Source organism: Halostagnicola sp. A56 (genome assembly GCF_000691505.1).
Lineage (GTDB): Archaea > Halobacteriota > Halobacteria > Halobacteriales > Natrialbaceae > Halostagnicola.
The window spans coordinates 398,446-452,220 of sequence record NZ_JMIP02000017.1 but is presented as its reverse complement, the minus strand read 5'-3'; the positions used below and the strand labels follow the sequence as shown (position 1 = coordinate 452,220).

Below are 53,775 nucleotides of genomic sequence, written 5' to 3'. Positions count from 1 at the left end.
GCGTCTACGCGGGCCAGCCACACGGCGAGGACGTCCACGCGGTCGTCCTCTACTCGGAAGCCGACCCCGAGGACCTCTTCGAGGAGGTCGAGGGCTTGCGGAGTAACTTCGATCACTACGACACGCACGTGAAGACGGCGGTCTACGAGGGCTCGATCGACGACGCCGAGACGGCGGTCGTGAGCCTCTGGGAGACCGAACGCGCGGCGAGCACCGCCGCCGGGTTCCTCTCGGATCTACCGGAGATCGTCCGACAGGCCGGCGACGACGAGTCGGATTCCTGGGGAACGATGGGGATGTTCTACACCGTCAAAGACCAGCACCACGGGGATTTCGTCGACACCTTCGGCGACGTGGCTGGCGTGCTCGCGGACATGGACGGCCACCGCAAGACGGATCTGCTGGCCAACCGCGAGAACGAACTCGACATGTTCATCGCCAGTCGGTGGGATTCGCGCGAGGACGCGATGGAGTTCTTCCGGAGCGACGCGTTCGCAGAGACCGTCGAGTTCGGCCGCGACGTGCTGGCCGACCGACCGCGGCACGTCTTCCTCGCCTGAAAGAGTGCCGTAATCGGACGCCGACGCGTCGCGGATTCGTTTCGCCGCGCTCAGATGTTCGCGCTTCCCTCGAGTTCGTCGTAGAAGAAATAGCCGGCCAGCCCCGCGAGTCCGAACGCGAGCGTGAGATACGGCCAGTATTTGGCGTCTTCGTCAGTCCAGTACGCGTGCCCGACGACGAACGCCGCGAATCCGACGTGTGTGATCGCCGTCGCGAAGACGAACGCCTGTAGCTCCATTGTCGGGGCTTACGGCGGAACGCTGTTAGCTATTTCGAAGGCGAACCAATCGCCGGTGCGAGCGCTCGAGAACGTTTTACGGTGAGAAGTGACGCGAACGAAACGCCGCGAGCCTAGACGTCGTGGTCCGGATCGTCCTCGACGGATCGCTTCAGCGAGTCGCGTCGGGATTTGGCGTCCCGAGCGGTCGCCTCGAGGAGGAACTCGTTTTTCGCCGAGACGGCGTCGCCTGCGGCCTCGAGTTCGTCGGGTCCGAGTTCGGAGGGGTCTTGTTCGACGAAGTCGACACCGAGTTTGTCCTTCTTGCCGGAGTACTCGACCGCGCCGACGACGATACGCTCGAAGACCGGATTGTCCGGTTTTCCGATGACGTAGAGGTCGCTTCCCTTGTACTCCTCGGTGCCGGTGATTGGTCCGAAGTACTCCTCGACCGTGGCTTCCATGTCGGGAATCCGATCCTCGAGGTGTTCACCACGTCGCATCTTGTACTCCTTCATGGATTGGAGATATACGGCGGAGTGTTTACCTCTTTTCATAGCCGCTGACCGGACGAGCCCCGAAATTGCCGCTCGAGGGCAGTCGTCGGGTGGGACCGACTCTAATGACTCTGTCGCGAAATTGGAGCGAGAGGACAGGCGCTTTTCGAGGCCAAAACGGATACCGCGGTTCCTACCACCGGAGCATAGAGAGACCGGCCAGAAAGAGGGTCGTGGCCAGAAGCGAGGAGAGTACCATTCCAGAGGCGAACGAACCATACTCTGCGGGTCGTTTTTCTTCTTGCTCCGAATACAGTCGAAACACCCCCACGAACAGAAGACAGAGAGCCGTCACCGCGTTCCCGACCACGGCGAGACTGAGGTCTGAACGATAGATCAACGGCTGGGTCACGAGCAGTAACACGCCGTTATAGATGAAACAGCGCGTCACGAATCGGGACGGGTGCATACGGAGCCGCCTTGCTACGCGTTTCGCTCGCCGAGATACCCCTTCTTGCACTCCGGACAGATGTCGCCGGTGCGAAGCGATCCACTGTCTCCCGGCGCGACGAAGGTACACTGCGGACAGTAAAATTCCGTGTTCGCGCCGTCCGTCGGCGAACTCTCACCAGGAACCGGGGCGCTTTGGGCGCTAGCGATGCCGGTTTCGGGCCGCGTCGATTCCGCGGCGGCCGATTCGCGTTCGTCAGTGGATGCCGTGGCGTCGACGCCGGTGACGGCCTCAGGACCTGTCCCGGATGCCTCCGACTCGTCGGCTGCGTTGACGCTGTAATCGAACTGTTTGTCGGTTTCACTCGCCGAGGCCGACGTAGCGTCCGAATCGTTCTCGAGAATCACCGCGTCATCTTCGGGCTGGGTCTCGATTTCGGCCGTCCGGTCGTCGGTATCGACATCGTCGTCGGCCTGCTCGTCCTCGGGCCAGGCAGGCGGCTCGTCGGACGTTTCGACCGGCGGCCCGACGTCTTCGGAGTCGGGCCACTCGCCGTGGCGCCGATCACCGGCGCTCGAGTCAGTCGCCTCGTCCTCGAGGATCTCGCCGTCGTCGACGATCGGGTCGCCGTTTTCGTCCGTTGGAACCTCGAGTTCTTCGTCGTCTTCGGCCGCGGTCGCTCCGGACTCTCCGCCCGCAGCGTGCGCTCTAGCAGTGGAATCCGGTTCCGAAGACGCGGCCTGACCGTCGGCAGAACCGACGGCGTTCGATGCGGCGGTCGGCTCGTGCTCGCGGGTCGGAGCCGCGCCGCCGGAAAGTGGCTCTTGGCCGGATGATTCGCCGACGGCCGGTTGCTGCCCGTCGGATTCACCTGCCGATGGGCGCTGCTCGCCGGGTTCAGCGGGTTCGTCGGGGGAACGAGCGGCTCTGTCGCCGGGAACGATACTCGTCACCTCCGTGTTTTCGCTGATAACGTTTCGCTCACCGCAGCGTTGACACGCTTGAAACTCGGTAACAGTGAGGACGACTTCGCTGCCCCGTTCTTCGCGCTCGCGGTCGACTTCGGGCTCGCCGTAGTTGTGACCGAGCAGCGAACATCGCAGTACCATTATCAAGTCGTATCTAGTCACGGCATAAAAAACGTACTGCAAGTAGTATACTCGTTGACGGCTAGACGACCCACAACGTCGGAACGGGAGTTTCCGGGCGAACGTTTCCAGACGAACAGCTCTTTTAGGCGGATCGGTTCTCTCAGACGAATCGTCAAAGGCGGATGAAGACCGACGCGGGGACGACAGAACGGCAAACGTCAAATCCCGGGTCGACAAATACGAGACTGGATGAAAGCGAAGTCTGAGTACCGGGATCGAGAGCGAACGCAGGTGGCGGTACTCGACGAACTCGTCAACAACCTCGAGGACGGCATGACCGTCTTCGAACTTCGCGCGGCCGTCTCCGTCGAAATCGACGAGCTCGAGGACGCGCTGGCGACGCTCAAAGACGACGGGCTGATCGACGTCGATCGAACCGGCGGGCGGGCGGTTATCAAACCCGACGATCGAGTCGTTCCCGACGTTTCGGAGGACGAGAAAGCGGAGGAAGAGTCACTGGGAGAGTGGATTCGAGACCGACTCCCGTTTTAGGACCCGACGCCCCTTCGAGCAGCGCGTGTCCTCGAGCGGCCGAGTACCCCCTCGAGAACTCGCCGGCGGACTCGAGAGATCGAAACGCCTGATAGCGTCTGGCCCGTCTCGTTTCCTATGAGCGTTATCGAGTCGCGACACGAGGACCACGGGGCGACGTTCGGCGACCGAGGCGATCGGGCCGTCGTCGAACACTACGGGCGGCCGGAGCGGGCACACAAGGCCGTTCGAAACGCGGTCGGACTGATCGAGTCGGCTTACGGCGTCGTCGTGGTGGAGGGAGCGGACCGCCTCGAGTACGTCGACAACGTCGTGACGAATCGAGTGCCGAGCGCGGACGGCGAGGGGTGTTACGCGCTCGTCCTCGATCCCCAGGGCGGCATCGAGGTCGAACTCTACGTCTACAACGCGGGCGAGCGACTGCTACTGTTTACCCCGCCAGACCGCGCCGACGAGCTGGCCTCGGAGTGGTCCGAGAAGGTGTTCATCCAGGACGTCGAGATTCGGGTCGCGACCGACGAGTTCGGGACCTTCGGCGTCCACGGCCCGAAGGCGACCGAGAAGGTCGCCAGCGTGTTGAACCAGACCTCGACGCCCGACGAGCGCTACTCGTTCGTCCGCGGGTCGATGGGCGACGAGGGCGTGACCGTGATCCGAACCGACGCGCTCACCGGCGAGGAGAGCTACGAGGTGATCTGTGGGGCCGACGACGCGGCGGCCGTCTACGACACCCTCCTGAATCAAGGGCTGAACGCCGCGCCCTTCGGCTACCGAACCTGGGACACGCTCTCGCTCGAGGCCGGCTCTCCCCTCTTCGAGACCGAACTCGAGGGACGGATTCCGAACGTCCTCGGACTCGACCACGCCGTCGACTACGAGAAGGGCTGTTTCGTCGGCCAGGAGGTCGTCTCGAGGGTCGAGAATCGCGGGCGGCCGAGCAAGCGTCTCGTCGGACTTTCGTTCGAGACTCGAGCGGCGAACGGAGACGAGAGAGGCGAAGCCGGTTCGGACGGCGAGCACGACGAGGACGACCGACCAGTTCCCGCAAGCGGCGCGGCCGTGTTCGACGGCGACGACGCCGTCGGCGAGATCACCCGCACCGACGTGAGCCCGATGCTCGAGCACCCGATCGCGCTCGCGACGGTCGAGTACGACCTCGAGGCCGCGACGCTAACGGTTCGCGTCGACGGCGAGGAGGTACCCGCGACGCGGGAACCGCTGCCGTTCGTCGAAGGGTCGGATCAGTCGGCGCGACTGCCCGTCTACGAGTAGGGTCCGGGAACGTATCGGAGACTCCGATCGGATTGTAGCCGGTGGGAAGGACCGACTCGAGTGGCTCACTTCGCCGCGCCGTTCTGAAATCGTCTGATTCCCGCGCGAAACGCACTGAGAGAGCGGACACCGACCCACGAGAGCGCCAGTAGCCCCGCGACAGCGAGCCCGATGATTTCTGGATCGTCGTTCGCGAAGCCGACGGATATCGCCTCGAGCAGGATTCGACAGAGAGCGATGGCTGCTGCGACCGCGACGACACCTAACACGCCGTGTCGAGCGAGTCGCCGGGAGCGCGTCCCGCGGTGAAGCTGGTCGAACCCGTGCAACCGGACGCGACAGATCTCCATCGCGGTCACGTATCCGAAACCCAACGCGAGGAGGCAGACGGCCGCGAAGACGAGGTCGTTCTGGAGCGGAGCGCTCGTCCCGATAATCCACACTGTATCAGCCGCGACGATGATCGTCATGGCGGTCAGCGGAAGAAACAAAACCAGCGAGCCGAACAGCACAGCCGCAGCCGTCAGCAAATCCTTCATATGAGTGTTCTTACACAACACTCGTAGATGAAAGTTTTGTCGTCGCCTGCCGCTCGAGACCGAATTAGCGGAAAACGATCACGAATTGTGGTCGATCCACGTACAGAAGGCGTCAAAGTTTCGCGCGCCCGCATCGTCGGCAATGTTCCGTAGCGTCCCCGTTCGGAGTTCGTCGTGTAGCGGGACTGTGACGCGTCTTCGATCGTTCTCGTTCGTTGGATGTTCGTAATACAGTTGCGCGTGGTCGCCGGTCGTTCGTCGCCATTCGAACCCGCCGCTGTTTACAAGCGGTCTAGGAGAATGCTCCGGGACTTGACCCCGGGGTTGAATCTAATAGGCAGAGATACAAACCATTAAGTTAACATATACCTAGTCAAGAGACAGCGATGGAGTACAGTCACCGCTACCCTGCATACCCGACACAAGAGGGAGCGGCTGAACTGGAACGACACATCGACGTTCATCGCCAAGCGTACAACTACACCCTGTACGAGTACGAGAACGTGGACGCCGACAATATCGGTTCCGCGTACAAACACCATTACCGACTTCCCGACTGGAAAGACGAGTTCCCTGTCTTCTCGGAAGTCAACTCGAAGGCTCTGCAACGAACCATCACACGGTTCTACCAGAACCTCGACAGTCTCTCCGGGCAGAAACAGAACGGGAACAAGGTGGGGAAGCTCAAGTGGAAGTCACCGAGGGAGTTCAAGAGTATGACATACTCGCAGTCCGGCTTCGAACTCAAAAACACGAGTGGCCGACACGCGATACTCTGGCTCTCCAAAATCGGTGACATCAAAATCCGCTCCCACCGCGAGATCCCTGACGAAGCGGACATCAAAGAAGTCACGGTCAAAAAAGAGACGACCGGTGACTGGTTCGTCTCGTTCGGTCTCGAAACCGACGATGCTGACTTACCCGAGAAACCTGCACTGGACAAGTTAGATTCAAGCAATAGCGTGGGTATCGACCTCGGAATCCTCACCTACGTCCACACCAGCGACGGCAAGACGGTGGACTGGCTCGACCTCGAAGACGAGTACGAGCGACTCCGCCGCGAGCAACGCAAGCTGTCTCGCAAGGAGCAAGGGTCGAACAACTACGAGAAACAGCGTCGGGAAGTGGCGAAGGTCAAGCGGCATATCCGTCGGAAGGTGCTGGACTATCAGCACAAGATTACGACGTGGCTCGTTCGTGAGTACGACGCGGTGTTTGTTGAGGATTTGGACGTGAAGGGAATGTTGGAACAGTCGCACAACGCTCGCAACAAGCAGGACGCGGCGTGGCGACAGTTCATCACCCTCCTTGATTACAAGGCCGACCTGCACGGATGTCACGTCGTGCAGGTCGAACCCGCTGAGACGACGAAAGAGTGCGCAAAGTGTGGCGTGGAGACGGCGAAACCAATCTGGGTTCGTGAACACTCGTGTCCAGCGTGTGGGTTTGAAACAGATAGGGATGCGAACGCGGCGATGAACGTCCTTCAACGCGGCTTTTCTGAGTTAGGGCTGGGATGGCCCGAAGACACGCCTGTGGAGACTGCGCTCCCTACGGGCACCGCTGGCTTTCAGCGTGTGTCTGCAAAGCGCGTCGTTGAATCAGGAAGCCTCCGGGCTTGACCCCGAGGCGATTCACGAGTACCGTTACGATTTCCATACCCGAAAACGTCCGTCTCCCCATCCTCACTTCAGAACGTCCGGCGGCTCTTGGTCACCGGTCGTATTCTCTGCAGGGTCAATTCCCAGTTTTCGAAGTTCTTCGTCCGTTGGCTTGTCGCCGGTCTCGCCGTCGTGAAGTGCGACCGCTTCATCGAGATTCTCGAGAGCACGACTGCGGGACGGACCTTGCGTCGTTACGCCCGAATCGACGTCCTCTGCGATCCACCAGTCGTCCTCTTGCCAGAGACGGATCTCGTGGTCGTGGCCGCTCCCTTCGCTCGTCGAACTGGCCATCGTAAATGCAAGTTGGCGAACGATTCGTATAAGTGTTCGGCACCTGATGAAGTGTATCCGACGTAGGGCTCAGAACCACTCCTGTACTACCGCCGCAGGCTCGAGACCATCGCCTGGACGTGCTCGAGCGAGAACGCGGAGGTCGGCCGGTCCATGTGGACGCCGATCTCGCCGGAGAGCGCGCCGAGTCCGATTCGCTGAACGGGTTCGGGCAGCGAGTAAGCTCGACGAATGAGGTGGCCGAGTCGCTGTTCGCGCTCGAGTTCGTCGCGCCAGGCGTGTTCGTAGGCCGCGAGCGTCGTCGGGCGGTCGGGATCGATCTCGCGGGCGGCGTGGTCGGCACAGGTCATGCTGTAGAGAATTCCACCGCCGGTGAACGGTTTCGTCTGGGCGGCCGCGTCGCCGAGCAGGAAACCTCGACGGGTCGTCACTCGATCAGGCGGGCCGATCGGAATCGCCCCCGAACAGCGGTGTGAAACGTCGACCTCGTAGCCGTCGACGAGTTCTTCGAAGTGTTTGTTCACCTGCACACCCGGCGGCGCGGCGAGGCCGTACTCCACGCCGGCGTCGCCGCGAGGGATCCGCCACGCGAAAAACCGCGGCGCGGTGAGATGCACGTCGACGAAGTCCTCGTGATCCGCCTCGTCCGAAAAGGCGAGCACCCCGTGGAGCAGTTCGTCCGGTTCCGGCAGCGACAAAGCGTCCCGAACCCTCGAGCGCGGGCCGTCACAGCCGGCGACCATCTTCGCCTCGAACGTCTCGATGCCGTCGGGTCCCGAGGCGTCGACCTCGACGGAATCGGTCGACTCGCGAACGGCGGTCACGGTGTGTTCGTCTCGAACGTCCGCGCCCGCGTCCCGAGCGAGGTCCGCGAGGTGGCGGTCCAACCCCACCCGGTCGATCACGTTCGAAACGACCTCGTCCTTGTAGAACGGGTAGGCGTCGCTGCCCGGTCCGTCGACGTGAAATCTGGCACCGCGAACCTCGTTCTGTAGGAGGTCCTCACGGGCACCCGCGCCGGTGAACTCCCAGATATCGGTGCTGACGTGTCCCGAGCAGGCCAGCGGCTCGCCGATCGATCCCTTCTCGAGTGCGAGCACGTCGTGGCCGTTCTCGACCGCCCGACGGGCGAACCTCGCCCCCGGCGGGCCGACGCCGACGACGACGAAATCGTACATACACGTTTCGTTCACGCGGTCGAGTAAATAGCTTCTCGAGTCTCTCGGCTCGTTCGAGTCCACTTCGATTTCTGAAAAGGTCTCAGGCGTCCGCGAGCAACTCCCAGATGGCGTCGCCGTCGCCCTCGAAGCGCTCGAGGAGCGCACGGACCTGCTTTCGAATCTCGTCGTCGACGCGAACGTGGACCATCCCTTCGTCGGGTTGGCCGTAGACGATGCTCGCGCCGTCCGGCGCTGCGACGATGGCGGGCAGCGCGGCGAGGTCCTCCTCGCCGTCGACGAGTATCGCGGTCGGCTCGTCGGCAGCCAGCGCGGTCAGGAGCGTCTCGACGAGGTCCTCGGTAATCGTCCCCGGCGAATTCTCGACCTCGAGGCTCACGCCCTCGGTGACGACCTGTTCGATCTCCTCGTCGACCGCGCTGCGTTTGGTTCGGCCGTCGACCAGCGAGACGTCCGGCTGGCGACCGGCTTCCAGCAGGTGATAGGTAACGACATCGCCGATCGCGATTAGCGGGCCGGAAACCGACGACAACAAGACATCGGCGTCGGTTTCGATCGGTCCGAAGGGATCTTTGAGGTCGCCTCGAGCCTCGACGGGAAGCGAGAGCGAGCCCCGGGCGTCGCTGCTCGAGTCGGTAGCGCTCGGCGGAATGGAGTCGGTTTCGTCGGCGCTCTCCGCGTCAGTTCGGTCGGGCTCTGCGTCGTCGGGATCGGGATCGCCAGGGGTCACGGGACGAACTGATCACCGGACTTTGAGCGCGTACGCGCCGGGTTCGGTGACCTGCATCTCCGTTGCAATCTGGCTCTCCTGGGGATGGGCGATGACGACGTAGCCAGCCCAGTCCTCGGTCAGCGACGACGAGGCGCAGCTCTCGCAGGTCTCGGCGTCGGCGTCGTTGACCCGGTGGCACTCGCGACAGACGAGACGGTTCGACGCCATCGTCACTCACCCGCCGCGGCTTCTTCGCGTTGCTCTCGGTCTTCCTGCAGCCAGCCGTGTTTCCCGAGGCCGGGCTGTTTGGCGGTCAGGCCGATCTTCGAGTCACGCGGGTTGCGCTCGTCGATGCTCTTGGTGACGATGCGCGCGCGGACGGCGTCGTCGACGCCGAGCGTACGATTCGATTCGTTCGAGGCGAGTTGCTGGTTCTCGGCGTCGAACGCGAGGTACTCGTCGCTGATCTGCGAGACGTGGAGCAGCCCGTCGACGGGGCCGATGCCGATGAAGGCGCCGAACTCGACGACCTCCACGACGGTGCCGTCGACGACTTCCTGCATCTGTGGATCGAACGTGATCGCGTCGAACTCGGCCTCGTAGTAGACGCCGGGTTCGTTCGGCAGGACCGTCCCCTCGCCGATATCGTGTACTTCGGTGACGGAGACGACGCTGCCGACCTCCTCGTCCATTCGTCCCTCCAGTTTGTTCTGGAGCAGTCGCTTGACGAGCCGGGGCGAAACGTCACCCAGCTCTGCTGGCGGTACTTCGACGGTGTCAGTTAATCTGGCCCGTTTGTACATCTATGGTTGAGTTACTGCCAACTTGTTTCTCCCGCGTAATGCAATTACCGGTCTCCGCGCTTCGAGCACCCGGTCGCGTAGCGGGCGGTCGTTCGTGACGACGTAGTCGACTGCACCCTCGCGGGCGAGTTCGACCAGCGCGTCGTCTGCGTACGATTCCTCGGTGTCGACCACGAGACAGCGGTCGGTCGCTAAGTCGTGACCGACGGACGCCGCGGTGCCCTCCGTGCCGCCTTTCTCGCCGAGACGGCGAAGTTCCTCGACGACCGACTGGGGCGTCGTTGGCTCGAACTCCCCTAAGAGCCTGTCGAGTTCGTCGAACAGTCGTACGTCGAGTTCGACCGGCATCATCAGCGCGCTCGTATCGAGGGCGACCCGCGAAGTCATCGAGAGTTACTCCGTCAGGGTTCCGAGACCGATCAGCCGCCAGCGCGCGCCGATCCGGCGGTTGATCGCGATTTTCGCGCCCGGATCGGCACAGACCGGCCGCTTGAGTTTGACCTCGCACTCGCCCTCGCGCGCGCTCGTGACCGCGCCGACGGTCGTCGACGTGCCGACGGTCATCATGAGCGGTTCGCCCGTGCTGATCTCCTTGACGGTCTCGCCGCCGTCGACGCCCACGACGCGCTCGAGCAGGTCGACGTCCATCGTGAACTGCTCCCAGGTCGGCGGCAGCGAGCCGGGCGGACCGGCCATCTGACCCGCCAGCGCGTCGCCTTTCGTCAGCGACGGGTCGAGTCCCGTTCCGACGCCGAGCAGGCCACCGGGCGTGACGGTGTCGACGTTTTCGCCGCCAGCCTGCAGCGACCGGATCGTCGTCTCGATCGGGACGTACTCGCTCTGGCCGCCTTCTTCGACTTCGCGACCGGGCTTGACCTCGAGTTCGTCCTCGACCTCGAGTTCGCCGGCGACGAGACTGCCGCCGAGGACGCCCCCGGTGAGGTCTTCGAACGTCGTTCCCGGCTTGTTGATGTCGAAACTGCGTGCGACGTGGAGTCGCGCGTCGGTATCCGGATCGCGCTCGGGGGTCGGAATCTCCGCTTCGATCGCGCCGATGAGCAGATCCATGTTCACGTCCTGTCCCGCGCTGACGGGGACGACGGGAGCGTCTTCGGCGACGGTCCCCTCGACGAACTCCTGGATCTGTTCGTAGTTGTTCCGAGCCGTCTCGCCGTTGACGAGGTCGACTTTGTTCTGGGCGATGACGATGTTTTCGATACCGATGAGATCCAGCGCCATCAGGTGCTCTTCGGTCTGGGGCTGGGGAACGGGTTCGTTGGCGCTGACGACGAGCACGGCGCCGTCCATCAGCGACGCGCCCGAGAGCATCGTCGCCATCAGAGTCTCGTGACCCGGCGCGTCGACGAACGAGACGGTCCGGAGCGGTTCGCTCTCGGAGCCGTCCGGACACTCCTCCTCGACGGTGTAGCATTCGGGTTCGTCGACGTCTGGGCACGTGCGGAACGTCGCGTCCGCGTAGCCGAGCCTGATGGAGATGCCGCGTTTCATCTCCTCTGAGTGCTGGTCCGTCCACGACCCACTGAGCGCCTGTACAAGCGTCGTCTTGCCGTGGTCGACGTGACCGACGAGCCCAATGTTCACCTCCGGTTGTTGGTTTCCTGTCATAAGGCGATGAGTAATCTTGAATATTCCTTCCCGTGTGCGCTTGATAAACCTACTGTTCTCGGGGCGAATCCCGCCGCCGGAACGTACTCGAATCGCTGTCGGTCGGCCAGATTGGACGGTTTCGAGCGGCGGTAGATCAGACTCCTTTTCGCCACTGGGGCCCTCACAGCAATCGTGTCCGAGTTTGCGTTCGAACTCGAGTTGTGCGCCCACCTCGAGTCGGCCGGCAGGCCCGGAGCCGCCGGCACGGACGTCGTCGCCCGCCAACTGGGCGGGGCCGTCGCGAAACCGGGCGGGCGAATCCTCGATATCGTCTGCGTCGAGCCGGGACCGGCGTTCGCCGACCGACTGGCGCTGACGAGCGAGACGATTCCCGACGCGGCGATCGAATCCGACATCGGACCGGGAACCGCCCGCTACTGGAAGGCGGCGTTCCCCGATGATTGTCACCCCGAACGTGCCAAGAGCGCCGTCGAGCGCGCGCTCGAGATCGACTTCTTCGAGGCCGAACGCCGAAACGGTCGCCGGTACGTCCGGCAGGTCGCGCGCTACCCCGACTGGTACGGGCGACTCGTCGGCATCGAGAACAAGCCCGATCTGGGAACGCCCGGCGACCTCGAGGCCCAGCTTCGAACCGACGCGAGCCTCGGATTGGTCGACGAGGCCGTCCTCGCGACCGAGAGCTACGTCACGCGGGCCCATCTCAATCGAATCCCCGAGGAGATCGGCGTCTGGCGCGTCTCGAGGGGAGACGCCGACGATGCGGCGGACGGGAGACCGCTCGAGATCGACGTGATCCGAGAGCCGACCCCGCTCGCCGTAGACGAACCGGGCGTCGAACCGCTCGAGTACCACCCGGGCCACACCGAGGTCGCGATCGTCCCGCCGGAGCGAAAGGCCCGGACGCGCAGGCGGATCGCCGAGCGGGCGTTCGGCAAGGGATGGCGAACGTTCCGGTTTCCCGACTGTGATGCCTGTGAGACGGATAGCCACGCCGATGAAGAGCGCTCCGAGGGCCCCGAACCGGAGACGGCGACGCCGCTCCCGTTCTGTCGGTGGAAGGGCCGAATCGTCGACGCGGAATCGGAGTGTGGGCCCGCGTGTCCGGGCCACGAGCCCGCTTCGGAGCCCGAGATCGATCTCGAGGCAGAGCGTGACCGGCGAACGCCGTGGCGGCGCGATCCGAGGGGGCGACGGCGACGCCAGTCCGGACTGGATCGGTTCGGATAGCTCGAGGACGGAACGGACCCGATTCGCTCGAGAACGCGTCCGAACGGATCGGCCGACGGAGCGGATGACAACTGATTTTAATTATCGGTCGAGAGGGCGGTACGATGACACCATGGACCCCGCTCCTCCACCCGCGCGAGTACTTCGAGAATCGGTCTACCCCGCTTCGATCGGGACTCGCGGTCGCCGCCTTGCTCGTCATCGCGACGGGCGTACTGAATTGGGCGATCGCAGATCAGATGCTGGCACAGATGGAAAACGTCCCCAGGGGCGCCACTGGCGAAATGAACGAATTCGCGAGCACGGCGGCGGTATGGGCGTTCGTGTCCGCTATCGTCTCACTGCTCGTCATCGCCGCGTTCATGCACTATTCCGCCAGCGGAAGCGACACCGACGGCTCGTTCGAAGACGCCGTCGCGGTCGCCGGCTGGGCCTACGCGCCCGACCTCCTCGAGCTTCCCATCCGATATCTCCTCGTGCGAAATACGATCAGCGGCCTCGAGTTGAATCTGGACGATACACAGCAGTTCGTGTCTGAAGTGCAATCAATCCAGGGAGCCGTCATGCTCCCGACGTTGCTGACGAGCGTCGTCGTGGTCGGATGGAGCGTCTACATTCTCTCGAAAGGGACCGCAGGAGCCCACAACGTCGACCTCGAGAAAACGTTCCTGCCGGCGGTCATCGTCGGTATCGTTGCGCTGGTGTTCCGGCTGCTCTGAGACGACGACGGACTCAGCGAGTATACTAGACTATTAGTTAGTTCACGTTCACGTGGCGGGTATGCCCTCCGACACCGACGATTCTCCGCGTCTCCGACGACGAACCGTGCTGGCTACCGCCGGTCTCGTCGGTCTCGGTGGCGTCGGCACCGTCACCGGCTACCGGGCCCTCTCCGAAGAGCGCGAAAACATCGAACTCGAGCGGACGCTGACCGTCGACGAGGCGTTCGACATCGACGAGAACCCGCCGGATCCCGCCCCCGAAGATCACGAACCGGACCGATCCGACGGAGTGTTCCAGCAGTGTGAGCCGAATCCGGATCGACTGCGTTCGGGGAGCCACATCGCCAATCTGACGATGATCGACGCGTGGAACGAGCGATACCGAATCTGGGGAGACGGGAGCGACGCGAGCGGCATCGACGTCCAGAACTCGATCAGTCTGGAGAAGGCGTCGGATCGCGTCGACGGCTCGTATTGCTACGGCGTTCGACTCTACTCGCAGTGTCACGTCGACAGCGCTCGTCTCGAGCGATTGCGCCTCCGACGGCTCGAGCACGAACTCGCCGTCGACCCGGCCGTCGAGGTTCGATCGGTGCTCCCGGAACGGCCGATCACCCCCGACAGCGGCCAGTGCGAGATGGGGTTCTCGACGGAACTCGAGAGCGGCTGGGCGGCCGGCTACGAACAACACTGGCCGGCGGGCGAGGAGACGATCACTGCCGAGCACGACGACACTGTCACGCTCTCGCTCGAGGGGTCCATCTCGGATTCGGCGGCGATGGAAGGGCTGCTCGAACTTCGAAGCGAGCGGCCGCTGGTCGAGATCGGCGATGTCTTCACCTGGACGGTTCGCGGCGAGGCGACCCGCCGCGGGCTGTAACCACCGAATCAGAGATCATACTGCTCGCCGTCGATCGCCAGCGGTTCCTCGAACGCTTCCTCGGCCGGGTAGTAATGAGCGAGGTGGACCAGCCGCGTCCGATCGGCGTTCAGTTCCGCAGCCAGTTCGAGCGCGCCCTCTCGAGTCATGTGTTTCGTGCCGAACGTGCGGGGGACCCCCTCGGCGTTCTCGTGGCGGCCGCCGATCGGGTGGAACTCACAGAGGTGGGCGGGCACGATCGCGTCGGCCAGCAGGAGGTCCGGATCAGCGAGGACCGCTCGAGACGCCTCGGATACGTCGTAGCTTGTATCGCCCGAGAGCGAGAGCTTCGCGCCCGTTTCCGGGTCCTCGATCGCCAGCCCGTAACAGAGAAGCGGCGGGTGGGTCACGGGGACGAAGGTGACGTCGAGCCCGCAGATGCGAACCGGCTCGAGCGGCGTCGTCGAGTGGACCGTCACCGGATCGAGGTAGTGGTAGTCGCTTTCGACCGTCTCGGCGACGCTCTTTCCCGTCTTCGGATCGGTCTCGTCCGCGGCGTACACGGCGAGTTCGTCGATGACCCGGAAGACGTTGCCCAGGCCGTCGAGGTGATCGAAGTGGATGTGCGTGACAACGGCGGCGTCGGGAAGCGCCACGTCCTCGCGCAGGAACTGGTAGCGAAAGTCGGGGCTGAAATCGATCAACAGCGACTCGTCCGTGCGCTCGTTCTCGACGTGAACCGAAAACCGGGTGCGTTCGACGCCGCGCGCTCGAGCGGCCTCGCAGGTATCACAATCACAGCCCACTGTCGGGGTTCCGGTCGTATCGCCGGTCCCGAGTAAGGTGACCCGCATCGTCACTGCCCGTCGTCGGCGGAGCCCCGATTGTCGCCCGAGTCCGCACGTCCGTCGTCGGTCCGCCAGCCGTCGCTGACCCGTGCGCGTTCGTACTCGTGCTCGCGCAACAGATCCGGATCGACGTCGCGAAGCACCGCCTCGTTGGTCGCCTCGAGAACGACCGGCGGGGCGCAATCGGCGTCCTCGGCCTCGAGCCAGCGACCGAGACAGAGACACCAGCGATCGCCCGGCTCGAGGCCGGGGAACTCGAACTGGGGTTTGGGCGTCGTGAGGTCGTTCCCCTGAGCCGCACTAAAAGAGAGAAACTTCTCGGTCATCACGGCACAGAGTTCGTGTCGGCCGCGGTCGCCCTCGACGCGCCGACAGCAGCCGTCGCGGAGAAAGCCCGTCTCCGGATCGGCGCTACAGGGCTCGAGTTCGGTTCCGTAGACGTTCCGATCGGTGGCCATACGTGCAGAATCGAACGGGGGGACGAAAAGCGTGGCGTCAGCGCTCGCGGGTGCGGTACGTACTTGGTATCTCGGATAGTCCGCCGAACCGACGGGACAGCGATCGGCTCGAGTGGATAATCGTGAATCAGTCGTCGGACTAATCGCGAGTCAGTCGTCGTGCTTAGTGATCGTGCGCGTGGGCGTGATCGTGATCGTGGTCGTGTGAGTGCTCGCTGTCGCCGCCGCTCTCGCCGCCGATGTCACCGCCGGCGACCAGCGCGTCGTGGTCGCCGTCGATCATGTCCATGTTCTTCAGGTTGTCGCGCTCTTCGAACTCCTCGACGGCGTTGAGGAGGTCCTCCTGGGAGAGTTCCCGCCTGTTCTCGGTCAGGGCCTCGAGGACGGCTTCCCGAAGCACCATCCGGAGGTCGCTTCCGGTGAGCCCTTCAGTCGCCTCGGCGATGACGCTGGGATCGAACTCCTCGATGTCCATCGTGCTCGTGATGACCTGGAGGATATCAGAGCGCATCCGGGAGTCCGGTTTCGGGAAGTTGACGATCTCGTCGAAACGCCGCCACGCCGCGGCGTCGAGTTGATCGGGGTGGTTGGTCGCCCCGATGAGCAACACGTCGTCTTGAATCAGCGAGATGTTGTCGATACTCTTCAAGAGGGTGTTGACCGCGCGCTTGAGCGCCGCGTGCTCGTCGCTCCGACGGGTCTTCGCGACGGAGTCGAACTCGTCGATAAAGAGGATACACGGCGAGAGTCGCTTTGCGACCTCGAAGGTCTTGTCGACGTTCTTTGCCGTCTCACCCAGGTACTGGCTCGTGATCATCGAGAGTTTGACCTCGACGAACGGCAGGTCCATGTCTCGAGCTAGCGCCTGTGCGGTCGAGGTTTTCCCGGTTCCCGGTGGCCCGACGAACAGCAGTTTGCCGATCTCCCGGAGGCCGATGTTCGCGAGGTAGTCGCGGTGTTCGATCGCCTTCGCGATCTTGTCGATCTCGTCCTCCTGGCTCTCGGTCAACACCAGATCGTCGAGCGTGATGTCGACCTCCTCGGGCGCGCGGATCTCGACGAGGTCGAGCATGTCCTCGTCTTCTTCCTCGTCGAAGTACTCCTCGAGCAGGCCGTCGATCCAGACGCGATCGGCCTGGATCGGCCGGTTTCGCTCTCTGGCTTCCTCGTGGTCGACATCGAGGTCCGCGTGGTCCTCGAAGTGTTTGGCGAGGGTCGGGTTCTCGAGCACCCGCTCGTCGCTCGCCCGATCCGCGAACCAGTCTTCGGCCATGTCCCGCTGGGTGAGCGAGACGGTCCCGGAGAACTCGTCGCGATCGGTGAACATGAGGTCGCCGACGGCATTCCACGGGGCCTCGACGCCGGTGGCCTCTCGAATCGTCTGGTTGGTCGCCGACAGCGGCCGGGTGATCCCGCCCTGGCGAGCGCCGCCCTGTTCGTCGGCGTCCCCCGCGTTGCTGGTCCAGAACACCTGTCGAACGCTGGGTTGCAGGTCGTTCTCGTCTAGCGATCGATCGTCCGAATATACGCTCGTCGTGAGCAAGAACTCGACGACATCGAGCGCCGCATCACTCATTCCGTGAGCCTATTGGCCACACGGCCTTAACGCCGTCGTCACGCACAGATCGTGCGCTTCGAGCCTGCGAGTCCCACGCAAAGTTCGAGGTTCTCACACGAACCGGGCCGCAGAACCCGGAAGTGGGCACAATAATTTTCGTCCGTCGGAACACAGACGAGGTATGAAGGTACTACTGGGGCTCGCCGGAAGCGACGAGTCGATAAAAACGCTCCGGCGAACGATCGAGCGAACGGCCGCCGTCGGTGACGACCTCACCGTCGTCGTCGTCGACAAACCCGAAACCAAGCGCTCCCAGGAGGAGATGCGCGAGCAGGCCGAATCGCTGCTCTCGGAGGCCGGCATCGAGACCGATGTCGAGACGCTCGAGGGCGATCCGGGAAGCGCGCTCGTAAACTTCACGGAGCAAGGCGAGTTCGACCAACTGGTCATCGGCGGCGGAACCGTCAGCCCGATGGGGAAGATTCGACTCGGTCCGATCGCCGAGTTCGTCCTGCTGAACGCGCCGACGACCGTCAAACTGGTTCGATAACGATGGTGGCGACACGAAAGTACGCCGACGAACCGTCCGGGCCGTTTCCGCGGCCGCCCGATTCGTTCGAGGACGGGGACGGACGGACGATCGAACTGGTGGCACCGACCGAGGTCGACGAGGCGGTGCTCGAGGACGTCGTCGCGATGTACGACGCGTTCGACCCGGTCGACCGCGCACAGGGGATCCCCCCGACGGGCGAACAGCGGATCCGCAACTGGCTCGAGTCGATCGTCGATATCGGCATCAACGTCATCGCCTCCCACGAGGGCGACATCATCGGCCACGCCACACTCGTCCCCGATTCGGACGACCCGGCGGCGATCGAAGCGGCGAGCGACATCGAGTGGGAACTCGCGATTTTCGTCCTCCAGGACTACCAGCGGGCGGGGATCGGAACCCAGTTGCTCGAGCACCTCCTCGGACACGCCGCCGAGGTCGGGATCGAACGCGTCTGGCTCACCGTCGAGCGATGGAACGGCGCGGCGATCGCACTCTACGAGCGGGTCGGGTTCGAGCAAACGGGCGGCGAGAGTTTCGAACAGGAGATGACGATCCGACTCGAGTGAGCTGATTCACTCGAGGGCGACGATACCGTTCTCGCGGGTAGACGACCCAAACGACAGGCTACGAAACCGGCTCACACGGACAGTACGGGCTGGCTCGCGTACGCGAGGACGTACTCTGCGGCCTTCTCGAGGACGTCCGCGTCAGAATCGGTGACCGATTCGCGCGGGAGGACGATGAAGTCCGCGCCGATCGCGTCGGCCGCGTCGAGGACGGCACTTCCGGGGTGGCGGGTCTTCTGAGTCTGTGAGAAGCCGTGGGTCACCGACCGCGAGTACGCGACGTCAGCGGCGGCGGCGAGCTGGTCGATGTCCGCGAGGAACTCCTGTGTGCTCTCGGCGATGTCGGATTCGTCGACGGTTCCGGCGTCCATCCCGCGGACCAGGCCGCGTCCCAGAACGTACAGCGTGTGAACGGACGCGTCGTAGCGCTCGGCCACGGCGACGGCGTACTCGGAGGCGGTTGCCGACTCGACACTGCCGTCGACCGGTGCCAGAACGGTATCGACGGTGACGGGATCGCTGGCGTCCATACTCGAGAGTTGTACCCGGCGTTCAAAAAGCCACCTCCTGTTCGCACTCGAGAGGAGGCCCCACTTGCTGGTTCGCTGGTGTACGTTTATATCAGCGCACGCGTAACGTCTTCGTATGTTCGAAACGGTCGTCGTCGCAACTGACGGCTCCGAGAGCGTGAAACGCGCCGTCGATGTCGGGCTCGACCTCGCGAACCGCTTCGACGCGACGGTCCACGCTCTGTCGGTCATCGACGCGGGAGAAGTCGACGCCTCGCCCGAACAGCTCCGCGAGGAACTCGAGACGGCCCTCGAGACCCACGCCGACGCCGCACTCGCGACCGTCGAAGAGCGAGCGAGCCTCGACCTCACGACCGACGTTCGGGAGGGACGGCCCGCTCAAGAGATTTGTTCGTACGCGCGCGATGTCGACGCCGACATGGTCGTGACGGGAACGCGAGGTCGCCACGGCGAGAACCGCCTGCTGCTCGGCAGCGTCGCCGAACGAGTGGTTCGAACCTCGCCCGTTCCCGTCCTGACGGTCAGACAGCTCGAGCCGGTCGCAGAGAGAGACTCGGGCGCCGAGTCGGCCGAGAGCGACTCGATCCGCGCCTGAAAACGCGGTCGGGTCGAATTATGACGAAGCGTCATCGTCCGCAGACGGAGCGTCTCCCGTCGGGGTAGCGCGGGCGGCCGTCGCTTTGAACGACGCGCGCAGCGTCTTCCCGACCGTGATTCCCAATGAGTCGGCGCTCTCCTGGGTGACGAGCGTCTCGAGTTCGACATCGGCGACTGACTTGGATCCGTCCGGCGGTTCGTCGACTCGCTCGAGGTCGAGAGTCACCCGCGCGACGCCGTCGCTCGAGTCGATCGACGAAACCGTCCCGGTGAACTGATTTCGGAAACTCGTGACGCCGCGTTCGGGCGACTCCTCTGGGTCTGCGAGGACGACCGCATCCGAACGAACACCGATCTGGACGGTCGTCGCGCCCGCCGGAACGAGCGCCACCACGGGGCCTGCTGCGGTCTCGACGGTTCCGAGCGTTCCCGTCCGTTCGCGAACCGTCCCCGCGAACACCGACTCGGTCGCGCGGGCGACGCCATCGAGTTCCGTCTGGTGGCGCTCGAAACGCCGACGCAGTTCCAGTGCCGTCTCCGTGAGTTCGGTGCCGCCGCCGCCTTTGCCCCCACGCCGGCGCTCCGTGAGGTCGCCGACGGCCGCCTCGAGTTCGACGATTCGTTGCTGAAGCCGGGCGTACGATCGCCCGAGGGCGTCTGCTGCGGCGTGCATCGAGCCGTGTCGGTCGATCGCCTCGAGCATCTCGATATCCCGTCGGTCGATCGTGATCCCGTCGACCGACAGCTCCGTCCGGTAGCCCTTCTCGAGTGTCATTGCGCGCTCACCTCGTGGTGTCGCATCGCTACGTCCGTACGTCGCATCGGTAACTCGGTGTGTCGCATCGGTAGCTCGATGCGTCTCGTCAATAACTCGATGCGTCTCATCAGTAGCTCGGTGCGTCCCATCAGTAGATCAACTCTCCATCGATAAATTTCCGCGTCCGTTCGTCCTCGGGGCTCTCAAAGATGCGTTCCGTCTCACCGACTTCGGTGACGCCGTCGCCGAGGATTACCGCAACCCGATCGGCGATTCGCCGGGCTTGATTCATGTCGTGGGTCGCGACGGCGACTCCGATGTCGCGGTCGCCGGCCTCGCAAACGGCGTCTTCGAGCACCGCGGTGTTTCGGGGGTCGAGGTCCGAGGTCGGTTCGTCGAGTAGGAGAAAGTCGGGATCGTACGCCAGCGCTCGAGCGAACGCCACCCGCTGGGCTTCACCCCCCGAGAGCGAGCCCGCGTGTTGCTCGAGTTTGTCCGCGAGACCGACGGTCTCGAGGGCCTCCATCGCGACGCTGTTTCCGTTTCGCAGTCCGACGAGGTCCGCGAACTCGCGGCGGAGCCGCTCGCCCCACGACCGCCGAACGTGGACGCCGTACTCGGCGTTTCGCCGGACGCTCGCGTCGAAGAGGCCGGCCTCCTGGAACACCATGCCGATGCGGCGACGACACGCGAGTCGCCGCTGGCTCGAGACTCCCCAGACGTCGGTGCCATCGTACTCGAGCGAGCCCGCACGCGGCGGTTCGAACAGGGCGAGAAGTCGCAAGAGCGTGGTCTTGCCGACGCCGGAGGGGCCGATGATGGCGACGACTTCTCCCGGCGAGACGGTGAGCGACACGTCCTCGAGAGTCGTCTCGTCGCCGTAGCCGTGCGCGAGTCCGACGGCTCGAAGCGTCATCGGTATCCCCCCTCGCCGCTGCCGAGTCGAACGACGACCGCGTTCACGAGCAAGACGAGCGCGACGAGGATCGCGCCGAGGACCATCGCCGTCTCGAAGCGGCCCTGTCTAGCCTCGAGTTGAATCGCCGTCGTCAGTGTTCTGGTCACCGACTCGCCGTCTGCGGTCGCGATGTTTCCGCCGACCATCAGCACGCCGCCGACCTCACTGATCGCGCGGCCGAAACCCGCGAGGACGGCGGTCGCAAGCCCGTATCGGGCTTCCTTGATCGTCACGAGGGCGACGTCGACGCGCGTCGCGCCCATTGCGAACGCGGCGTCTCTAACCTGCTGTTCGACGCTCGAGACCGCGGCCAGGCTCACGCCCGTGATGACCGGGACGGCGAGAACGATCTGTGAGAGGATCATCGCCTCCGGCGTGTAGACCAGCTCGAGCGGGCCGAGCGGCCCGTCGTTCGAAACCGTAAAGAGCACGACGAGACCGACGACGACGCTTGGAAAGCCCATCCCGGTCGTGATAATCGAACTCAGGAGGTGCTTGCCGCGGAAGTTCCGAAAGCCGACGAGCAACGCGATCGGGACGCTCACGAGCGTGCTGATCGCGACGGCGGTGAGGCTCACGTATAGCGACACCTCGATGATGCTCCCGACGTAGAGCCACTCGAAGGGGAACTCGCCCGGAAAGGCGAGCGCAGCGCCGGTGGTCACGATCCTGCCCCGTCGGTCGGTGCCGACCCGTTGCTCGTTCCCGTCCCGTCGTTGGTTCCCCTCTCGGGACTCGTCTCTGCCACGTCGCTCGTCCCCGTTTCGTTGTTCGTCTCCGCCTCAGTACCCGTTTCCGCCCAGTCGCCGGTTCCGTTCGAACCGGTCGATTCGCCCGGCGTGTACTGCTCGAAATCCGGCGATTTCGACAGCGCGTTGGGATAAAACAGCGGTTCGCCGTCGATCGTGTACCCCTCGATTATCTCCTGGCCCCGCGTTCCGGTCAGGAATCCGATGTAGTACATCGCCAGTTCGTAGGCGACGCCCGGCTCGCTCGCGGGGTTGACCGCGATGACGCCGTAGGGGTTATCGAGCAGCGGATCACCGTCGGTGACCGGACCGTCGACGAAGCGCTCGAGTTCGAGCCGATCGCGCATGTCGATGTAGTTGGCGCGAACGGTGAGCAGGTATGCGTCGCGCTGATTCGCCTGCACGAGTGTATCGCCCATTCCCTGGCCGGTTTCGCGGTACCACTCCCCGCCGGGTTCGACGCCGGCCTCGTCCCAGATCGCCCGCTCTTTGACGTGCGTTCCGGAGTTGTCTCCGCGAGAGAAAAACGTCGCCTCGGCGCTCGCGATTCGGTCGAACGCCGTCGCCACGTCCTCGATATCGGCGATCCCCGCGGGGTCGTCCGCCGGTCCGGCGACGATGAAATCACCGACCGCGAAATCGCGGCGATTGATACCGTTCCCGGACCGGATGAACGCGTCCTCGAGCGGACGGGCGTGGGCCATGACGGCGTCGACGTCGCCCCGTTCGCCGGCGGCGATTGCCTCGCCCGTCCCCGCGGCGACCGCTCGAGCGGTCACGCCGTACTCCGACTCGAAGGCGGCGTGAAGCTCGTCGACGAGGCCGGAGTCGTACGTACTCGTGGTGACCGCGACGGTGAGCGTCCCCGACGGGCCGTCCGACGCCGAACGGTCCCGACCGAGACAGCCGGCCGACGCCGCGCCGATCCCGATCCCGGCGAGAAGCGACCGGCGTGGTATCTGCATGGAAACAACGGTGACGGGAACGCACATAGACGTTTCGGTCGCAGAAACTGGTTTGCATAGCGTCTTTCCCCCGACGTAACCCGTTTCGGTTACATAATCCGGCTCGAACGGTGACCGAACGCTACCGCAGACGCCGAAACCGCTCGGAGATGGATTGGTGCGTGAGAGGGGACCGGACGGGCGGTGATACCGGCGGGTTCTTCCGATGGCACCCCGGAACGGACTGTATGTACGAAGAACTCATCGAGAGCGGCGAGTTGTCTCTCGCCCGCAAATCCGTCCTGCCGGGGACGGGGTTTTTCATGCCCGACAGCCTCGAGGAGGATCTCGAGGAACAGGAAGCGAAATCCGCCCTCGAGGGCGCAGACGTCGCCGTCGTCGCCGACCCTGACGCCGACGGTCTGGCCTGCGTCGCGCTGTTGCGCGAGATGTACGGCGACGTACAGAACGTCCCGGAACCCGACGCAGGCGGCGAGGAAAGCGAGGACGCCGAGAGAGCAGCCGATAGCGAATCAGACCCCGACGCAGAGGACGACCTCCTCGAGGAGCCCGAACCGACGCCCCACAGCGTCGCGCTGGTTCCGGGTAGCCCGCACGACCTCGAGGACTCGCTCCAGCAGGTCGCCGACCACGGCGTCGAGGGCATCGACCTCTACGTCTGTGACCTGTGTCCGGACCGCTACGAGTACGTCGCGGACGAACTCGAGGCGGCCGTCGAGACCGCGAGCAGCGTCGAGTGGTACGATCACCACCAGTGGGACGACGGCGTCGCCCGGTCGGTCCGGGACGCCGGCGTGGAACTCGTCGTCGGCGACTCCGACGAGGAGTGTAGCGCGGACGTCGTCTACCGCTCGCTCGAGTACGAGTTCGACGACCAGTTCGCGGAACTGGCCGCGGTCACGCGCGATCACGACCTCTGGCTCCGTGAAGACCCCCGCAGCGACGACCTCGCGGACTACGCCTACTGGACCGACCCCGCGGAGTACGTCGAGGTCGTCCGCGAGTACGGCGCGGACTTCCCAGAGTGGGTCGAAGACTACATCGCCAAACGCCGCGTCGAGAAAGAAGCCCTGATCGAGCGGGCCGTCTCCCGCTCGGAACTCCGGGAAGTCGGCGGCTACACCGTCGGCATCACCTACGGCCGGTGCTCGCAAAACGAAGTCGCCGAGGCCATGCGCGAACAGGGTGCCGACGCCTCCATCATCGTCAAACCCGCCGGCTCGGCCTCCATCCGCGGGACCGACGAGTTCGACCGCTGCCACGAGGTCGCCGGCAAGGTAAACGGCGGCGGCCACCCGAAAGCCGCGGGCTGCAAGCCCGACATCTACGACGACATGCTCGACTACGCGAACCACTGGACGACTCGAGGGTCGGTCGCCAAACAGGTCCTGCTGGACGCCTTCGGTGCCGTGGTCGACGAAGAACGAGAAGTGAGCGAGTGAAACGGCCGAAAACGCCCGAAAACGGGAGAATCCACTCTCGCTGTGCCGCGTCGTGAGGGGTGACCGCAACCTATAGTATGAAACGCTGACAATACTCCGCCAATGCCCTCCTCTCGTCGATCGGTTCTCACGGCGTGTACCGCCGGGATCGGTGCGCTCGCCGGGTGTCTCTCGAGCGAGAATCCGACTGCCGACGGCTCCTGGCCCAGACGCACGCTCACGAACGCCCACACCGGCTACGCGAGCACTGACGGTCCGACGACGGACCTTTATACCGTCTGGAAGCAAGCGCGAGCGCGAAGCGGCGGAATCACCCCGTCTCCGGTCGTCGACGACGGCGTTCTCTACTTTACCTATTCACGACAGGCTCGAGACCACGAACGCGGCGGGGCGTGGGTCGAGGCGTTCGACGCGGCGACCGGCGACTCCCGGTGGACGACCGAACTCTTCCGGACCGAAAAGGTCTACTCCCTCAATCACTCGGACTCGACGGTCGTCAAAAGGGATCGGATATTCACCCAGACCGACGACGGGTTGACGATGCTCACCACCGACGGCGAGATTCAGTGGACCGTCGATAACCTCTATGGCGACCAGCAGTTGTCCGACGCGACCACGCCCGTCGTTACCGACGACGTGGTCATCGCGGGAACGTACGGTACACAGGACGAGGACGGTCAGAACGAGGTCGTCTACGGAATCGATCCCGCGACCGGCGACGAGCGCTGGCACACGTCGTTCGACGACTGGAGCAGAATGTGGCAGCTAGCCGGAGCCGGAGACGTAGTCTACGTTCCGTTCGACCGGACCGGACTCGTCGCGCTCGACGTGACGAGCGGTGAAGAACGCTGGCGCTGGGAGGGACCGATCGACGGGACCCCGACCGTCGTCGACGATCTGATACTCGTGGCGCTCCGCCGCGACGACGAGGACACACTCGGCGCGCTGGACCGTCGTGATCGTTCGCTTCGGTGGGAGATATCGATCGGGCCCCGCTGGCCGAGCGCTGGATTCGCCGTCGCCGGAGACCTGTGCTATCACGCCTCGTACTTCGGTCTCGAGGCCCGTCGACTCGAGACGGGCGAGCGAGCGTGGCGCTTCGGGCCCGAGGAGGGCGAACGCCCACACGATGAACCGCAGGTCGACCTCGTCACCACGCCGGTCGTCGCTGACGACGCGGTCTACGTGTCGGGGTGGATCCAGCGCGACACGATGTACGGCCACCTGTTCGTCGTCGATAGCGCGACGGGCGAGGAACTCGGGCGCGCTGAGATGGGGCGTAACCAGCAGGCCGGAACGGGAACCCCGGCGGTCACGTCCGACCTCGTTTTTCTCGGGTCGGAGTACGGAACTCTCTACGCGTTCGGCGAGTGCTCGTTCGAGGTCGCCGATCGCTGTCTGTCCGGATGACACACGACGATACAAGAACCCTACTCTCGAGCGAAAAACCGGATCACGAGCTGTAAGACGTGGACGAAGACGCCGGCGACGGCGACGTAGACGCCGATGGTCTGGACCCCCACTGAGATGTCCCGACGGTCCCGGAGGCGCCAGATCTCCCAGCCGAGTCGCAGGACGAAGCCGAGGAAGATCAAAACGAAGCCGACCAGCAGGACCGGCGCGACGAACGTCCCGACGGCGACGGCGATCACGCCGCCGATAAACGAGTAGGTGGCGTACGATCCCCAGTGGGCGAACGACTTCGAGCGCGCGTAGACGTACCCGGAGACGAGCGCGGTCAGGATCGCGACGACGACCGCCGTCACGCCGAGAACCGCGAGCCGACTCTCGGCCGGCACGAACGAGAGGATGCCCGCACCAAACACGCCGAACGCGAGTTGCAGTATCACCATGCCGGCGACCGCGATCCCCGTATCGCCGCCCTCGACGCCGCGCTCTGCGATCAGTTCGCCGCCCGTGATCGCCGCGCCGTAGACGATAACCCCGACGATCGGCAACCGAAACAGCGTCTCGTTGATCGCGGCGAGGGGCGTTTCGGCGACTACGGCCATCAGGCGACGTTGATCGCCATCAGCACGCTCGCCCCACCGATCACGCGGGCTTCGCGACTCGAGAGGCCGAATCCACGACCGGTTTCGTACGGCGTTTCGGCGGAGCTCATAGGCGGCTCCACCATGCTGAGACCCAAAAAGCTGCCGTCCGAGGTGGTTCGAAAGCGACGAGCGACGGCTCGAGTTGGCCGGAGACGATTCGCTCGTTACTGTTCTGCAGTCCAGCGGTCCGAGTACGCCGTCCCGCAGTTACACTTCGCGTACGCGTGGACGACGTCGCCCTCGGCGTACAGTCCGCCGACGTCCTCGTTTTGCTCCTCGGAGAACGAGAACACGAACTGGACGCCGTGGTCCGTCTCGTCCCCGTCGCTCGCCTCGTCTGCGTCCGGCGCGTCGGGACAGACGCCGTCGGTCAGGTCGTCGTCGATCGAACTTTCGGTCGCCATCGCCGACTTCGCGAAGGCCATCGCGTCCGTCCCCGTCGCGGCCTTGAACGCGTTTCGGCCGCTCTCGCCGTCGACGACGATCAACACGCCGCCCTCGACCGGCTCGCCGAACTGCTCGAGGCGGTCGTCCTCGACGTAGGAATCGGCCAAAAACAAGGCGACATCGTCGGGCCGTTCGCCCGCCAGAAACTCCGCGCGTGGATCACTCATAGCTCGACAACCGGTCTCGAGCGCCAAAAAGTCCGTCATTGATCGTCCCCGGGATGTGATCTGCCGAGCGCCGAGAATGTCCGAAAAGCTAAGAGATTTCAGTCAGTAGCAGGTGCCATGGACGAGGATGTCGTCGCAGATATCACCGGTCGCTTCATCTTGAGCAATGGTGGTGAGAACGCGGGCAAGCCCCTCGAGGGGCGGATCATCATGACCGAAAAGCGGGTCGTACTCGCGACGGGTCAGACGAAGGAAACGGTTCCGCTGTCGCAAGTCATCGACGTGAACGTCGGGACGGTGCCCCAGCACGTCAAGCGATTCTTCGGAGATACGGCAACGATCGGCTACCGAACCGCCGACGGAACCCAGAGCGCGGTCATCGAAAGCTCGGACGAGAAAGTCGAGAAGTTCGTCGCAATTCTCTTTCGCTGCCTGCTCAACGGCCGTAAAGTCGCCGTCAAACACCCGGCGCGGGTCGGCGGCCGGATCAAAGACTCGAGCGTCGTCGTCGGGAAACTCCGCGTCAAGAACAGGCAAGTCGAGGTGAAGACGAAGTCAAGCGGGTTCACCATCGACGTGGCGACGGTGATGAACATCGACCGAACGAACAGGATCGGCGACAGCGACGACCGGGTGACGCTGGTCGTCAAACACACCGATCAGGAGTCGGGACTGACACAGACGACCCAGATCGCGCCGGCCAAGAGCCAGTACGTGAACCTACTGGCACGATACTTCAGGCTCGAGTACGACGAGGTCCGCGAGGAGGTGGCAGATATCGAACTGACCAATCCCGAAAAGCGAGTGCTCGTCGGGGTGCACGCGACGGGCGGCGACATCGACTTTACGAACATGTTAGACGGCGACCCGGCATACGTGACGAACGTGCTCAACTCGGTCAGGAACAAGCAACTGGTTGTCGAGAACGGCGAGGGACTCTCGCTGACGCCCCAGGGACGAATCGTCGTGAGCCAGCGAATCGAAGACGTCAACGCCTGAGGAGCCGATAGATTCGAAGGCGAACGTGTCTGTGACATCCTCGAGAATTTACCACGTACCGCAAGAGAGACGAGCGATGCGTCGAAAACGGCGATCTCGAGTTAGAACAGATCGTTCGGATCGACTTCCGTGTTCCCCGAGTTCTCGACGAGGATTTCGTCGAGCGCCTCCTCGAGTTCGTCCCGGCGCGGCAGGGCGAGCATCTGGCAGGTGAACACCCGGTCACTGTCCGTCTCGATGCTCGAGTCGAGCAGGAACGCGTGGTCGTCGGTCTGGGCGATCTGGGCGATGATCGGGCTCATGATCGACGAGCCGATGTCGGCGACGAACTTCGGCGGCGAGTGTTTGATCTCCGCGTTTAACACGTTCGCCCAGCCGTCGATGAAGCCGCTGGTCATGATGTTTCCCAGTTCCTGGAGGGCCCCCTGTTCCATCTCGCCCCACTCGCCTTCGGTCTCCATCGGGACGAGCGAGTCGACGACCGCCCGGCCGGAGGGTTGATCGAAGAGGATGATCAGATAGCCGCTGAGTTTGCCCTGAAACTCCATGACGGTCCCGACGTAGCGTTTGGTGCCGACCTCCGCCGGAATGTCCTCGAGCGGAACGAGGCTCAGCCGGCTGATGTTGACGCTCGTCTCGATGCCCGTCATCGAGGTGATGTTCGACGCCGATTTCTCCGCGCCCTCCTTGGTCATCTCGTTGAACACCTCGAGCTTCTCGAAGGAGATGCTCGTATCGGTCTGGGGCTCGAGGGCGGTCTCGAGGGAAGTCTGGTCGGGAACGAGCAGGATGCGGAAATCGACGGGTTCGTTGACGCCGCCGCGGGAGGCTTCGACGCGACTGCGGAAGACGAGCAGGTGGCTGTCGCCCTCCGTCGCCGAGCGCGGGAGGACTTCCGTCCCGGTCCCTTCGATGTAGGTCGGCGGCGAGCTCTTGATCTTCGTGTTGAGGTGGTTGGCCCAGCCGTCGATGAAGCCGCTGGTCATGATGTTGCCGACCTCCTTGATGCTGCTCTTTTTCATCTCGGGGTCGTCGGCCGGGACGAGTACGTCCGTCACCGCGGTGCGGGCCTGCTCGTCAAACGCGAGGACCGTCTCCCCGCGGATCTCGCCAGTGAGGTCGATGCTGACGCCCGCGTACTCGTTGCCGATGAACTCGTACTGCAGGTCAGACGGCGACATCAGCGAAACGTCGGTCACCTCGACGCGGGTGCTGATGCCCGTCAGTTGCGAGAGTGATTTGACTGCCGACTGCGCGCCGTCGTGAGCGAGTTTGTTGTACGTCTCTAGCGCTCGAATATCGATTTCCATGAATATTACCCGGACGTGATGCTGTTGACTTCCTCGAGCACGCTCTCTTTCTGGAACGGCTTCGTGATGTAGCCGTCCGCGCCCGCTTTGATCGAGTCTTTCATCTGCTCGGCCTGCTCGACGCTCGTACACATCACGATCGTCGCGTCCGGATCGAGATCGGTGATCTCGTCGGTCGCCTCGATCCCATCTTTGATCGGCATGACGATGTCCATGAAGGCGATGTCCGGCTGTTCCTGTTGGTACAGCTCGACCGCTTCGACGCCGTTTTCGGCCTCTCCCACGATATTGTGCTCCTCCTCGAGAATTTCTCGAAGCAGATCCCGCATAAATCCGGAATCGTCCGTGATTAGTACGTCCATAAGTAGTTCGACACACTCAGTTGACTTAATAAAATTGGCCGTTGGTCCGCGACCGCTCCGTGAACAGTCGAGWKCACTCCCCAATGGAGGGTTTAGGCGTATCCAGCCCTGTTGAAATCCTCAGAGATGTACAGCTTTAGTCTTGCGGTCGCCGCGGGCGAGGCCGACCTCGCGCTCGGCTCCGATACCGGCGGCTCGATCCGCTGTCCCGCCGCGTTCTGCGGCGTCGTCGGCATCAAGCCGACATACGGACTGGTCTCGCGGTACGGGCTGGTCGCCTACGGCAACAGCTTAGAGCAGATCGGCCCCTTCGGCTCGAGCGTCGAGGACGCCGCTTCGCTCCTCGACGTCATCGCCGGTCCGGACGACCGGGACGCGACCACTCGAGAACCGCCACGTGTCGACGACGCTGCTGACGGCTCCTACGCCGCGGCGGCCGACGGCGATGTCGACGGATTGACCATCGGCGTCCCCACGGAACTGCTCGAGGGCGCGGACGAGGGCGTCGTCGAAACGTTCTGGGACGCCATCGACCACCTCGAGGACCGAGGCGCGACGTACGAGGAAGTCAGCCTGCCGTCGGTCGAACACGCCGTCGAGGCCTACTACGTGATCGCAATGTCGGAAGCCTCCTCGAACCTCGCGCGCTTCGACGGCGTCCGGTACGGCCACGCCGCCGGCGAGAAGGGCGAGAACGACAACTGGAACGAGGCCTTCTCGCAGGCGCGACAGGAAGGGTTCGGCGACGAGGTCAAACGCCGAATCCTGCTCGGAACGTACGCCCTCTCGGCGGGCTACCACGACAAGTACTACAAGAAAGCACAGGACGCCAGAGCGTGGGTCAAACAGGACTTCGACGAGGCGCTCTCGAACGCCGACGTGCTCGCCTCGCCGACGATGCCCGTGCCGCCGTTCGAACTCGGCGAGAGCCTCGAGGACCCGCTGACGATGTACCTCGCGGACGCCAACACGGTGCCGGTGAACCTCGCGAACCTGCCCGCGATCTCGGTGCCGGCGGGCGAGACCGACGGGCTCCCGGTCGGGATCCAACTCGTCGGACCAGCCTTCGGCGAGCGCGAGATAATCCGGGCCGGCAGCGCGCTCGAGTAAGCGCGTCGACCGAGCGACCACGATTCGAGTTGCGATCTCTTACTATCGATCGTTCACCGCTTGACGACGACCCCACTCGGAGACGATCCCACTTGGTGGCGAGCCCCGCTCGAGAGATGTTCGCTACTCGAGCGATACCCTTACTCGAGGGACTCGCCCTCGACCGGACAGCCACAGGGGTAGGCGGTGCGGTGGGTCGGGACGAGTTGGATGACGGTGGTGACCGGGCGTCCACATCGCGGGCACTCGGGCGGGGACGACGGCGGGTCGTCGGTCACCCAGACGCCGCGGTTTGTCACGGCGAGCGAGACGCCCTGTACCTCGAGGCGAACCTCGATCGCACTGTCGGCGGACTCGAGCAGTCGCGCGAGCGCTTCGGGATCGATTTCTCGGCCGAGTTGGTAGGCGTCTCGAGGGACGCCCTCGTTCTCGAGCGTGCGGACGATCTCGAGGACCAGACTGTTCGTCGATGTCGTCATAGTTTACGCTCACCCTCGAGTGCGGTAGTCCGAGTTAACGGGACGGACAACGAGACTGGCGGTAGTCGACTGCGATTCGTCTGTCGGACGGGGTGTTTAAGCCCGCGGAGAAGTAAGCCAATCATGGCAACCATCCTTCATCGGGTTGGAAGCCACGTCTCGGGTGCTGTAACCACCCGGGGCATTTCAATGCAAAACGCCCCCTTGCCGTGGAGTGTATGGCTTCCATTTGCTGCAATGACCTGTAGTGTCATATAACTACTGTTTCTGGGTAGGAATAATGTGTGCACGAAACGTGCAGGGATGCAACCGACTCGTAGAGTACAGTCGCTGGGATGCTCGAGAACACTACTACTGCTGGCAACTATGATTTCCACACCCTCCCCAACCGATTCGCGCAAACGCTCCGCGCTTGCGCTCATCCCTCGCACGGCTTTCGATCGCGGGTCGCAGATAGCGACCCGCTTCTGAGCGCGCGCCACCGCACGTGGCTTTGTTGGACTGGTGGTACCTCGCTGCACTCCGGATCGCCGATTCAGAAGTGGCTGAACGGGTGAGCTTCGTCGACGGCGTTGACTTCCATCTCGAGAAACAGACGCGGCTACCAGCTATCGATAGTCGGCGGCGCTGAAAGAAACGCTCGCGTCAGTCCTGGTACGCGAGGTTCATGATCCACTGCGAGAAGGCGTCGCTGTTGGGGTCGACCTCCTCCTCGCCGATGAACGGCGAGAGCATGTCGCCGGCCATCAGGAGTCGGAAGTCCAGATCTCGAGCGGTCGGCGTGATGTAGTAGGTGTTGTGCCCGTTGTACACCGTATCCTCGCGATCGACGAGTTCCTTTTCGACGAGCGATTCGATGATCCGGCTTCCCTTCCGCGAGGAGACATCCAGTTCCTTCCAGAAGTCGCTCTGGTGAATCCCGCCCGTCTCCCTGACGAGTTCGAGTCCCGCCCGTTCGTCCGCGGAGAGTTCGGCTTCGGCGCTCGAGACGCTCACAGTGCCCACCTCGCGAGCGTGCTCTTGGCTACAGACGAATGGTCGCGCATACCACATAGACGGTGGGCGAGGCGCTTAAATGTGGCCTTCGCGGTCGCCGCTGGGGCTGTTTCTCTCACGGTCGAGGGACACGTCCTCGTAGGGTGTTCGACACGGCGGCCCGTCCGCGAACCGATAGCTCGGCGACCTGCCGAGGGCGATGATCGAGGACGACCGCGTGCCGAACCCGTCCCGGTGGATGCAGACGCCGTACTCGTGATCGCCCAGTACGTCGCCGGCGCGCTCGAGCCACTCGTCGACGGATTCTGTCGAGTCCACCGCGAGTTCCTCGCGAACCGCTCGCGCATTGGCCGCCTGCGCTCGAGCCGCGTCCGGGCGGGCCGGCGGTACGTCGACGACCTCGTCGACGGCGACGTTGACAACGACGTGGACGCCCGGTTCGAACTCGTGGCGCTCGAGTCGGCCGTCCCACGTGTCACAGAACGCTCGCTCGGCGTCGGCGACGACGAGGTTGAACCCGTCGTACTCGTGCTCGTCTGTCGTCGCCTCGATCGTCCGCGCCGCTTCGGTCGCCGATTCGGCAGCGAGCACGTCCCCGACCAGCAGTCCTCGAGATCGGTCGCCGGCCAGCTCCGCGTCGGTCCAGCGGTTCGTGATCCCGGCGACGACGCCGTGCTCGTTGTACCCGATCCAGGTCCCGCCGGCGTCGGTATCCCGCGGGGCGATCACCAGCGGCTCCTCGCGATAGACGTCGGGCGGAGTCGAGGGCCGCTCGAGGGCTTCGTCCCTGTTCGCCGCGACGGCGACGGGCGCGTCGTCGAAGACCTGCCAGGCGAGTGTCAGCGTACACACGAGCGCAGATACGTCTTCGCACCCTATATGTTGCTCCCTAACCGGCGGCCGAAGCGGCTACTCGAGGGACGACGCGTCCGTCCCCTCGTCTCGAAGGAGACGCCGAACGGCCTCGCGGTCGACGGTCCCCGAGGCCGTCCGCGGGAGTTCGTCCGCGAAGCCGATCGTCTTTGGCTGCTTAAACCCTGCCAATCGGCCGCTACAGAACTCGAGCAGGTCGTCAGCCGTCACCGCAGCCGGTTCGGTCGGGACGACGAGCGCGCCGACCCGCTCGCCCCACTCCGGGTCTGAGAGGCCGACGACGGCGGTTTCGTCGACCTGCGGATGGGCTCGAAGAACGTCTACGACCTCGCCGGGATCGACGTTCTCTCCGCCGGTTACGATGCGGTCGCTCCGCCGGTTCAGCACCCAGAGTCGGCCCTCCCGGTCGCGATAGCCGATATCGCCTGTGTGGAGTCCGTGGGCTCCGAACGCGGCGTCGGTGTGGGCTGCATCGAGATAGCCCGGTGTCACCGTCGGCCCGGACACGACGATTTCTCCGGACTCGCCGGGCGCGAGCGGCGTTCCATCGTCGTCGACGACGGTCACGTCGGTCACGACGAGCGGCTGGCCGACGGTCCCCTCGTGCGAGCGCGCCTGTTCGGGCGTCGCCGTCGAGATCTGGGACGCGGTTTCGGTCATCCCGTAGGTCGGGTAGGCGGGAACGCCGGCCTCGCGTGCCCGTTCGAGCAACTCGCTCGAGGCCGGCGCGCCGCCGAGCAGGACGAACCGGAGCGAATCGCGCTCGCCCCAGCCCGCCTCGAGCATGCGCGTGAGCATCGTCGGGACGAGCGAGACGCCGGTGATATCATACTCCTCGACGACTCGAGCGGTTTCCACCGGATCGAATTCGCGCTGAATAACGAGCGCCGTTCCGTAGAGCGCCGACCGAACGACGGGTGCAAGCCCGCCCATGTGATACATTGGCAGACAGCAGAGCCAGCGGTCCGAGGGGAGGACCCCGAGTCGGAACGCCGACGCGGTCGCGCTCGCGAGGAGGTTCCCGACCGTCAGCCGAACCCCCTTGGGCTCGCCGGAGGTCCCGGACGTGAACAGGAGCAAAAACGGGTCGTCGCGCTTGAGCGAAACCGGGTCGGGAACCGCCGCGGCCCCGCCCTCCTCATGAGAGAGCGAGCGAACCGTCTCCGGCGTCGAATCGGACGGCTCGTCGACGGAGAAGATCGGTCGATCCGCACTTGAGGCCGCCAGCGATTCCGTCTCGGCTTCACAGAGCACGGCGTCGGGTTCCGTCCGCTCGAGCTTCGACGCCAGTTCGGACGGCGTTTCCCGAACGTTCAGCGGCACGAGGACGCGGCCGGTTCGCATCGCGGCGAAAACGAGGCTCGCGAACGCGGGGCGAGTCTCCATCAGTACGGCGATGCGGTCCGATGATGCACCAGCGTCGTCGTCGGAACTCTCGAGACGCCTCGTTTCGAGAGCGGACTCGAGCGCGCTCGCGAGCCGATCGACGCGGCGGTCGAACTCGCGGTAGCTCCAGCGTTCGTCAGTCTCGACGTCGATCACGGCGGTCCTCTCGGGAGACGTTTCTCGGCGATGTGTCAACAGATCCCTCGTCGGCCAGTCGGCGGGCGAACGCATTAGCCAGACCAGAGGCCCGAAACCCCAAGACCCTTCGCCTGCGGGACGACCGCCGATCCGTTCTCGAAGAGGACGGGATCGCGAGCCAGATCCTCGGCGAGCAACTCGCCCGTCGCGAGCCCGCAGGCCGGCAAGTCCGGCACCGACGCGGCGAGGTGAACGGCACCCGTCCGGGCGACGACGGCGTCGATCGTCGTCGTCACGATGGGGGTTATCTCGAGTTGCTGAACCCACGCGGTGATCTGCTGGGCCACGTCGAGCCCCCCTAACGCCATCGGCTTCAGGACGATCGCGTCGGCCGCGCCGGCCTCGCAGATCGCGTCGACGCCGTGCTCGAGTAGCCCCTCGTCGAGCGCGATATCGACGCCCCGGCCGCGCAGCGCCGCGTGTCCGGAGAGCGCGCCAGCTGGAAGGGGCTGCTCGAGGATCGAAACGCCGTAGTCGGCGAACCCGTCGATCGCGGACTCGGCTTCCTCGACCGTCCACGCGCCGTTCGCGTCGGCTCGAAGTTCGATATCCGACCCGATGGCGTCTCGAGCGCGCCGAACGCGTTCGACATCGGCCTCGACCGAGCGGACGCCGACTTTGAGTTTACAGCAGTCGAAGCCGCGGGAAACAGCGGACTCGACAGCATCGGCGGTCTCTTCCGGCGTTCCGTCCCCGATCGTCGTGTTGACCGGGACCCGACCGACGAGCGCGTCGTCACTGAGGTACTGGTACAGCGGCGTCGCCTCTCGAGCGGATTTGAGATCTGCGACCGCGAGCGTCAGGCCGTGCCGAGCCGCCACGCAGTCGTCGACTTCCTCGATCGCCTCGTTCAGTCCTGCCTCGGAGATCGTCGCTTTCGCCCGCTCGAGGGCGTCTTCGCACGCCCCGAGCGACTCCGTCCATCCCGGGAGCGGGGTCGCCTCGCCGTAGCCGACCGCGTCGCCGTCGGTCAGCTTCACGAGGAAGCCCTCGCGCTCGTCGATCCGTCCGTGAGCGGTCTCGAGCGGCGACTCGAGCGGGAGCGAAAAGCGCCGAAGCGAGAGGGTCGGGGTCATCCGAGCACCAGCCCCGCCGCGAAGAGGATCGAGAAGATCGTAAGCAGTTTGCCCGTGTTCTCGAGCGCCGGATTGAGCGCCTTTCCGTCGGTTCGCGTGAGCATCGTCTGCGTTATCATCGCGGCGTAGGGAACCGTCAACAGCGGCAGCAAGACCGCCGGTCCGAAATCCGCCGCGAGCCAGAACCAGATCGGAATCGCGAAGGCGACGGCCAGCAGCGCGACGAACTCGACGCGACTCCAGCCGTAGCCGAGCCGGACCGCGAGAGTGTACTTGCCCGTCTCGCGGTCCGTTTCTCGGTCTCGAACGTTGTTGACCACGAGGATCGCCGTCGAAAGGCAGGCGACCGGCAAACTTGCGATAAAGGCGGTCATCGTGACCGTCTCGGCCGGTATCGACATCGTCAGCGAATCCGCATGGTACTTCGCCGCCTGCACGTAGAACGTCCCCATCACGGCGACGACGCCGAAGAAGACGAAGACGAACAGATCCCCGAGCCCGTGGTAGCCGAGCGGGTAGGGACCGCCCGTGTACGCCCAGCCGCAGAAGACGCTCACGAGGCCGACGACGAGGATCGGAAGGCCGCCGACGAAGACCAGATACGTTCCGACGAGAATCGCGAGCGCGAACGTCACGACCGTCGCGAATTTGACTTCATCCGGCTCGATGAGCCCCGACTGGGTCACTCGAGTAAAGCCCTCGCGGTCGTCGGTATCCGCCCCCTTCTTGGCGTCGTAGTAGTCGTTCGCGAAGTTCGTCCCCACCTGGATCAGCGCCGCCCCCACGAAGGCCAACAGCGCCGGAAGTGGCTCGAAGACGCCCGCCTCGAGTGCGAGGCCGACGCCCACGATCACCGGTGCTGCGGCCGCTGGCAACGTTTGGGGCCGCGCGGCCATCACCCAGGCTTTCGTCCGCGAAACCGCTGCCGTACTCATTACTCGAGTGTCCCACTTCAGGAAGTGTCAACGTTGGCATTGCGGTCGAACGTTCGACCGGCGCTCGTCGATCGACGCGCGCGGAGGAAGATGGATGGCTCAGTTTTAGGCGGTTCCGGACGGCTCCGCCCGCTTAGTACTGCCAGGGGAACTCCGAAAAGTCCGGCTCTCGCCCCTCGACGAACGCGTCGCGTCCCTCCTCGGCCTCGTCGGTCATGTAGCCGAGCCGAGTCGCTTCGCCGGCGAAGACCTGCTGGCCGACCAGCCCGTCGTCGGCCATGTTGAAGCCGTACTTGAGCATCCGCATCGCCGTCGGACTCTTCGCGTTGATGCGCTCGCCCCACTCGAGGGCCGTCTCCTCTAGCTCGTCGTGTGGGACGACTTCGTTGACCATTCCCATGTCTTCGGCCTCTTCAGCGGAGTATGTTTTCCCGAGGAAGAAGACCTCTCGAGCCTTCTTCTGACCGATCTGTTTCGCGAGGTAGGCCGAGCCGAACCCGGCGTCGTAGCTCGCCACGTCGGGATCGGTCTGCAGAAACTTCGCGTGTTCCTCGCTGGCCAGCGTGAGGTCGCAGACGACGTGCAGGGAGTGCCCGCCGCCGACGGCCCAGCCGGGGACCACGCAGACCACGACCTTCGGAATATGCCGGATGAGTCGCTGGACCTCGAGAATGTGCAGGCGGCCCTGCTCTGAGGCGCGTTCCTCATCGCCCTCGTACTGGTAGCCGTCCTCGCCCCGAATCGTCTGGTCGCCGCCCGAACAGAACGCCCAGCCGCCGTCTTCGGGGGAGGGGCCGTTCCCGGTCAACAGAATACAACCGACGTCGGTCTGGCGTTTGGCGTGTTGGAGCGCATCGTAGAGTTCGTCGACGGTTCCGGGTCGAAACGCGTTGCGGACTTCGGGACGGTCGAACGCGATCCGGACGGTTCCGGAGTCGACCGCCCGATGGTAGGTGAGATCGCGGAAGTCGAACTCCTCGATCGGTTCCCACCGCTCGGGGTCGAAGTGGTCTGAAACCATGTCAGAAACTGGGACGCTCGCGGTGAAATAGGTTCGGCTCGCCCGGTAGGAGGACCTACCGGACCATCTGATAAAAGAGCGTGAAAATCGCGACCCCGGCGAGCACGGCACCGCCTGCGATAAGCCCGCCGAGTATAGCTTGTGCGGCTGTCGACGCGACGAAGTGTGGAACGACGACATTCGCAGCCAACCCACCGATTCCAGCAGAAGCGCCGCAAATCAGTGCCATACCCACCTTCCCCTGTTCGTCCCAGGTTTCGGAAATCGCCGTTCGGGGTGAGGCCATACGACATAATGTTATTACAGCCACATATATTTTTACGCGGTACAGAGTGCGGCGTACAGTAGCATTCGACAAAACGAACGCGAGATGAATCCACGATACGACTGCAACTAACACAGACCCGTACGCCCGCGCTGGCTACAAACGCTCGCGAACGCGCTCCGCGAGCGCTTCGCGTCGGCGATGACTCGCCTCCGCGTCGAACTCGAGGTGGAGTACCTGTGTGCCCTCGCTTCGGACCGACTCCCGGTATCGAGCCGCGAAGTTCTCGGGGTCGACGGTCTCGAACTCGAGACCGTAGAGTTCGCCCAGCGACTCGAACTCGAGGCCGTGGGGTGTCTTGAACTGGTCGGTGAATGGGGGGTCGAACGCCTCGATCGGCAGCATGTGGAAGATGCCGCCGCCGTCGTTGTCGAGGACGACGATGGTGGCGTCCACGTCACAGCGGTCGATCGCGAGCAACCCGTTCGAATCGTGATAGAACGCCAGATCGCCGGTCACGAGCACCAGCGGGTCCTCGGTCGCACTGCTCGCGCCCAGCGCCGTGCTGGTGATGCCGTCGATCCCGCTCGCGCCGCGGTTCGCGAGCACCGTCAGCGCCGCTGCCCGCGGCCGCCCGAACCGGTCCGCGTCCCGGATCGGCATGCTGTTCGAGACGAAAATCGAGGTCGAATCCGGCGCGTCGGCGAAAACTGTCGCGAGAACCGAGCCCTCGAGCGGTTCGGCCGTCTCGCTCCCTCGGTCCACCGGTCCGCCGTGAACTCGCCAGTGCGTTCGCTCCGCGGCCGCGAACCGCTCGGGCCACGTTTCGTCGGTCGTTTCTCGGCCGGTGCCATCCGCGAGTTCCTCGAGTACCCCATCGAAGACTGCCGCCGGTTCCGCGCCGATCAGATCGGTCGCGGCGAACGTGGCTTCTCTCCACTCCGCGGCGGGATCGACGAGGAACTGCCGGGCCGAACTGTCGGCCAGATACTGCCGCAGCGGCTTTGACGTCGGCGACGCGCCGAACCGGAGGACGACGTCCGGTGTCGGAAGCGTCTTTACGTACGTATCGTAGCCGCCGCAGACGGGCGGGTCGTCGCCGGAGTCCTCGAGGTGCGAACCGAACCGAAGCACAGAGAGCGGATCCGCGAGCACGGGAGCGTCGACCGCCCGCGCGAGTCGAGCGACCGCCTCCGGGTCGACACCGCGAGCGTCGTCGCTCGAGAAGCTCACTGGATCAGCCGGGCCGGCGACGACCAGCGGCCGCGCTGCGGTCTCGAGTTCCCGCGCGATCAGCCGACGGGCCTCGGTCGAGGGTGCCATTCGCCCCTGAGCCGTTCGGACGTACGGGCCGTCTCGACCGCTTCCGGCCGGCGTCTCGGCGAAGGATTCAGGGATCGGCTCCGAGACCTCGGTCGGCTCGAGGGGTTTCTGGAACGGACAGTTCAGGTGCACCGGCCCCGCTGGCGTTCCGCTCACCTTCGAGAGCGCTCGAGCCGCCGTCGTGCGAAGCGACCGCGCGCGTCGCTGCTCGGCTCTGGGTTCGGGAAGTTCAGCGTCCCACCGAACCGCATCGCCGTAGAGTTTGACCTGATCGACGGTCTGGTTCGCCCCGCTATCGCGCAGTTCCGGCGGTCGATCCGCCGTCAGCACGAGCAGCGGTACTCTGGCCTGGTTCGCCTCGATAACCGCCGGGTGGAAGTTCGCCGCCGCCGTCCCAGAGGTACAGACGAGCGCGGTCGGTTCACCCGTTCGCCGGCTCCGACCGAGTGCGAAAAACGCCGCCGAGCGCTCGTCCAGATGCGAGAAGACCTCGATATCGGGGTGGCGGGCGAACGCGACCGTTAGCGGCGTCGATCGGCTTCCGGGCGCGATACAGACCGCCTCGAGCCCGCCCGCTGCTAACTCGTCGACGAGAATGCGCGCCCACAGCGTTGATTCGTTCGGTGTGCCCGTCATTGGAGTTCGTCGAGGATCGGCCGGAACTTGAGTTGTACTTCGTCCCACTCGTCGGCCGGGTCGCTGTCCGCGACGATTCCGTTACCAGCAAAGAGCGTCACCGATCGATCGGCGGTAACTGCGGATCGAAGCCCGACCGCGAACTCGCCGTCACCGTTTCCGTCGAACCAACCGATCGGCGCGGCGTACCAGCCCCGATCGAACGACTCCGTCGACCGAATCGTCTCCCAGGCCGACGACGGCGGCACCCCGCCGACCGCGGGCGTCGGGTGAAGCGCCTCGACGATCTCGAGTACGTGACAGTCTCGCTCGAGCGTCGCCGTGATCGGCGTCTGCAGGTGCTGTATCGTCGCCAGCCGCCGGACCGTTCGATCGGACACCGACACCGACTCGGCCAGCGGATCGAGCTGTTCGCGGATCGCCTCGGCGACCAGCCCGTGTTCGTGGCCGACTTTCTCGCTGTCTCGTAACGTTTCGGCGAACTCGTCGTCGGCCGCGGGGTCGTCGCCTCGCGGTGCCGATCCGGCCAGCGCCTCCGTTTCGACCGTTCGGCCGCGCTTCGCGACGAGTCGCTCGGGCGGCGTTCCGAAGAAGGTCCCGCCCGTCTCGTGGGCGAACGAGAACCGATAGCAGTTCGGGTACGTACGGCGCAACCGCTCGAGGGTCGCCGGAACGTCGACTCGTTCGTCGAGAGTCGCCGTCAGCGACTGTGCGAGGACGACTTTGGTGAGCTCGCCCCGCTCGATCCGGTCCAGCGCGGTCTCGACCTGCTCGGTCCACTCCGCCGGCGTGGTCGAACGCTCGGTGCCATCGACGCCGGGGCCGTTTCCGCTCGGACGCATCGCGGGGAGTTCCTCGAGCCGCGAACGTGCCCGCTCGAGGCGCTCCGTCGCCTCGGCTTTGCTTCCAGCGGTCGCCGTGAGCCAGACGCCGTCGTCGCTTCGCGTGACCTGAACGGCTGGAATGACGAACGACGCTGCCTCGAATCCGGTCCACGGACCAGCCGGTTCGTGACCGTCGTGAAAGGAGAGGCCGCCGAACGCCCGCGGGCGAGCCACCGTTGGACCGTCGTACTCGAGGTGCTCGAAGGTCAGATCTGCATCGGCCCGAAGCTCGTCGAATCTGTCCGACCCGGTCGCCTGAAACCGCTTTGCGACGCCGGTTCCCGCGACTTCGAGTCCGTCGGGAGCCGCCCACTGGAGGCGCGGCTCGCGTTCTGCGTCGACGATTGCACCGAACGAGACCTCCTCGAGTTCGCGGCTCGCGCTGTAATATGCGGAGGCGTCTCGCTCGAGCGTTCCTGTTACCTCCCGTCCACCCGACGGTCGCTCCATCGAGCAACCATCGGGACCGGCGCGCCTTCAGCCTAACTATATCGTTCCTCACGCCACGGATTCGCCGTTTCCGAGTAGCCCCGACGCTCCCAGTAGCCGGGTTCGGGGTCGGTCAGGAACTCGACGCCGTCGACCCACTTCGCCCCCTTGTAGGCGTATCGGTGGGGAGTGACGACTCGGAGCGGCCCCCCGTGGTCCCGGGGCAGAGACTCGCCGTCGAGTTCCCAGGCGAACAGTACTTCTTCGCGCATGCACGCCTCGAGCGGGAGATCGGTCGTGTAGTCGTCCAGCGCAGAGAACATGACGTGAACAGCGTCGTCTGCGACGCCAGCGCGGTCTGCGAGCGCGAGGAACGGGACGCCGGTAAACTCCCGGTCGAACGTGCTCCAGCCGGTCACACAGTGAAAGTCCTGCCGCTGGGTCTCGGCGGGAAGCGCCCGAAACTCGTCCCAGGAGAAAGTGAGTTCGTTCTCGACGGCTCCCGTGACGCGAAACTCCCACGTCTCCGGGTCGAACGGCGGCGTGCCGCTCTTCGAGAGGACCGGAAATGCGCTGGTTTCGCGCTGGCCCGGCGGGAGTCGGTCGTCCCCGAACTCGTGGTAGCAGTCGGTGACGTCTTTCATGTGCGAGCCTTGGCCTCCGGACGGGAAGCTCTACCGCTCGAGGGCTTCCCCGTGCGAATAGATCGTATCTGTTGTGGGAATTCGAATCGTGGTTACGTGGGTTCGAAACGAAAACGTCGCTCGATTGGCCACGGAACCGCCGGGGTAATAGGACATTCGACGGACGATGCGGCACTCGAAAACGATTCGAAACGGTTCTCGCGTCGGTCAACGTGGGGGTTCCGCTCGCAACCCTCGCCACGAATTAGTACGGTCTCGGAGAGCGTGTTGTTGCATGGCTTCGAAACAAGAACTGGGAGCGGAGCGCGTTTCCGGAACGCAAGCACAGGATGTCGGCGAACAGGCCCTCGGCCCGGCGCTGCTGGCGTCGGCGGCGTCGGTCGGGCTGTCGTTGTACTACTACTTCGTTCGCGGCGACCGCGAGCGCGGGATCTTCGTTGGTCTCTGGCCGCCGACGATACTCGCGTTCGCGAGTTACTTCAACCAGCGGCGCATGCGCGAACAGCTCGAGATGATCACCCAGCCCGGGTCGACCATCAAGAACACCATCGACTCGATGATGGGCAACAACTAACATCGAGAGACGAACCGGGACGCCGGTCACGATCCACTTTTCCGAGGCCCTCCGACACGTAGAGCAGATTGGTGCGGATTCTTTTCCGAACGACGCGGGTCGCTGGCGGCGGAGACGATTACCTATCGGTGAGATACGCGAGAGGGGTCACACCGTTCGGGCGTCTGTCCGTCGTGGCCGCCGTCGTTCGACCGTTCCCAGGCGTGCACAATCCCCGTCAAACCTAAATACCCCCTTGCCGAAACGCGAATCAGATGCCGAAAGTAGAGATCACCATCCCAGAACACCTCGAGATGCAGATCGCGCAAATGGTCGAGCGCGGTGAGTTCGTCAACCGGGAGGAAGCGGTCGAAGACCTCCTCTCGACAGGTATCAAGGCCTACAAGACGAGCGGACCGATGGACGAAGACGAGACGGGCGGCGGCCTCGAAGACGACGGTATGATGGGCCACGACGACGAGTACGTTTTCTAACTCGTTTTCGACGCGTCTTCTCAGAGCGCCAGCAGCGGCACGCCGTAGCCGACGGCGAGTCCAACCGCGAGGACGAGCGCGCCGATAGCGGCGTTTTTCGCGGGGAACTCGCTCATCGGTGCGGTGGTCCGTTCGGCCTCGAGATCGTGGCCGACGTCGGCACCCGAATCGTCTGCCGCAGGTTCGCTGTCGTCTGCCATATCGAGCGTTTTCGGTCTCGATTACTTAAGCCCTCCTACGTACGCGGGCGTAGTCGATACGTTGTTGTCGAAACCGTCAAACGCCGGTCGCTCCAACACCAGACCATGCTCACCAAACGAGTGATTCCCTGCATCGACGTCGACCTCGACGAGGACGGTGATCCGGCCGTCTACACTGGCGTCCACTTCGAGGATCTGAAGTACACCGGCGACCCCGTCGAGATGGCCAAAGCCTACAACGAGTCCGGGGCCGACGAGTTCGTCTTCCTCGACATCACCGCCTCCGCGGAGGGTCGCGAGACGATGCTCGACGTCGTGTCTCGAGTCGCCGACGAAGTCTTCATCCCGCTGACCGTCGGCGGCGGCATCCGAACGACCGAGGACATCAAGGAGACGCTTCGCGCCGGGGCCGACAAAGTCTCGATCACCACCGGCGCGCTCGAGCGGCCCGAACTGGTCAACGAGGGCGCTCGCGCGTTCGGCAGTCAGTGTATCGTCATCAGCGTCGACGCCCGGCGGCGGTACGATGAGGACGGCGAGAACTACGTCGAAGTCGACGGGGAATCGTGCTGGTTCGAGTGTACGAAAAAGGGCGGGCGCGAAGGGACCGGCGTCGACGTCGTCGAATGGGCTCGCGAGGTCGAATCTCGTGGTGCGGGCGAGCTGTTCGTGAACTCGATCGACCGGGACGGGACGAAAGACGGCTACGACCTGGCCCTTACCTCGGCGGTCTGCGAGGCCGTCGATACGCCTGTGATCGCCTCGTCCGGTTGTGGCGACCCCGAACACATGTACGACGTGTTCACGGAAGCGGACGCAGACGCCGGACTTGCGGCCTCTATCTTCCACTTCGACGAGTATTCCGTCGACGAAGTCAAGGACTACCTCGCCGAACGGGACGTGCCGGTTCGACAGTAACTTCCCCGAGCGCTTGCGGGACGCCGATTTCGGCGGCGCGATGCGCAGAACCGGCGCGGTGAACAGCCGGAATTCGTCTCGAGCCGGATCCACGATGTAATCTCGAGTCGCATTCGCGAGCCGTCCTCGAGTCAGAACGCGATACAATCGCGAGTCGAATCCGCAATACAGTATCCTTATGCTCGCGCGGCCGACCGCTACTAGCAGTGACCTGGCGGTGTGCGTGGTGTGGCAAGCCGCACGAATCCGACGACCCACCCTGTGAGCGGTGCGGATACAACTCGTTTAACCGCGCGGACGACGCCGCCGGGGAGGGCGGCCACGGCGACACCTCGCCGACCTACGTCTGGGCCTGTACGAACTGCGGCCGCGAGCACGTGCGCAACTCGCCGCCCTGCGCTCGCTGTGGCAATCATACCCTCGAGCGAACCGAACAGACGTTCAACGAGAGCGATCCGGATCTCGCGGGTGCGAGCTGGCTCGAGGTCGCAAAGCCCTACTCACCGTTTATCGCCGTGTTCGTCATCGTCGTCGCCCTGTTCGCCACCGGCATCGTTCCGCCGTCAGTGATTCCCGGCATCGGAACCGACATTCCGGGCGAGGCCACCGAAGCCAACGGCATCGATCTCGAGGAAACGGCGCTGCTGGTACACGACCGACTCGCCGACGAGCGGGCGGCGGCTGCCGAAACCGAGACCGGCAGCGGGACGGATGGCGGAGCGAGCCTCGAGTACGACGAAGGGCTCGAGGCGTTCGCGACGGCCGAAAATCAGCGCCTCGTCGTCAGCGCGTACACCGACGATGATGGCGGCGACCGGACCGACCTGTCGGCGTTCGATCTCCCCTGTGAGAGCGAGCCACAGGGAATCCAGATACTCGCGCAGGACTCGATCGACGCGTACGATACCGAAGCGGCCCTCGCCGACGACCTCGCGGAGAGGCTCCTCGAGGCGCTCGACTCGCAGGGAATCGAGCAGGGCGATCACGATGCGGACGGAATCGACGTCCACGTCGGCCCCGACGGAGCGATACTCGCGGTGTACGTCGCCTGCTGATTCCGGACCGTCCGAAGGCAGACGGCCCCGCTCGCTCTCGAGGCGTGGGTTCGCTGCACAGAGACCTCTTGACACCGAACGACCCACCGCAAAAGAGCATCGAATCGAAATCAGACTGCCGCTTCGAACGCGTTTCGGAACGACGTCGTCTTCTCGCGGACGGTCCCGGCGCTCTCCTCGAGCGCGTCGATAGGATCGACGCCAGGTTCAGTTTTGATCGTCAGGATCGGGTCAGTCTGTCCACCGGACTGTTCCGGGTTCACGTCGTAGGTTGCCGCGGCGACGTTTTCCTGCTCCAGAAGCGTTCCTTTGAGCACGTTCATGAACGTGTGATCCTCGCCGCCGATCTCGATCGAAAGCTCGGTCTCCGTGCGTTCGGTGACCCGCAGTTCCATACGATTTCATCCGAGCGTCACGTGCTTGTACCTTTCGAAGACACCGCTCGTCCAACCGTTCGAACCGTCGTGCGGACGGCGGGACATAAACCCTATACCACTTCGCTCACAGGACAGAGGTATGAATCCGATCGGGGCCGCGCTGGGCGTCGTTCTCGCGGCGACGTTCGTCGGCTCGATAGCGGCTATCAAAAACGTTCATGACCCGGAACGGCCATGGGGAGACGTCCTCCGGTCCCGATTCGTCTACGGCGTGCCGTGGGGGACCGTGCTCGTGCTGGCGTTCGTCCTCGCGTTCTACCTCTTCGTTCAGGACGGCATCTCCCAGTTCTCCGATCCGGTGTCGATCCCGTATCGGGCCTATTCGTACTACTACCCGCTCGGAATGCTCTCTGCTTCGTTTGCTCACGCGAGCGCGGGACACCTCCTCAGTAACGTCTTCGGTGCTGCCGTCGTCGCCCCGATAGCCGAATACGCGTGGGGCCACTACCCGAACGGGCGCGATTCGAGAGAGCACGATACGAACGGGCACGACTCGAACACACCCGACGAGCGGTCCTCGAGGACGCTGTGGAGGACCCCGTGGGTACGGGCGGTCGTGATCTTCCCGCTCGCCGTTATCGCGCTCGGAATCGTCACGAGTCTGCTCGCGCTCGGCCCGGTGATCGGGTTCTCAGGTATCGTCTTCGCGTTCGCCGGGTTCGCGATAGTTCGCTATCCGATCCCCACGATTCTGGCCGTCCTCGGCGGTCAAACCGTCCTCATGACGACCTACGATGCGCTTTCGACCCCGATCGGTCTCTACGTGCCACAGGCCAGTCCAGCCACGGCCCCGTCGTGGGCGAACGTCGCGATCCAGGGTCACGCGCTCGGGTTTTTCGCCGGGTTCGTCCTCGCAGCGGTACTGTGCAAGCGACGCCAGTATCGCCCCAACCCGCTTTATCTGTGGATCGCCGTCCTGTTTTTCGCGTTCGAACAGGGCCTCTGGAAGATCTACTGGTACGGCGACCAGAACTCGTTCTACCTGTTTCAGGGCCCCGGAATCGCCATCGTCACCGGACTGGCGCTCATCGTCACCCTCGCGATCACCGCCCCCGACCGGCCGGCCCTTCCGGCGTCGATTCGGGAGCGGTTCGCCCGATCTGCCGACGCGAAACGCGACATTCGCGCGGAAGCGCGGACCGATCGCATCCTCGAGCTGGCGGGCTCGAGTCGATCGTCGACGCGGGACGCGATCGAGCGGGTCGAAACGATGGCTCGAGGCGTCGGCCCGAGTCGTTCGAAATCGTTCGCAGCGATCAGCGAGCGCCGCGTCGCGTTCCTCGTGATCGTGGCCGTCGTCGCACTTATTGCCGGGCCGGCGATTCCAACCAACCTGTTCGTCATCTCGGGCGAGACCGGCTCCGAAGACGCGTCGATCTCAGTCGCCGATTACACGATCGAGTACGTCGACGGGGCGGAAAACGAAATCGTCGGCGTCGTCGACGTCGGCGCGTTCGGACAGGACACCAGCGTCGAATCGAGCGGGGTCATCGTCTCGAGTGAGAAGCGACACCTCTGGCAGGAGTCGATCACGGCCCAGCAACTCGCCTTTACCGGCGAGGAGACGGTCTCGGTCGGCGGCCCGGGCTGGCGCGAGACGGTTCGCGCCGAACGAACCGGCTGGACGCCGACGGGGAGCGATCCGGTCTACCAGATCTGGCTTTCCGAGGACGAGGGAGACGAACAGCTGGCGTTCACCTCCGAGTCCTCGCAGGCCGACGTGCGCGTCGACGACCGAACGATCACGGTCGACACGGACGGCGAGGCGTTCGTCCTCGAGGTGGCACGAACCGACGCCGACGGCGACCCCATCGGGACGTCGACGGTCGACGTTCCCGAGCGGAACGAAACGGTTCGAGCCGGCGGGATCGAGTTCGAGCGCGAGGAGGGTGCGATCTACGCGAAGACCGACGGGACGGTGGTCCAGGTTGCAAGTGAGGAGAAGTACAGCCGAACGAGGTAACGCGGGCCTAAAAACGATTCCGACGGACGACCGATCTCCGAACCGCCTGCGAGGGCGACGTCACGACATCGTATTCGAGGTTGGATCAACCGCGGTCGAGTCCCACTCGATCCGAAACACTTCGGCCTCGAGCGTGCGCGTCTCCTCGGTGTGAAACTGGAGTCGGTTCGAAAGCGAGAACGTGGCGCGGAACGCGTGGGTGACCGTTCCTCCGGTATCGTTCGCGTAGGATTCGACGAACTCCTGGCTGCCCTCGTTGTGGATCGTATAGGAGGTCGCGGCGATCGATCTGGTCGTCTCGAGAAAGTCGCGGTCGGCGTGGCGGTTGCCTCGCTGTGCCCCGAACGGCGGGTTCGAGAGGACGGTGGCGTCGTCGACAGCCAGCGGGTGTCGGGTCACGTCGCCGCGGATCCACTCGATCGGCGGCCGCTTCGACGGACTCGCATTCGAGTCGGAATCGACAGCGTGCTCAGAAAGGACGGACCGGGCGTTTCCTCGAGCGAGCGCAAGCGCGTCCTCGTCAACGTCGATTCCGACCACCCGATCCGCGTCACAGAGAGCGGCTCCGATCGCGAGCATTCCAGTTCCCGTCCCGAGGTCGACAACGGTTTCGCGGGCCAGATCGCCCTGCAACGCGGCGAGATGACAGACGTGCGCAGCGACCTCCGCCGGGGTGAGATACTGCTCGAGATCGGCCGACGGCGTCCGGAAATCGTCGACGCCTTCCAGCCGTCGGGCGAGCGTTCGTCGCTGTGGCACGGGCATCGAACGGGCAGACGCCGGCCGCACACAAAAGATTTCCAGATCGATCGAAGCCCTAGCGGGATACGCTCGCGGTTCGATCGACGGCTGAGATAAAGTTAAGAACGTGCCGTGACAGGAACCAATATGGAGGAGTGTCCACGATGCTCGTCTCCGCTCGAGCGCCTGTCGCTCGCCGACGTGACGACGGTGGCGTGTAGCCATTGTGGGTACGCAGACGTTCCGGTCGAACACGAACGCGAGTTCCCGGAACTCGAGTCGTGGGGAGACGCGTTCAACCGGTTCTACGACGCACTCGAGGCTACCGACGACGAGTAGTCTCCCGTAGTATTCTGGTCGAACGGGTGTCTGGTCCAGCGAGTGTCTGGTCGAACGTGTATTCTGATCGAACGAGGTGGGCGGAAAATGGAGGGATCGAGTCGTTACTCGCTCGCTGAGGCCGCTTCCGCTTCCTGCTCGTCGTGGTCGTGTTCGACGTCCTCGTCCGATCGGGCCGCGACGAGGCCGCCGCGAGCGACGCTGTAGAGCGGTTCGTTCGCGTGAGTTACACCGCTGATCGAGAACGGAATGTTCGCGTCCTCGAGGTGGTCGCGAAAGAGGTCCTCGAAGCCGCTCGGGCTCGAGGTCCCGCCGGTGACGACGACGGGGACGTCGAGGCCTTCCTCGACGTCTTCCTCGTCGACCTCGCTGACGATGTTCTCGATGACGTAATCGAGGAGGTTCTCGTAGTAAATCGAGAGCGCGCCCTCGACGCCGCCCACGTCGGTCGTGAAGTCGAGTTCGAAGTCGTCCTCTTTGATCGAGGTGACCTTATCGACCGGGGTTCCGGTCGCTCGAGCGGCCTGTTCGTCGACCCAGTCGCCGCCGCGTGCGACGGAGAACTTCATCACGGGGACCGCGTAGTAGGCCAGACAGACGTTCGTCATCCCGGCACCGAAGGAGATGCCGAGCCCGGTGAAGTTGTTGTCCGCGAGTTCGGAGTAGATGACGGACATCCCCTCGTTGATCGGTTCGGCGTCGTATCCCATGTCGTTTAGGAACGACTCGATCGTCTTCTGGTGATACAGTGTCGAGAGGTCGTCGTCGATCGGATCCGCGGGGGTCGAGAAGTAGAGTTTCTCGTCCGGATACGTCGGCTCGCCGACGACCTGCTCGATGATGAGTTTCATCATCGGAATGGCCGATTTCTCGTCGTTCGAGAGGATACCGTGTTTCATCGGCCGCCGCGTCTCCTTGTTGAAAATGTTCGCGAAATTCAGTGCGTCGTCGCCGACGACGTACACTTTGTCGTCCTTGCGAATGTGGAGGACTTCGCTTCGCGAAAGCATCTGCTCGGCCATGTCCGAGTACTCGATCTCCACGAAGGAGTTTCGCTGCTGTACGAATACCGTATCGTCGCCATCCTGCTGGGCAGACAGGATGTTCATTGTCCCAACGTCTAGGCCTTTGGCCATAGTTTGGGAAGGCCACTGGCGACTTATAAATCTATGTGAGATTCTTTTATTCGATTTCGTTCGGGAAGAATTCCGTTTGTCGTGGCGTTACTCGCGACTCTCGCGGGCTGTTCGGCGTTTAACGGGGGAATATCCGACGAAGAACTCGATCGCGAAGGGGACTACGACGATCTCAGAGAGAGCAACGCAACCGCCAGGATCGACGTCGACAGCGGCGAGTTCCGCGCCGTTTACGATCTGAACGGGACCGAAGAGGTCTCGATGTATCGCTCCTCGCTCTATCAGGATGAACCCCTGCCCATCCACAGCGTCCGGTACTGGTATCCGAACGGAACCGAAGTAACCGGCTCCGAGTTAGCGGTCGAACAGGGGCAGTCGAGAACGAACGTGCAGGTTCCCGATAGCAACGGCACGCTCGCGGTTTCGGGGCCAGCGGGTGCGAAAACGTTCCGGCTACCGGCGTTCGTCGAGGGAAGTTACGACGTGACGATTCCCGAGAACCATAGGACATCAAACTTCCTGTTCGGTAACGTCAACCCCGGCGGATACGACCGATCGATCGTCGACGACCGAGAACGGCTCACGTGGGACAACGTCGATACGGCCGTCTCGCTGCGGTATTACCACACGCGAGACATCCCGCTGTTTCTCGGCCTCGTCGGCGTCGTCGGCGTCCTCGGCGGCGCCGGGGTGGCCTACTACTACCGGCAGGTCAAACGACTAGAGCGGCGTCGAAAGAGCATGGGGATCGACCTCGAGGCGGACGACGAAACCGACGACGAGTCGCCGCCCGGGCGTCCGTAGTCGATCGACGCCGTTCGTAGCCGACCGATACCGCATCGATCCTGGGCGACTCGAAAACTCTCCAGGGCCGCTCTGGCAAAAGAGTTCTTCACGGTGCGTGCAGTATCACGACCAGCGGCCAGTCGATACCGATCAACCGGAGCACCTACGAGATGAACCAGCACAATTCTGAACCCCGATCGCCGCCTCCTCGGAAAGTGAGCATTTCGGACGTGGCCGTCGGCGAGGCCCCGGACACCTTCAAATCCTACGGGCTCGGCTCCTGTCTGGCGATCGCCGTGTACGATCCTCGAGCGTCCGTCGGCGGACTCGCACACGCGATGTTGCCCACGAGCGATGACGCCGAGACGACCGCGGACCTGCCGGGAAAATACGCCGATACGGCGGTTCGCGCGCTCCGACGGCGGACGATCGCTGCGGGCGGGTCCCCCTCGGCGCTCGAGGCCAAAATCGCCGGCGGCAGCGATATGTTCGAGTTCGAGAGTCTCGAAGACAGCGTCGGCCAGCGCAACATCGCTACGGCGAAGGCGGAACTCGAAGGGCTCGACGTTCCCCTCGTCGCCGAAGACGTAGGCGGAAGCCACGGCCGAACCGTCGAGTTCTCCCTCGAGACCGGCGCGCTCGTCATCGAGACGGCGACTCCGGACCTCGAGGATCGAACGCTCTGAGACGGGGTCGGTCGATCGACCGCTCGAGTCCGTCGAAACAGACGCACCATCGCCACCAGCCACGACGGGATTCGAGCTAGGTAGCCGGGCTGTCGGAATCGATCTCAGGCCGATGGAACGACGCTGACCTCGAGTTCGACGACGTGAACCGCCAACCGCTCGATTCCGTCGCCGTCCGAGCCCGCACACGTCCACCCGCGACCTGTTTGTGTCCATTCCGAACCGAATACATCCGTCCAGCCGCGGGTGTCCGCAGTGTCGGTTTCGACGCCGACCTCGAGCGAGCGAACGTCCGAAAACGTCTCCCGGTAGGCAGTCCCCGTCTCTGTCGCGGTAATCGAGGCGCGTCGGGCGGACTGATAGGAGCCGCCGTCTTCGGTAATTCGAACCAGCGAGACCAGCGCCGTCTCGTCCGAGCACGTCAGTCGGGGCTCGACGATCGCCGTTCGCTCCCCCATTTCACCCGACCGAAACACGCCGCCGCCCTCGTAGGCGACTGATTCAGATCCGCTCTCGTAGACCACCGATCCGAGACGCCACGATTCGGTTTCGGTGCCTTCGCGATAGTCGATCCGGAGGTCGACTTTCGGTCCTGGCTCACCAGTCGAAATCTGCCCGCCCGCGACCGCGAGTCGGTTGGTCCGCTCGCGAACGCCCTCGGATCGAACGATATCGTCGAAATCGGCCGACAGTGCGACGAGCGCCCTATCGACATCCCGTGTCGACTGCTGTTGTTCGTGGAGCTGTATCGACTGCACGCCGACGACAGACACCAGCGCAACCGAAAGCACCACGGTTCCGAACAGTAAGACGAACCCGACCAGTTCGGTAACAGCGCGTTCGTTTTCCCGTCCTCGTCGCTCCGATCTAGTTGCGTTCACGGGTTCCATACACCGAGTTCCGTCCCATCGAAGCCGATCACGATCGTTCCCCCTCGAGCCGACGCGTCCGTATCGACGGTCGCGTCGAGGTCCCCGAGCGGGACGTACACCGACTGGTCGGTACGTTGAGTGGTGAGTTCGAGACAGTGTTCGCCCGCCGACAGCGATTGCTCAAGGTCGTCGCAGTCGTCGACGAGACCGATCCGATATCTCGAGTTCGCCACCGTCGTCGGATACTCGAGGGTGATCGTCGTCGCGTTCGCCGTTCCGTCTGTTGTGTGAAATCCATCCACCCGTACCACGTCAGTCGCCAGTCGCTCGCCGGTCGTCTCGAGGGCGTCGCGAACGCCGCGATCCATTCCGGTCTCCAGTACGGTACCGGCGTTACTCAGCAAGAGCGCGACGAGGACCGTCGCGATTCCCAGCGTGAGCGCGTGAGAGAGTGCGGTCGAAACTCCGCGCTCATCGCAACCAAATCCGATCACGACGAATCACCGAATCCGACGATCCTGTGGGTTCGTACGCTCGTCGTAGTGCCGGTGTCGGAGCGTACCTCGAGGTCGACGAACTCGACGGCTGTCGGATCGCCACCTCGCGTTTTCGGGTTCGGCCCTCTGCTCACAACGTCGTACGAGTCGAGCACCGCGTCGGTCGTCGGCTCGACGCGTATCGTCTCGTACTCGACTCCCCGATCGATGATGTCGTACTCGCAATCGTCGGGGACGGTCGCGTTCGCGTCGATATCGTCCGTCAGGAGGCCGAAATCGGCATCACTCGCTTCGATTCGACAGGACGCTCCCGCGGGTGATCGAAACGACACCGCCCCGTCACCCGTCGGCGAGATCGTGACGTTGCGTGTGGCTCCTTCCTCCGGGATCGCCGAGATTACGATCTCCTCGCCCGAGAGAGCCGCTCCGGGCTCGATTCGAAACCGCACTATTTCGCCGTCGAATCGGAGCGGCCCCGCTGCCGGCGACCGAGTGCCGGTGTAGCGTCTGACCTCGCGCTCGTCTTCGAGTATCCTCGCGCGGACGCTCACCACGACTCGCTCGCCCGCGATCGTCGTCCGTCGATACCGGTCGACGTATTCGTCGAGTTCGCCTTCGAGATCGGCGTCGAACTCGGCCGTCTCGTCGTTCCACGCGCTCGCCGCGAGCAGTTCGATCCCGTCGACGAGTCCGTGTATCGTCGCCTGTGTCGTTGCGTGATCGTCTCCCGTCGCGCTCGAGGACGTCGTCTCCGTGTACACCAGTCCGGTGACGACCGCGACGAGCGTGAGGAGCACGATCGCCAGCGTAATCGCACCGACGAGCAGCACCTGTCCGCGGTCTCGAGACTCGCTCACCAGACCGTCACCTCCACGTCTACCACGGCGGCGATCGGACCGACCCCGCGGTCGAACGTCGCGTGCGAATCAGATTCGTTCGCCACCGCGACGACCGTCTCCGTATAGCTCGCGGCCGCGGCGTCCGGACCCGGCTCCGCATCGGTGCTCGAGTAGACGGTCTCCCGCGCTATCGAGCCGTTCTGGCGCTCGTAGGCGAAACGAATTCGGTACGCTTCGTTTCGGGACGACTCCCCGAACTGCTCGGCCAGTATCTCTCCGAGGACGAAGGTCTCGAGTTCGTCACTCGAAAACGCCGTCCCATCCCAGGAACGGACGAGCGCCGACAGGTCCCCGCTGTCCGACGGGGCCGTGGCGGCGGCGAGGAGGGCGTCCTGTGCCTGTCGCTCGAGTTCGTGGTA

Annotated in this window: 64 protein-coding genes and 2 pseudogenes (2 of these 66 cut by a window edge); 22 read left to right on the top strand and 44 right to left on the bottom strand. The window is 64.2% G+C overall.

What is annotated here, in order from left to right; all coding sequences use genetic code 11:
* On the top strand, positions 1-560 hold the 3' end of the coding sequence (locus EL22_RS09405) for a heme-binding protein (RefSeq protein WP_050051234.1). The gene continues 973 nt to the left of window position 1, outside the view; the window shows 560 of its 1,533 coding nt (coding positions 974-1,533); its start codon lies beyond the left edge, outside the window; its stop codon occupies positions 558-560.
* A gap of 50 nt (positions 561-610) precedes the next feature.
* Here the strand turns inward: EL22_RS09405 and EL22_RS09400 are convergent, their stop codons facing one another.
* The 4 genes from EL22_RS09400 to EL22_RS09385 all read right to left on the bottom strand — a co-directional run bounded on the left by EL22_RS09400 (position 611) and on the right by EL22_RS09385 (position 2,835).
* A complete protein-coding gene (locus EL22_RS09400) occupies positions 611-799 on the bottom strand; it encodes a hypothetical protein (RefSeq protein WP_050051233.1) in 189 nt (62 codons plus the stop codon).
* A 113-nt stretch (positions 800-912) separates the two neighbouring features.
* The gene (locus EL22_RS09395; RefSeq protein ID WP_050051232.1) at positions 913-1,296 is read right to left on the bottom strand and encodes a DUF5611 family protein; all 384 of its coding nucleotides are present in this window, start codon (positions 1,294-1,296) and stop codon (positions 913-915) included.
* A gap of 172 nt (positions 1,297-1,468) precedes the next feature.
* On the bottom strand, positions 1,469-1,744 hold the full coding sequence (locus tag EL22_RS09390) for a hypothetical protein (protein ID WP_050051231.1): 276 nt from the start codon (positions 1,742-1,744) through the stop codon (positions 1,469-1,471).
* Positions 1,745-1,758: 14 nt separating this feature from the next.
* Positions 1,759-2,835: a hypothetical protein gene (locus EL22_RS09385; RefSeq protein WP_050051230.1), complete on the bottom strand. Its 1,077-nt coding sequence runs from the start codon at positions 2,833-2,835 to the stop codon at positions 1,759-1,761.
* Positions 2,836-3,066: 231 nt separating this feature from the next.
* Here EL22_RS09385 and EL22_RS09380 point away from each other — a divergent pair, with 231 nt between their 5' ends.
* Both EL22_RS09380 and EL22_RS09375 read left to right on the top strand, forming a co-directional pair.
* Positions 3,067-3,369: a DUF6432 family protein gene (locus EL22_RS09380; RefSeq protein ID WP_050051229.1), complete on the top strand. Its 303-nt coding sequence runs from the start codon at positions 3,067-3,069 to the stop codon at positions 3,367-3,369.
* A gap of 117 nt (positions 3,370-3,486) precedes the next feature.
* A complete protein-coding gene (locus EL22_RS09375; protein ID WP_050051228.1) occupies positions 3,487-4,641 on the top strand; it encodes an aminomethyltransferase family protein in 1,155 nt (384 codons plus the stop codon).
* Positions 4,642-4,706: 65 nt separating this feature from the next.
* Here the strand turns inward: EL22_RS09375 and EL22_RS09370 are convergent, their stop codons facing one another.
* Both EL22_RS09370 and EL22_RS18985 read right to left on the bottom strand, forming a co-directional pair.
* Positions 4,707-5,180 carry a hypothetical protein gene (locus EL22_RS09370; RefSeq protein ID WP_050051227.1) on the bottom strand — a complete coding sequence of 158 codons (474 nt, stop codon included), beginning with the start codon at positions 5,178-5,180 and terminating at the stop codon, positions 4,707-4,709.
* A gap of 78 nt (positions 5,181-5,258) precedes the next feature.
* A complete protein-coding gene (locus tag EL22_RS18985) occupies positions 5,259-5,510 on the bottom strand; it encodes a type II toxin-antitoxin system HicA family toxin (protein WP_082146741.1) in 252 nt (83 codons plus the stop codon).
* A 56-nt stretch (positions 5,511-5,566) separates the two neighbouring features.
* On the opposite strand from EL22_RS18985, the gene EL22_RS09365 reads away from it, so the two are divergent.
* Positions 5,567-6,802: an RNA-guided endonuclease TnpB family protein gene (locus EL22_RS09365; RefSeq protein WP_050051226.1), complete on the top strand. Its 1,236-nt coding sequence runs from the start codon at positions 5,567-5,569 to the stop codon at positions 6,800-6,802.
* A 63-nt stretch (positions 6,803-6,865) separates the two neighbouring features.
* On the opposite strand, the gene EL22_RS09360 is transcribed toward EL22_RS09365, so the two are convergent.
* The 7 genes from EL22_RS09360 to EL22_RS09330 form a co-directional block, all read right to left on the bottom strand.
* Positions 6,866-7,135, bottom strand: a complete 270-nt coding sequence (locus EL22_RS09360; protein WP_050051225.1) for a type II toxin-antitoxin system HicB family antitoxin — start codon at positions 7,133-7,135, stop codon at positions 6,866-6,868.
* A gap of 86 nt (positions 7,136-7,221) precedes the next feature.
* Entirely contained in the window at positions 7,222-8,313 is a 1,092-nt protein-coding gene (locus tag EL22_RS09355; protein WP_050051279.1) for a geranylgeranyl reductase family protein, read from the bottom strand.
* An 82-nt stretch (positions 8,314-8,395) separates the two neighbouring features.
* On the bottom strand, positions 8,396-8,965 hold the full coding sequence (locus EL22_RS09350; RefSeq protein WP_050051278.1) for a GTP-dependent dephospho-CoA kinase family protein: 570 nt from the start codon (positions 8,963-8,965) through the stop codon (positions 8,396-8,398).
* 90 nt (positions 8,966-9,055) lie between these two features.
* Positions 9,056-9,253, bottom strand: coding sequence for a transcription elongation factor subunit Spt4 (gene spt4, locus EL22_RS09345; protein ID WP_049953638.1), 198 nt, complete (start codon positions 9,251-9,253; stop codon positions 9,056-9,058).
* 2 nt (positions 9,254-9,255) lie between these two features.
* On the bottom strand, positions 9,256-9,828 hold the full coding sequence (locus EL22_RS09340) for a DNA-directed RNA polymerase (protein ID WP_050051224.1): 573 nt from the start codon (positions 9,826-9,828) through the stop codon (positions 9,256-9,258).
* Positions 9,829-10,215 carry a PIN domain-containing protein gene (locus tag EL22_RS09335; protein WP_050051223.1) on the bottom strand — a complete coding sequence of 129 codons (387 nt, stop codon included), beginning with the start codon at positions 10,213-10,215 and terminating at the stop codon, positions 9,829-9,831.
* A 6-nt stretch (positions 10,216-10,221) separates the two neighbouring features.
* Positions 10,222-11,454: a translation initiation factor IF-2 subunit gamma gene (locus EL22_RS09330; protein WP_050051222.1), complete on the bottom strand. Its 1,233-nt coding sequence runs from the start codon at positions 11,452-11,454 to the stop codon at positions 10,222-10,224.
* A 174-nt stretch (positions 11,455-11,628) separates the two neighbouring features.
* Between EL22_RS09330 and EL22_RS09325 the strand changes: the two genes are divergently transcribed.
* From EL22_RS09325 to EL22_RS09315, 3 genes are all read left to right on the top strand, one after another.
* Positions 11,629-12,684 (top strand): DUF5787 family protein, encoded by a 1,056-nt coding sequence (locus EL22_RS09325; protein ID WP_050051221.1) that lies wholly within the window; start codon positions 11,629-11,631, stop codon positions 12,682-12,684.
* Positions 12,685-12,788: 104 nt separating this feature from the next.
* Complete coding sequence (locus EL22_RS09320) at positions 12,789-13,403, top strand: Yip1 family protein (protein ID WP_050051220.1); 615 nt, start codon at positions 12,789-12,791, stop codon at positions 13,401-13,403.
* Between the two features lie 61 nt (positions 13,404-13,464).
* Positions 13,465-14,286, top strand: a complete 822-nt coding sequence (locus EL22_RS09315) for a hypothetical protein (protein ID WP_050051219.1) — start codon at positions 13,465-13,467, stop codon at positions 14,284-14,286.
* A gap of 8 nt (positions 14,287-14,294) precedes the next feature.
* Here EL22_RS09315 and EL22_RS09310 read toward each other — a convergent pair whose 3' ends face one another.
* From EL22_RS09310 to EL22_RS09300, 3 genes are all read right to left on the bottom strand, one after another.
* Positions 14,295-15,119, bottom strand: coding sequence for an MBL fold metallo-hydrolase (locus tag EL22_RS09310; protein WP_050051218.1), 825 nt, complete (start codon positions 15,117-15,119; stop codon positions 14,295-14,297).
* A gap of 2 nt (positions 15,120-15,121) precedes the next feature.
* Complete coding sequence (locus tag EL22_RS09305) at positions 15,122-15,571, bottom strand: DUF2237 family protein (RefSeq protein WP_050051217.1); 450 nt, start codon at positions 15,569-15,571, stop codon at positions 15,122-15,124.
* 163 nt (positions 15,572-15,734) lie between these two features.
* Positions 15,735-17,147: an ATP-binding protein gene (locus tag EL22_RS09300; protein WP_050051216.1), complete on the bottom strand. Its 1,413-nt coding sequence runs from the start codon at positions 17,145-17,147 to the stop codon at positions 15,735-15,737.
* Positions 17,148-17,310: 163 nt separating this feature from the next.
* Between EL22_RS09300 and EL22_RS09295 the strand changes: the two genes are divergently transcribed.
* Both EL22_RS09295 and EL22_RS09290 read left to right on the top strand, forming a co-directional pair.
* Positions 17,311-17,679, top strand: coding sequence for a universal stress protein (locus tag EL22_RS09295; RefSeq protein WP_050051215.1), 369 nt, complete (start codon positions 17,311-17,313; stop codon positions 17,677-17,679).
* Between the two features lie 2 nt (positions 17,680-17,681).
* The gene (locus EL22_RS09290) at positions 17,682-18,248 is read left to right on the top strand and encodes a GNAT family N-acetyltransferase (RefSeq protein ID WP_050051214.1); all 567 of its coding nucleotides are present in this window, start codon (positions 17,682-17,684) and stop codon (positions 18,246-18,248) included.
* Positions 18,249-18,319: 71 nt separating this feature from the next.
* On the opposite strand, the gene EL22_RS09285 is transcribed toward EL22_RS09290, so the two are convergent.
* A complete protein-coding gene (locus EL22_RS09285) occupies positions 18,320-18,778 on the bottom strand; it encodes a universal stress protein (protein ID WP_050051213.1) in 459 nt (152 codons plus the stop codon).
* A gap of 115 nt (positions 18,779-18,893) precedes the next feature.
* On the opposite strand from EL22_RS09285, the gene EL22_RS09280 reads away from it, so the two are divergent.
* Entirely contained in the window at positions 18,894-19,373 is a 480-nt protein-coding gene (locus tag EL22_RS09280) for a universal stress protein (protein WP_050051212.1), read from the top strand.
* 18 nt (positions 19,374-19,391) lie between these two features.
* Here the strand turns inward: EL22_RS09280 and EL22_RS09275 are convergent, their stop codons facing one another.
* From EL22_RS09275 to EL22_RS09260, 4 genes are all read right to left on the bottom strand, one after another.
* Entirely contained in the window at positions 19,392-20,150 is a 759-nt protein-coding gene (locus tag EL22_RS09275) for a LysR family transcriptional regulator (protein WP_050051211.1), read from the bottom strand.
* A 130-nt stretch (positions 20,151-20,280) separates the two neighbouring features.
* Positions 20,281-21,048, bottom strand: coding sequence for an amino acid ABC transporter ATP-binding protein (locus tag EL22_RS09270; RefSeq protein ID WP_050051210.1), 768 nt, complete (start codon positions 21,046-21,048; stop codon positions 20,281-20,283).
* On the bottom strand, positions 21,045-21,755 hold the full coding sequence (locus EL22_RS09265) for an ABC transporter permease (protein ID WP_231587916.1): 711 nt from the start codon (positions 21,753-21,755) through the stop codon (positions 21,045-21,047). The genes EL22_RS09270 and EL22_RS09265 overlap by 4 nt, the downstream gene beginning before the upstream one ends.
* Positions 21,752-22,804, bottom strand: coding sequence for a substrate-binding domain-containing protein (locus EL22_RS09260; protein ID WP_082146734.1), 1,053 nt, complete (start codon positions 22,802-22,804; stop codon positions 21,752-21,754). The genes EL22_RS09265 and EL22_RS09260 overlap by 4 nt, the downstream gene beginning before the upstream one ends.
* A gap of 227 nt (positions 22,805-23,031) precedes the next feature.
* On the opposite strand from EL22_RS09260, the gene EL22_RS09255 reads away from it, so the two are divergent.
* Entirely contained in the window at positions 23,032-24,246 is a 1,215-nt protein-coding gene (locus EL22_RS09255; RefSeq protein ID WP_050051208.1) for a DHH family phosphoesterase, read from the top strand.
* A gap of 102 nt (positions 24,247-24,348) precedes the next feature.
* Positions 24,349-25,656, top strand: a complete 1,308-nt coding sequence (locus EL22_RS09250) for a PQQ-binding-like beta-propeller repeat protein (protein WP_050051207.1) — start codon at positions 24,349-24,351, stop codon at positions 25,654-25,656.
* A gap of 20 nt (positions 25,657-25,676) precedes the next feature.
* On the opposite strand, the pseudogene EL22_RS09245 reads toward EL22_RS09250, so the two are convergent.
* Positions 25,677-26,368, bottom strand: a pseudogene (locus tag EL22_RS09245) (hypothetical protein).
* Between the two features lie 96 nt (positions 26,369-26,464).
* Positions 26,465-26,914: a DUF5807 family protein gene (locus EL22_RS09240; protein ID WP_050051277.1), complete on the bottom strand. Its 450-nt coding sequence runs from the start codon at positions 26,912-26,914 to the stop codon at positions 26,465-26,467.
* A 117-nt stretch (positions 26,915-27,031) separates the two neighbouring features.
* On the opposite strand from EL22_RS09240, the gene EL22_RS09235 reads away from it, so the two are divergent.
* Positions 27,032-27,913: a CheF family chemotaxis protein gene (locus EL22_RS09235; protein WP_050051206.1), complete on the top strand. Its 882-nt coding sequence runs from the start codon at positions 27,032-27,034 to the stop codon at positions 27,911-27,913.
* Positions 27,914-28,014: 101 nt separating this feature from the next.
* Here EL22_RS09235 and EL22_RS09230 read toward each other — a convergent pair whose 3' ends face one another.
* Together EL22_RS09230 and cheY are read right to left on the bottom strand one after the other, a co-directional pair.
* Positions 28,015-29,223, bottom strand: a complete 1,209-nt coding sequence (locus EL22_RS09230) for a chemotaxis protein CheC (RefSeq protein WP_050051205.1) — start codon at positions 29,221-29,223, stop codon at positions 28,015-28,017.
* Positions 29,224-29,228: 5 nt separating this feature from the next.
* Complete coding sequence (gene cheY / locus EL22_RS09225) at positions 29,229-29,585, bottom strand: chemotaxis protein CheY (RefSeq protein ID WP_050051204.1); 357 nt, start codon at positions 29,583-29,585, stop codon at positions 29,229-29,231.
* A gap of 144 nt (positions 29,586-29,729) precedes the next feature.
* Here cheY and EL22_RS09220 point away from each other — a divergent pair.
* Positions 29,730-30,695, top strand: a pseudogene (locus EL22_RS09220) (amidase family protein); the annotation flags it as partial.
* Between the two features lie 140 nt (positions 30,696-30,835).
* On the opposite strand, the gene EL22_RS18015 reads toward EL22_RS09220, so the two are convergent.
* The 11 genes from EL22_RS18015 to EL22_RS09170 all read right to left on the bottom strand — a co-directional run bounded on the left by EL22_RS18015 (position 30,836) and on the right by EL22_RS09170 (position 41,840).
* Entirely contained in the window at positions 30,836-31,174 is a 339-nt protein-coding gene (locus EL22_RS18015; protein WP_197075876.1) for a hypothetical protein, read from the bottom strand.
* Between the two features lie 645 nt (positions 31,175-31,819).
* Positions 31,820-32,170: a transcription factor gene (locus EL22_RS09210; RefSeq protein WP_050051203.1), complete on the bottom strand. Its 351-nt coding sequence runs from the start codon at positions 32,168-32,170 to the stop codon at positions 31,820-31,822.
* Between the two features lie 75 nt (positions 32,171-32,245).
* Entirely contained in the window at positions 32,246-33,022 is a 777-nt protein-coding gene (locus EL22_RS09205; protein WP_050051202.1) for an NRDE family protein, read from the bottom strand.
* Positions 33,023-33,079: 57 nt separating this feature from the next.
* Positions 33,080-34,660 carry a class I adenylate-forming enzyme family protein gene (locus tag EL22_RS09200; RefSeq protein ID WP_050051201.1) on the bottom strand — a complete coding sequence of 527 codons (1,581 nt, stop codon included), beginning with the start codon at positions 34,658-34,660 and terminating at the stop codon, positions 33,080-33,082.
* Positions 34,660-35,703 carry an o-succinylbenzoate synthase gene (gene menC, locus EL22_RS09195; protein ID WP_050051200.1) on the bottom strand — a complete coding sequence of 348 codons (1,044 nt, stop codon included), beginning with the start codon at positions 35,701-35,703 and terminating at the stop codon, positions 34,660-34,662. Before menC ends, EL22_RS09200 begins: the two co-directional genes overlap by 1 nt.
* Positions 35,700-36,638: a 1,4-dihydroxy-2-naphthoate polyprenyltransferase gene (locus tag EL22_RS09190; RefSeq protein WP_050051199.1), complete on the bottom strand. Its 939-nt coding sequence runs from the start codon at positions 36,636-36,638 to the stop codon at positions 35,700-35,702. The genes menC and EL22_RS09190 overlap by 4 nt, the downstream gene beginning before the upstream one ends.
* A gap of 133 nt (positions 36,639-36,771) precedes the next feature.
* On the bottom strand, positions 36,772-37,659 hold the full coding sequence (locus tag EL22_RS09185) for a 1,4-dihydroxy-2-naphthoyl-CoA synthase (protein ID WP_050051198.1): 888 nt from the start codon (positions 37,657-37,659) through the stop codon (positions 36,772-36,774).
* 55 nt (positions 37,660-37,714) lie between these two features.
* Positions 37,715-37,945 (bottom strand): hypothetical protein, encoded by a 231-nt coding sequence (locus EL22_RS17150; protein ID WP_156184083.1) that lies wholly within the window; start codon positions 37,943-37,945, stop codon positions 37,715-37,717.
* Positions 37,946-38,080: 135 nt separating this feature from the next.
* Positions 38,081-39,883: a 2-succinyl-5-enolpyruvyl-6-hydroxy-3-cyclohexene-1-carboxylic-acid synthase gene (gene menD / locus EL22_RS09180; RefSeq protein WP_050051197.1), complete on the bottom strand. Its 1,803-nt coding sequence runs from the start codon at positions 39,881-39,883 to the stop codon at positions 38,081-38,083.
* Positions 39,880-41,217, bottom strand: coding sequence for an isochorismate synthase MenF (locus tag EL22_RS09175; protein ID WP_050051196.1), 1,338 nt, complete (start codon positions 41,215-41,217; stop codon positions 39,880-39,882). The genes menD and EL22_RS09175 overlap by 4 nt, the downstream gene beginning before the upstream one ends.
* A 32-nt stretch (positions 41,218-41,249) precedes the next feature.
* Positions 41,250-41,840: a sulfite oxidase-like oxidoreductase gene (locus EL22_RS09170; RefSeq protein WP_050051195.1), complete on the bottom strand. Its 591-nt coding sequence runs from the start codon at positions 41,838-41,840 to the stop codon at positions 41,250-41,252.
* Positions 41,841-42,114: 274 nt separating this feature from the next.
* Here EL22_RS09170 and EL22_RS09165 point away from each other — a divergent pair, with 274 nt between their 5' ends.
* Together EL22_RS09165 and EL22_RS09160 are read left to right on the top strand one after the other, a co-directional pair.
* Positions 42,115-42,414: a hypothetical protein gene (locus EL22_RS09165; protein WP_050051194.1), complete on the top strand. Its 300-nt coding sequence runs from the start codon at positions 42,115-42,117 to the stop codon at positions 42,412-42,414.
* A gap of 254 nt (positions 42,415-42,668) precedes the next feature.
* Positions 42,669-42,887: a cell surface protein gene (locus EL22_RS09160; RefSeq protein ID WP_050051193.1), complete on the top strand. Its 219-nt coding sequence runs from the start codon at positions 42,669-42,671 to the stop codon at positions 42,885-42,887.
* 20 nt (positions 42,888-42,907) lie between these two features.
* Here the strand turns inward: EL22_RS09160 and EL22_RS09155 are convergent, their stop codons facing one another.
* On the bottom strand, positions 42,908-43,087 hold the full coding sequence (locus EL22_RS09155) for a hypothetical protein (protein ID WP_050051192.1): 180 nt from the start codon (positions 43,085-43,087) through the stop codon (positions 42,908-42,910).
* 105 nt (positions 43,088-43,192) lie between these two features.
* Here EL22_RS09155 and hisF point away from each other — a divergent pair, with 105 nt between their 5' ends.
* Positions 43,193-44,005 carry an imidazole glycerol phosphate synthase subunit HisF gene (hisF, locus tag EL22_RS09150; protein ID WP_050051191.1) on the top strand — a complete coding sequence of 271 codons (813 nt, stop codon included), beginning with the start codon at positions 43,193-43,195 and terminating at the stop codon, positions 44,003-44,005.
* 206 nt (positions 44,006-44,211) lie between these two features.
* Positions 44,212-45,060 carry a hypothetical protein gene (locus tag EL22_RS09145; protein WP_050051190.1) on the top strand — a complete coding sequence of 283 codons (849 nt, stop codon included), beginning with the start codon at positions 44,212-44,214 and terminating at the stop codon, positions 45,058-45,060.
* A 110-nt stretch (positions 45,061-45,170) separates the two neighbouring features.
* On the opposite strand, the gene EL22_RS09140 is transcribed toward EL22_RS09145, so the two are convergent.
* Positions 45,171-45,455 carry a DNA-directed RNA polymerase subunit L gene (locus EL22_RS09140; protein ID WP_050051189.1) on the bottom strand — a complete coding sequence of 95 codons (285 nt, stop codon included), beginning with the start codon at positions 45,453-45,455 and terminating at the stop codon, positions 45,171-45,173.
* A gap of 121 nt (positions 45,456-45,576) precedes the next feature.
* On the opposite strand from EL22_RS09140, the gene EL22_RS09135 reads away from it, so the two are divergent.
* On the top strand, positions 45,577-47,460 hold the full coding sequence (locus EL22_RS09135; protein WP_050051188.1) for a rhomboid family intramembrane serine protease: 1,884 nt from the start codon (positions 45,577-45,579) through the stop codon (positions 47,458-47,460).
* A gap of 60 nt (positions 47,461-47,520) precedes the next feature.
* Here the strand turns inward: EL22_RS09135 and EL22_RS09130 are convergent, their stop codons facing one another.
* The gene (locus tag EL22_RS09130; RefSeq protein WP_050051187.1) at positions 47,521-48,225 is read right to left on the bottom strand and encodes an METTL5 family protein; all 705 of its coding nucleotides are present in this window, start codon (positions 48,223-48,225) and stop codon (positions 47,521-47,523) included.
* A gap of 123 nt (positions 48,226-48,348) precedes the next feature.
* On the opposite strand from EL22_RS09130, the gene EL22_RS09125 reads away from it, so the two are divergent.
* Positions 48,349-48,540: a hypothetical protein gene (locus tag EL22_RS09125; protein WP_050051186.1), complete on the top strand. Its 192-nt coding sequence runs from the start codon at positions 48,349-48,351 to the stop codon at positions 48,538-48,540.
* A gap of 104 nt (positions 48,541-48,644) precedes the next feature.
* Here EL22_RS09125 and EL22_RS09120 read toward each other — a convergent pair whose 3' ends face one another.
* Positions 48,645-49,676, bottom strand: coding sequence for a hypothetical protein (locus EL22_RS09120; RefSeq protein ID WP_050051185.1), 1,032 nt, complete (start codon positions 49,674-49,676; stop codon positions 48,645-48,647).
* An 81-nt stretch (positions 49,677-49,757) separates the two neighbouring features.
* Here EL22_RS09120 and EL22_RS09115 point away from each other — a divergent pair, with 81 nt between their 5' ends.
* Positions 49,758-50,480 (top strand): DUF5803 family protein, encoded by a 723-nt coding sequence (locus EL22_RS09115; protein ID WP_231587915.1) that lies wholly within the window; start codon positions 49,758-49,760, stop codon positions 50,478-50,480.
* Between the two features lie 152 nt (positions 50,481-50,632).
* Entirely contained in the window at positions 50,633-51,148 is a 516-nt protein-coding gene (locus tag EL22_RS09110; RefSeq protein ID WP_050051183.1) for a chemotaxis protein CheD, read from the top strand.
* A gap of 104 nt (positions 51,149-51,252) precedes the next feature.
* Here EL22_RS09110 and EL22_RS09105 read toward each other — a convergent pair whose 3' ends face one another.
* The 4 genes in view from EL22_RS09105 to EL22_RS09090 are tightly spaced (each overlapping or abutting the next) and all read right to left on the bottom strand, a layout consistent with a single transcriptional unit that may run on beyond the window.
* Positions 51,253-52,038, bottom strand: a complete 786-nt coding sequence (locus EL22_RS09105; protein WP_050051182.1) for a hypothetical protein — start codon at positions 52,036-52,038, stop codon at positions 51,253-51,255.
* Positions 52,026-52,514 carry a hypothetical protein gene (locus tag EL22_RS09100; protein WP_050051181.1) on the bottom strand — a complete coding sequence of 163 codons (489 nt, stop codon included), beginning with the start codon at positions 52,512-52,514 and terminating at the stop codon, positions 52,026-52,028. The genes EL22_RS09105 and EL22_RS09100 overlap by 13 nt, the downstream gene beginning before the upstream one ends.
* A complete protein-coding gene (locus EL22_RS09095) occupies positions 52,511-53,374 on the bottom strand; it encodes a hypothetical protein (protein ID WP_050051180.1) in 864 nt (287 codons plus the stop codon). The genes EL22_RS09100 and EL22_RS09095 overlap by 4 nt, the downstream gene beginning before the upstream one ends.
* Positions 53,371-53,775 carry the 3' portion of a hypothetical protein gene (locus EL22_RS09090; protein ID WP_050051179.1) on the bottom strand. It continues 201 nt past the right edge of the window, so 405 of the gene's 606 nt are visible here — the last part of the coding sequence; its start codon lies off the right edge, out of view; the stop codon is at positions 53,371-53,373. Before EL22_RS09090 ends, EL22_RS09095 begins: the two co-directional genes overlap by 4 nt.

Excerpts from the sequence above, each read along its gene's own strand:
- EL22_RS09400 (WP_050051233.1), bottom strand. The coding sequence starts at position 799 with ATGGAGCTACAGGCGTTCGTCTTCGCGACGGCGATCACACACGTCGGA.
- EL22_RS09395 (WP_050051232.1), bottom strand. The coding sequence starts at position 1,296 with ATGAAGGAGTACAAGATGCGACGTGGTGAACACCTCGAGGATCGGATT.
- EL22_RS09390 (WP_050051231.1), bottom strand. The coding sequence starts at position 1,744 with ATGCACCCGTCCCGATTCGTGACGCGCTGTTTCATCTATAACGGCGTG.
- EL22_RS09385 (WP_050051230.1), bottom strand. The coding sequence starts at position 2,835 with ATGGTACTGCGATGTTCGCTGCTCGGTCACAACTACGGCGAGCCCGAA.
- EL22_RS09380 (WP_050051229.1), top strand. The coding sequence starts at position 3,067 with ATGAAAGCGAAGTCTGAGTACCGGGATCGAGAGCGAACGCAGGTGGCG.
- EL22_RS09375 (WP_050051228.1), top strand. The coding sequence starts at position 3,487 with ATGAGCGTTATCGAGTCGCGACACGAGGACCACGGGGCGACGTTCGGC.
- EL22_RS09370 (WP_050051227.1), bottom strand. The coding sequence starts at position 5,180 with ATGAAGGATTTGCTGACGGCTGCGGCTGTGCTGTTCGGCTCGCTGGTT.
- EL22_RS09365 (WP_050051226.1), top strand. The coding sequence starts at position 5,567 with ATGGAGTACAGTCACCGCTACCCTGCATACCCGACACAAGAGGGAGCG.
- EL22_RS09360 (WP_050051225.1), bottom strand. The coding sequence starts at position 7,135 with ATGGCCAGTTCGACGAGCGAAGGGAGCGGCCACGACCACGAGATCCGT.
- EL22_RS09355 (WP_050051279.1), bottom strand. The coding sequence starts at position 8,313 with ATGTACGATTTCGTCGTCGTCGGCGTCGGCCCGCCGGGGGCGAGGTTC.
- spt4 (WP_049953638.1), bottom strand. The coding sequence starts at position 9,253 with ATGGCGTCGAACCGTCTCGTCTGTCGCGAGTGCCACCGGGTCAACGAC.
- EL22_RS09340 (WP_050051224.1), bottom strand. The coding sequence starts at position 9,828 with ATGTACAAACGGGCCAGATTAACTGACACCGTCGAAGTACCGCCAGCA.
- EL22_RS09335 (WP_050051223.1), bottom strand. The coding sequence starts at position 10,215 with ATGACTTCGCGGGTCGCCCTCGATACGAGCGCGCTGATGATGCCGGTC.
- EL22_RS09330 (WP_050051222.1), bottom strand. The coding sequence starts at position 11,454 with ATGACAGGAAACCAACAACCGGAGGTGAACATTGGGCTCGTCGGTCAC.
- EL22_RS09320 (WP_050051220.1), top strand. The coding sequence starts at position 12,789 with ATGACACCATGGACCCCGCTCCTCCACCCGCGCGAGTACTTCGAGAAT.
- EL22_RS09315 (WP_050051219.1), top strand. The coding sequence starts at position 13,465 with ATGCCCTCCGACACCGACGATTCTCCGCGTCTCCGACGACGAACCGTG.
- EL22_RS09310 (WP_050051218.1), bottom strand. The coding sequence starts at position 15,119 with ATGCGGGTCACCTTACTCGGGACCGGCGATACGACCGGAACCCCGACA.
- EL22_RS09305 (WP_050051217.1), bottom strand. The coding sequence starts at position 15,571 with ATGGCCACCGATCGGAACGTCTACGGAACCGAACTCGAGCCCTGTAGC.
- EL22_RS09300 (WP_050051216.1), bottom strand. The coding sequence starts at position 17,147 with ATGAGTGATGCGGCGCTCGATGTCGTCGAGTTCTTGCTCACGACGAGC.
- EL22_RS09295 (WP_050051215.1), top strand. The coding sequence starts at position 17,311 with ATGAAGGTACTACTGGGGCTCGCCGGAAGCGACGAGTCGATAAAAACG.
- EL22_RS09290 (WP_050051214.1), top strand. The coding sequence starts at position 17,682 with ATGGTGGCGACACGAAAGTACGCCGACGAACCGTCCGGGCCGTTTCCG.
- EL22_RS09285 (WP_050051213.1), bottom strand. The coding sequence starts at position 18,778 with ATGGACGCCAGCGATCCCGTCACCGTCGATACCGTTCTGGCACCGGTC.
- EL22_RS09280 (WP_050051212.1), top strand. The coding sequence starts at position 18,894 with ATGTTCGAAACGGTCGTCGTCGCAACTGACGGCTCCGAGAGCGTGAAA.
- EL22_RS09275 (WP_050051211.1), bottom strand. The coding sequence starts at position 20,150 with ATGACACTCGAGAAGGGCTACCGGACGGAGCTGTCGGTCGACGGGATC.
- EL22_RS09270 (WP_050051210.1), bottom strand. The coding sequence starts at position 21,048 with ATGACGCTTCGAGCCGTCGGACTCGCGCACGGCTACGGCGACGAGACG.
- EL22_RS09260 (WP_082146734.1), bottom strand. The coding sequence starts at position 22,804 with ATGCAGATACCACGCCGGTCGCTTCTCGCCGGGATCGGGATCGGCGCG.
- EL22_RS09255 (WP_050051208.1), top strand. The coding sequence starts at position 23,032 with ATGTACGAAGAACTCATCGAGAGCGGCGAGTTGTCTCTCGCCCGCAAA.
- EL22_RS09250 (WP_050051207.1), top strand. The coding sequence starts at position 24,349 with ATGCCCTCCTCTCGTCGATCGGTTCTCACGGCGTGTACCGCCGGGATC.
- EL22_RS09240 (WP_050051277.1), bottom strand. The coding sequence starts at position 26,914 with ATGAGTGATCCACGCGCGGAGTTTCTGGCGGGCGAACGGCCCGACGAT.
- EL22_RS09235 (WP_050051206.1), top strand. The coding sequence starts at position 27,032 with ATGGACGAGGATGTCGTCGCAGATATCACCGGTCGCTTCATCTTGAGC.
- EL22_RS09230 (WP_050051205.1), bottom strand. The coding sequence starts at position 29,223 with ATGGAAATCGATATTCGAGCGCTAGAGACGTACAACAAACTCGCTCAC.
- cheY (WP_050051204.1), bottom strand. The coding sequence starts at position 29,585 with ATGGACGTACTAATCACGGACGATTCCGGATTTATGCGGGATCTGCTT.
- EL22_RS18015 (WP_197075876.1), bottom strand. The coding sequence starts at position 31,174 with ATGACGACATCGACGAACAGTCTGGTCCTCGAGATCGTCCGCACGCTC.
- EL22_RS09200 (WP_050051201.1), bottom strand. The coding sequence starts at position 34,660 with ATGCGTTCGCCCGCCGACTGGCCGACGAGGGATCTGTTGACACATCGC.
- menC (WP_050051200.1), bottom strand. The coding sequence starts at position 35,703 with ATGACCCCGACCCTCTCGCTTCGGCGCTTTTCGCTCCCGCTCGAGTCG.
- EL22_RS09190 (WP_050051199.1), bottom strand. The coding sequence starts at position 36,638 with ATGAGTACGGCAGCGGTTTCGCGGACGAAAGCCTGGGTGATGGCCGCG.
- EL22_RS09185 (WP_050051198.1), bottom strand. The coding sequence starts at position 37,659 with ATGGTTTCAGACCACTTCGACCCCGAGCGGTGGGAACCGATCGAGGAG.
- EL22_RS17150 (WP_156184083.1), bottom strand. The coding sequence starts at position 37,945 with ATGGCCTCACCCCGAACGGCGATTTCCGAAACCTGGGACGAACAGGGG.
- menD (WP_050051197.1), bottom strand. The coding sequence starts at position 39,883 with ATGACGGGCACACCGAACGAATCAACGCTGTGGGCGCGCATTCTCGTC.
- EL22_RS09175 (WP_050051196.1), bottom strand. The coding sequence starts at position 41,217 with ATGGAGCGACCGTCGGGTGGACGGGAGGTAACAGGAACGCTCGAGCGA.
- EL22_RS09170 (WP_050051195.1), bottom strand. The coding sequence starts at position 41,840 with ATGAAAGACGTCACCGACTGCTACCACGAGTTCGGGGACGACCGACTC.
- EL22_RS09165 (WP_050051194.1), top strand. The coding sequence starts at position 42,115 with ATGGCTTCGAAACAAGAACTGGGAGCGGAGCGCGTTTCCGGAACGCAA.
- EL22_RS09160 (WP_050051193.1), top strand. The coding sequence starts at position 42,669 with ATGCCGAAAGTAGAGATCACCATCCCAGAACACCTCGAGATGCAGATC.
- EL22_RS09155 (WP_050051192.1), bottom strand. The coding sequence starts at position 43,087 with ATGGCAGACGACAGCGAACCTGCGGCAGACGATTCGGGTGCCGACGTC.
- hisF (WP_050051191.1), top strand. The coding sequence starts at position 43,193 with ATGCTCACCAAACGAGTGATTCCCTGCATCGACGTCGACCTCGACGAG.
- EL22_RS09140 (WP_050051189.1), bottom strand. The coding sequence starts at position 45,455 with ATGGAACTGCGGGTCACCGAACGCACGGAGACCGAGCTTTCGATCGAG.
- EL22_RS09135 (WP_050051188.1), top strand. The coding sequence starts at position 45,577 with ATGAATCCGATCGGGGCCGCGCTGGGCGTCGTTCTCGCGGCGACGTTC.
- EL22_RS09130 (WP_050051187.1), bottom strand. The coding sequence starts at position 48,225 with ATGCCCGTGCCACAGCGACGAACGCTCGCCCGACGGCTGGAAGGCGTC.
- EL22_RS09125 (WP_050051186.1), top strand. The coding sequence starts at position 48,349 with ATGGAGGAGTGTCCACGATGCTCGTCTCCGCTCGAGCGCCTGTCGCTC.
- EL22_RS09120 (WP_050051185.1), bottom strand. The coding sequence starts at position 49,676 with ATGGCCAAAGGCCTAGACGTTGGGACAATGAACATCCTGTCTGCCCAG.
- EL22_RS09110 (WP_050051183.1), top strand. The coding sequence starts at position 50,633 with ATGAACCAGCACAATTCTGAACCCCGATCGCCGCCTCCTCGGAAAGTG.
- EL22_RS09105 (WP_050051182.1), bottom strand. The coding sequence starts at position 52,038 with ATGGAACCCGTGAACGCAACTAGATCGGAGCGACGAGGACGGGAAAAC.